The organism is Kitasatospora sp. NPDC101183 (assembly GCF_044767945.1).
Lineage (GTDB): Bacteria > Actinomycetota > Actinomycetes > Streptomycetales > Streptomycetaceae > Kitasatospora.
Genome location: NZ_JBIWOW010000031.1, coordinates 1 through 56,011, shown reverse-complemented (window position 1 = coordinate 56,011; position 56,011 = coordinate 1). Strand labels below are relative to the sequence as shown.

Genomic DNA, 56,011 nt, shown 5'->3' with positions numbered 1-56,011 from the left:
CGCGACTGGCGCAGCAGCAGCGCCTGGTCCTCCTCCAGGACGCCCGGCAGCAGCGCGGCCAGCGCGTCGATGGAGACGGGCTCCTTGCCGCCGGGGATGCGGCGCGCCAGCATGGCCGTGCCGTTCTCCAGGTCGCGCGGGCCGACCTCGATGCGCACCGGGACGCCCTTGAGCTCCCAGTCCACGGCGCGGCGGCCGAACGGGGTGTCGGTGCGGTCGTCGACCACGACGCGGATGCCGGCGGCCTCCAGCGTGGCGCCGATCTCGCGGACCTTGGCGATCACCGCGTCGTCGCCCTTGATGGCCAGCACGACGGCCTGGACGGCGGCCAGGCGCGGGGGCACCCGCAGGCCGTTGTCGTCGCCGTGGGACATGATCAGGCCGCCGACCATGCGGGTCGAGACGCCCCAGGAGGTCTGCCAGACGTGCTCGCGCTCGGCGCCCTGCAGCTGGTAGGTGGTGTTGAACGCCTTGGCGAAGTTCTGGCCCAGCTCGTGGCTGGTGCCCATCTGCAGCGCCTTGCCGTCGCCCATCATGCCCTCGAGCGTGAGGGTGTTGATGGCGCCGGCGAAGCGCTCCTTGGCGGTCTTGCGGCCGAGCACGACGTCGATGCCCAGCACGTTGGTCATGAAGTCGCCGTAGACCTGGGTGTGGATCATCGAGGCGTACGCGCGGGCGTCCTCGTACGTGGCGTGGGCGGTGTGGCCCTCCTGCCAGAGGAACTCGGTGGTGCGCAGGAAGACGCGCGGGCGCAGCTCCCAACGGACCACGTTGGCCCACTGGTTGATCAGCAGGGGCAGGTCCCGGTGGCTCTGCACCCACTTGGAGAAGTACTCGTTGATGATCGTCTCGGAGGTGGGCCGGACGACGACCGGCTCCTCCAGCTGCTTGCCGCCGCCGTGCGTGACCACCGCGAGCTCGGGGGCGAAGCCCTCGACGTGCTCGGCCTCCCTGGTCAGGTAGGACTGCGGGATGAACATCGGGAAGTAGGCGTTCTGGGCGCCCGCCTTCTTGATGCGCGCGTCCATCTCCTGCTGCATCCGCTCCCACAGGCCGTAGCCGTACGGTCGGATGACCATGGTGCCGCGCACCGGACCGTTGTCGGCCAGCTCGGCCTTGTTGATGAGGTCCTGGTACCAGCGCGGGAAGTCTTCCGCCTGGGGGGTGAGAACGGGTGCCTTAGCCATGGGCGGAATGGTACGGGGGCCAGCCCCCCGACTTCGAATCCGTTTCACCGTGGGGGCGCACGACCGCGGCGCGCGCGCACCACCCCGCACCCCTCTGGACGCCGGGCCCGACCCGCTGTTCGCTGGAGTGGGGCGGGACTTTGGGGGAGCCGTAGCAGCACACCGAAGGACCGGATGGGAGGCCGCGATGGCTTCAGCTCGCACGACCGGCACGACCGAACGACCCGCGGGCGCACGGGCGCACGACCCGCGGCCCGGGGGGCAGCGGCCCGCTCGGGCGCGCGACTGGGCGGAGATCCAGGAACGCATGCTGGTGCCGCTCTACGAGGCGGTCCACGACCGTCTGGAGGTCGGCCCGGCGAGCAGCGTGCTCGGCCTGGGCTGCCGGTCCGGGCTGTCCCTGCTGCTGGCGGCCGGGCGCGGCGCCCAGGTGGCCGGCCAGGAGCCCGGGGACGAGCTGCGCGCACTGGCCCGCGACCGCCGGCTGCGGGTGCGCGACGGGGCCCGCGCGGCGCCGGCGGCCACCCGGTCGGCCCATTCGCTGGTGACGGTCTTCGAGCAGCTGCCCGGCTGCGCGGACCCGAGCGCGGTGGTCGCCGAGGCGGCCCGGCAGACGCTGCCGGGCGGGCACGTGGTGCTCGCCGTCTGGGGCCCGCCGGAGCGCTGCGAGAGCGCCGCCGTGCTGGACGTGGCGCGCCGGATGGCCGGGCGCACGGGTGCGCGCGACCCCTTCGAGGCCGGGGCGCCCGGCGCGGCGGAGTCCCTGCTCGCGCCGGCCGGCCTGCGCCCGGCGGGCAGCGGCCGGGTGTCCTGCCCGTTCGCCTATCCGGACCTGGACAGCGCGGTGCGCGGACTGCTCTCCACCGGCCTGTTCGAGGCGGCGGAGGAGTTCTCCGGCGCGCCGCTGGTGGCCAAGGAGCTGGAGGAGGCGCTGCAGCCGTACCTGCGGCCGGACGGCTCGGTGCGGATGGAGAACGTCTTCCGCTACCTGATCGCCGAGCGGCCCCGCTAGACGCCCCCGCCGGACGACGCCGCAGGACGCACGAACCGGGGGCGCCCGCCACTCTGGCGAGCGCCCCCGGCCGTACGGTTCACGCCTGCGTGTCGTCCGCGTCCGTCTCCGTCTTCCGCGGCACCCCGGCCGCCCGGTACGCCGCGGCCTCGTCCAGGGTCTCGGCCTCCAGCAGCGCCGCCGCCAGCGCGTCCAGCCGGTGCCGCTGCTCGGTCAGCAGCCGCACCGCCTCGTCGTAGCACTCGGAGACGATCCGCCGGGCCTCCTCGTCCACCGCGTCCAGGGTGGTCGGCGCGGCCGAGAGCCCGTACGCGCCCTGCGGGTCGCTGGGCACGGCCGTGAGCCGCCCGACGCGCTCGCTCATGCCCCAGCGCCCGGCCATCCCCCGCGCGATGTTGGTGACCTGCTCCAGGTCGCTCTCGGCGCCCGTGGTGATCACCCCGTAGACCACCTGCTCGGCCGCCATGCCGCCCAGCGCGCCGATGATCCTGCCGCGCAGGTAGGGCTCGGTGTACGAGTAGCGGTCGTTCTCCGGGGTCGAGAGGGTCACGCCCAGGGCGCGCCCGCGCGGCACGATGGTGATCTTGCGGACGGGGTCCGCACCCGGCTGGAGCATGCCCAGCAGGGCGTGCCCGCTCTCGTGGTACGCCGTCCGCTCGCGCTCCTCCTGCGGCATCACCAGCGGCCGCACGGCGCCGAGTTGGACCTTCTCCAGGGCGTCCGAGAGGTCGCGCTCGTTGACGGCGTCCTGGTCCCGCTTGACGGCCAGCAGGGCGGCCTCGTTGACGAGGTTGGCCAGCTCCGCGCCCGTCATCCCCGGGGTGACCTTGGCGAGTTGGGTGAGGTCCGCGTCCCCCGACAGCGGGACGGCCCTGGTGTGGATGCGCAGGATCGCCGCGCGGCCGTCGCGGTCGGGCGGGCTGACGGTGATCCGCCGGTCGAAGCGGCCGGGGCGCAGCAGCGCCGGGTCCAGCACGTCGGCCCGGTTGGTGGCGGCGATGACGATGACGCCCTCGGAGCCGGTGAAGCCGTCCATCTCGGTGAGGATCTGGTTGAGCGTCTGCTCGCGCTCGTCGTGGCCGCCCATGCCGCCGCCGGCGCCGCGCTGGCGGCCGATGGTGTCGATCTCGTCGATGAAGATGATCGCCGGGGCGACCTTGCGGGCCTCCGCGAACAGCTCGCGCACCCGGCTGGCGCCGACGCCGACGATCATCTCGATGAACTCGGAGGCGGAGGCCGAGAAGAACGGCACGTCCGCCTCGCCGGCCACGGCCCGGGCGAGCAGCGTCTTGCCGGTGCCGGGCGGGCCGCTGAGCAGCACGCCGCGCGGCATCTTGGCGCCGAGCCTGCGGTAGCGCTCGGGGTTCTTCAAGTAGTCGACGACCTCGGTGAGTTCGGCCTCGACCTCGTCGATCCCGGCCACGTCGGCGAAGGTGGTGCGCTTGCCCTGGTCGGCGGTGACGGGCTTGGGCGGGGCCTTGCGGCCGAGCGGCCCGCCGCCGAGCCCGCCGGCCATCCGGCGGGCGAGCAGCACCCAGATGAAGACCAGCAGCAGCATCGGGGCGAGCGAGAGCAGCAGGTTCGTCAGGAAGCTGCGCTGCTGCACCGGCGAGGTGGCGGTGACCTCGACGCCCTTCTCCTGGAGGGTGCCCCACAGGTTGTCCCCCGCGAAGGAGGGCCGCTGGGTGTCGAACTCGGTGTAGTCGCCCTTGCCGCCGTCCGGTTTGGGCTGGGCGCTCTTGAGGGTGCCCTCGATCGCGTCGCCCTTGGCGTAGATCTTGGTGATGTTGCCCTTGTTCAGCTGGTTGTTGAACTCGGTGTAGCTGATCGTGGTCGCGCCCTCGTTGCCGAAGAAGGACAGCAGCAGGTCGGAGATCAGGAACACCACGAGGGCGGTGAGGACGAGGCCCGTCCAGCCGCCGGGCATCCGGCGGCGGGGCGGCGGCGGGGGCGGGGCGCCCTCGGACCGCCAGGGCTGGTCGGGGGTCTGGCGCGGCGGCACGGGTTCGGTCACCCCCCGGACGATACGGACAGGCGCTCGGGCGGGCCAATCGCAACGCCGCGCCCGAGCCGCCGTACGACCGGCCGTCACACCCCTCGACCAGCGGTTACGCGGCGGAGCCCGGCCACTCCTCGGCCGTCAGCGCGTACCGCTCGTGGTCGCGCCAGTCCCCCTGGAGGAAGAGCATCCGCGGGGTGAACCCCTCGTGCCGGAAGCCCAGCCGCTTGGCCATGGCGATGGAACGGTCGTTCTCCGGCTGCACGTTGATCTCCAGCCGGTGCAGGCCGAGCCCGCCCGCGGACTCGGGGGCGAAGCAGCGGTCGACGACCAGGCGTAGGCCCTCGGTCATCCGCCCGGTGCCGGCGAAGGGCAGGTACGCGTCGTAGCCGAGCGAGGCGTTGCAGAACCGGCCCATCACGATGTTGGCCACGTTCACCTTGCCGACCATCCCGCCGGTGTCCCGGTCGATGATCAGGAAGGTCCGCAGCCCGGACCCCTGACGCTTGAGCAGGTCCCGCAGGCCGTCCGGTTCGACCGGGTTCCACCGCCCGATGTGATCGGCGGACCTGCGGACCGCCTCGGCGTACACGACCTCGTCCTCGGCCCTGGGGGCCCTGATCATCACTCGCACGCCCTCATCATCGGACATGCCGGTGGCCCGCCGCCCGGATTACCGGACGACGGGCCACCGAAAAGGGCCGCTCTACAGCAGGTCCTTGAACTCCTTCGGGAGCTCGAAGTCGGCCGGGCCCTTGCCCGCGCCGAGCCCGAACGCGCCGCCGTCCGCCTCCGGGGCGCCCGGACCGAGCGCCCGGCGCTGCGCGGCCGCGGCCTCCTCCTGCTGTCGCTTCAGCGGGTTGCCGCTCTTGCGCTTGCCCTTGGCCTGCGGCGCCTTCTTGCCGGACTTCTTCGCGCCGCCGCCCATCCCGGGGATGCCCGGCATGCCGGGGACGCCCTTGCCGGAGGCCATCGCGGACATCATCTTGCGGGCGTCGAAGAACCGCTCGACCAGGTTCTTCACCTCGCCGACCTGGACGCCCGAGCCCTTGGCGATGCGGGCCCGGCGGGAGCCGTTGATCAGCTCCGGCTCGGCGCGCTCGGTCGGGGTCATCGACTTGATGATCGCGCCGACGCGGTTGACGTCCTTGTCGTCGATGTTGTTGATCTGGTCCCGGATCTGGCCCATGCCGGGCAGCATGCCGAGCAGCTTGGAGATCGAGCCCATCTTCTGGACCTGCTCCAGCTGGGACAGGAAGTCGTCCAGGGTGAACTGCTTCGGGCCGCCGCGCAGCTTGGCCGCGATCTTCTCGGCCTCCTCCTGCGAGAAGGTCTGCTCGGCCTTCTCGATCAGGGAGAGGACGTCGCCCATGCCGAGGATGCGCGAGGCCATCCGGTCGGGGTGGAAGGCGTCGAAGTCGTCGACCTTCTCGCCGTTGGAGGCGAACATGATCTGCCGGCCGGTGACGTGCGCGACCGACAGGGCGGCGCCGCCCCGGGCGTCGCCGTCGAGCTTGGAGAGCACGACACCGGTGAAGTCGACGCCGTCGAGGAAGGCCTGCGCGGTGGTGACCGCGTCCTGGCCGACCATGGCGTCGACGACGAACAGGACCTCGTCCGGGTTCACCGCGGCGCGGATGTCGGCGGCCTGCTGCATCAGCTCGGCGTCGATGCCCAGGCGGCCGGCGGTGTCGACGACGACGACGTCGTACTGCTTCTGCTTGGCGTACTCGATCGAGTCCCTGGCCACCTGCACCGGGTCGCCGACGCCGTTGCCCGGCTGCGGGCCGTAGAAGGCCACGCCGGCGCGCTCGGCGACCACCTGGAGCTGGTTGACGGCGTTGGGGCGCTGGAGGTCGCAGGCGACCAGCAGCGGGGTGTGCTTCTGCGACTTGAGCCAGTGGCCGAGCTTGCCCGCGAGGGTGGTCTTACCGGCACCCTGCAGACCGGCCAGCATGATGACCGTCGGGCCGTTCTTCGCGAACCGCACCCGGCGGGTCTCGCCGCCGAGGATCGCGATGAGCTCCTCGTTGACGATCTTGATGATCTGCTGCGCCGGGTTCAGCGCGCCCGAGACCTCGACGCCGAGCGCACGGTCCTTGACCTGCTTGATGAAGGCCCGGACGACCGGCAGCGCGACGTCCGCCTCCAGCAGCGCGATGCGGATCTCGCGGGCGGTGGCATCGATGTCCGCCTCGCTGAGGCGGCCCTTGCCACGGAGGTTCTTGAACGTCGCTGCGAGGCGATCGGAAAGGGTGTCGAACACGTCGTCGCGGGTCCTCTGCGGCATCGGTATCGGTACGGTCGTCGCCCACAAGGGTATCCGGCCGCCCCGGGTACGGTCTCCACCCCTGCCTCAGTGCAGTACGGCCCGTACCGCGGCCGCCACCTCCCCGGCCCGCTCCGGCGTCAGCGGCAGGCCGCGCCCGTCGGTCAGGTAGAAGGAGTCGACGGCCTCCGCGCCCAGTGTGGAGACGTGCGCGGTGCGCACCCGCACCCCGGCGCCGTCCAGCGCCCGGCCGATCCGGTGCAGCAGCCCGGGGGCGTCGTGCGCGCGGACCTCCAGGACGGTCGCGCTGGCCGAGGCCACCGCCGGGGCCACCGCGACCAGCGGCGGCGGGGTGGGGATGCCCTTGCGGCGCGGGGCGGCCGCGTCCCGCTCGGCGAGGCGGCGGGCGACGTCCAGCGAGCCGTCCAGGGCGCGGCGCAGGTCGGCGCGCAGCCGGGCGGCCTCCGGCAGTTCCCCGTACTCGGCGGCGACCCGCCAGGCGAGCAGCAGCACCGGCCCGGCGCCGATCGGGTCCAGCTCGCGCAGACCGGCCGAGCGGACGGCCAGCCGGTGCAGCGCCAGCACCCCGGCGGCGGTGCCGAGCAGCCCGGGGCGGTCGGGGACGGCCAGGTTCAGCTCCACGCCCATCGGCTCGGCGCCCGGGCGCTCCCCCTCGGCCTGGGCGCGCAGCGACAGCGCGGGCTCCCCGGTGCGGGCGGCCTCGACGGCGAGGCGCTCCTGCTCGGCGGTCGGCGGCGCCTCGGTGACGGAACCGGCTCCCCCGGCCAGCTGCGTGGCGACCCTGGCGACCAGGCCGTCCACCAGCGAGGCCCGCCAGCCGCTCCAGGCGGCCGGGCCGGTGGCCAGCGCGTCCGCCTCGGTGAGGGCGTGCAGCAGTTCCAGTTCGGGCAGGGTGCCGATCACCTTGGTGATCGCCTCCACGGTGGCCGGGTCGTCCGGGTCGCGCCGGGTCGCGGTGTCGACGAGCGTCAGGTGCTGCCGTACGAGCACCGCCAGGGTGCGGACGTCCTCGGGCGGGAAGCCCATCCGGGCGGCGAGGTCGCGGACGATCACCTCCCCGGCCTCGCTGTGGTCGCCGGGCCAGCCCTTGCCGAGGTCGTGCAGCAGCGCGGCGACCAGCAGCAGGTCGGGCCGGGCGACCCGGCGGGTCATCGCGGCGGCCCGTACGGCCGTCTCCACCAGGTGCCGGTCGACGGTCCAGCGGTGCACGGCGTTGCGCTGGGGGCGGCAGCGCACCCGCTCCCAGTCCGGCAGCAGCCGGGTGATCAGGCCCTCCGCCTCCAGCGCCTCCCACACCGGCACGGCCGCCTCCCCCGCGCCCAGCAGGGTGACGAGCTGCTCGCGCGCCTCGTCCGGCCAGGGCACCGGCAGCGGGCGGCACTCGGCGGCGAGCCTGCGCACCGTCGCGTACGAGACGGTCAGCCCGTTCTGCGCGGCGGCGGCCGCGGCGCGCAGCGGCAGCACCGGGTCGGCGGCGGGCCGGGCGCCCTGGGCGAGCACCGCCTCGCCGTCCTGCTCGACCACGCCCTCGGCCAGCGGGCGGCGCTGAGGCCCGCCCCGGGCCGCGGCGCCGGCGCCGCGCCGCGCGAAGGCGAAGCCCCGGCGGACGGCCGGGCGGGTGCGGGCGGCGAGCACCCGGTCCACGGCCCGCCAGGTGACGTCGCTCGCGTAGGCGACGGTGCGGGCGGCCTCGTACACCTGGCGCAGCAGCGCGTCGGCGTCCAGCACGCCGAGCCGCTCGGCGACCTGGTCCTGGTCCTGGAGGCTCAGCCGCTCGGTGGCCCGGCCGGTGGTCAGGTGCAGCGCGTCGCGGACGTCGGCCAGGCGTGTCGCGGCGGCGTCGAGGCCGTCGCGGGGGGCGTCGGCGAGCCAGCTGGCGGCGATCGCGTCCAGCACGACGAGGTCGCGCAGGCCGCCGCGGGCCTCCTTGAGGTCGGGCTCCAGGAGGAAGGAGAGCTCCCCGTGCCGCTCGGCCCGCTCGCGGACGAGTTCACGCAGGTCGGGCAGCCGGGCGGGGGCGCTCGCCCGCCAGTCGGTGAGGACGGCGGAGCGCAGGGCCGCGGTGAGCGAGGCGTCCCCGGCGAGGTGGCGGGCGTCCAGCAGGCCGAGCTGGGCCTTGAGGTCGGCGGCGGCGACGGCGCGGGCCTCGGCGGGGGTGCGCACCGCGTGGTCGAGCCGGGCGCCCGAATCCCAGACGGGGTACCAGATCCGCTCGGGCAGCTCGGGGGCGATCGGGCCCTCGTGCAGCAGCAGGACGTCCAGGTCGCTGCGCGGGGAGAGCTCGCCGCGCCCGTAGCCGCCGACCGCGACGAGGGCGACGCCGGCGGGCGGGGCGCCCGACTCGGCGTGCAGGGCGGCCAGCCAGTCGTCGGTGAGGCGGGCGAGCGCCTCGCGGCGGGGGCGGCCGCCGGGGCCGGGGCCGTCGAGCAGCGCGGCCCGGGCGGCGGCGTAGTCGGCCTGGTCGTCGTGGTCGGCCTGGTCGTCGCGGTCGGCGTGGTCGAGTGGGGTCGTCATGCGCGAGGTCCCGTCCGTGCTGCGGGGTGGACGACGCCGACGGGCCCGCTCCCCGGTGGGGGGCGGGCCCGTGGTGTCACAGGGCGTCGGGGCCGCGTTCGCCCGTACGGACGCGGACGGCGGTGTCGACGGGGATGCTCCAGACCTTGCCGTCCCCGATCTTCCCCGTCCGGGCGGCCTTGACCAGGACCTCGATCAGGTCGTCGGCGTCCTCGTCCTCGACCAGCACCTCGATGCGGACCTTCGGGACGAGGTCGACGGTGTACTCGGCGCCCCGGTAGACCTCGGTGTGGCCGCGCTGGCGGCCGTAGCCGCTCGCCTCGGTGACGGTCAGGCCGTGGACCCCGAAGGCCTGCAGGGCGGCCTTCACCTCGTCCAGGCGGTACGGCTTGATCACGGCGGTGATGAGCTTCATCAGGCGTCGACCTCGGTCTTCTTCTCGGCGGGCTTGGCGGCGGGTGCCGTCGTCAGCCCGGGCAGGGCCCGGGCGAGACCGGCCCCCACGGCGCTGAAATCGTAGGCGGACTCGGCGTGTTCGGCCTGGTCGATGCCCGCGACCTCGACCTCCTCGGGGACCCGGAAGCCGATGGTCCTGTCGATCGCCTTGGCCAGCAGCCAGGACAGGACGAAGGAGTACGCCGCGACCGCGGCCACGCCCAGCGCCTGCTTGCCGAGCTGGCCCCAGCCCCCGCCGTAGAACAGGCCCTTCGCGGTCTGGCCGACGCCGCCGGTGGCGAACAGGCCGATCAGCAGCGAGCCGATCGCCCCGCCGACCGCGTGCACGCCGACCACGTCGAGGGAGTCGTCGAAGCCCCAGCGGTACTTGAGCGAGACGGCGGCGGCGCAGACGGCGCCCGCGATCAGCCCGATGGCCACCGCGCCGAGCGGGCTGACCGAGCCGCAGGCGGGGGTGATCGCGACGAGCCCGGCCACCGCGCCGGAGGCGGCGCCCAGCGTGGTGAACGCGCCGTGCTTGAGCTTCTCGTAGACCAGCCAGCCCACCAGCGCCGCGCCGGTGGCGACCTGGGTGTTGACCGCCGCCATCGCGGCCACGCCGTTGGCGGCCAGCGCCGAGCCGGCGTTGAAGCCGAACCAGCCGAACCACAGCAGCCCGGAGCCGAGCATCACCAGCGGCAGGCTGTGCGGGCGCATCGGGTCCTTCTTGAAGCCGACCCGCTTGCCCAGCACCAGGCACAGCGCGAGGCCCGCGACACCGGCGTTGATGTGCACGGCCGTGCCGCCGGCGAAGTCGATGACGCCGTTGCGGTCGCCCAGCCAGCCGCCGTTGCCGCCGTCGGTGAAGAACACCCAGTGGGCGACCGGGAAGTAGACGACGCTCACCCAGGCCGCGATGAACAGGCCCCAGGCGGCGAACTTCGCTCTGTCGGCGATGGCGCCGCTGATCAGCGCCGGGGTGATGATCGCGAACATCAGCTGGAAGAGCGCGAAGGCGGTGACCGGGATCGTCCCGTTGAGCTCGTTGAGCCCGATGCCGCGCATCCCGAGGAAGTCGAGGTTGCCGATCAGCCCGCCGAAGGCGTCGGGGCCGAAGCTGAGCGAGTAGCCGTACAGGACCCACAGCACGCTGACGATGCCGAGCGAGAGGAAGCTCATCGCCAGCATGTTCAGGGTGCTCTTGGCCCGGACCATGCCCCCGTAGAAGAAGGCCAGGCCCGGGGTCATCACCATGACCAGGGCCGCACTGATGAGCACGAAGGCTGTGTCGCCCGCGCTGAAGCCGTCCGGCATCGGCGTCTCCTCTGCTTCCGACGCCGATCCGCGCCCGGGGCTGTCCCTTGGCTCCCGGGGCGTCGGCGATGAGGAGGAGAGTGCCGAAGGCTGGTTTCGGCTGGTGCGGCCGGTTGTTTCGCGGCCGTGACGCATGCGACGCCCGGGTTACGGCTGCGTGAACCGCTCCCCCGAACGGGTGGGAACACCGCGACCGCGACGGCGGCGGCCGTCGCGGTCGAGGGGGATCAGGGGTCCTCTAGACCACCGAGACGTACTCGGGGATGTCCTGGACGACCCGCTCCTTGAGCCGGGTGACGGCGTCCACCCCCTTGTAGCGGGCGGCCGCGGCCTCGGTGGTCTTGCGCACCCGGGAGTTCAGCCGCTCCGAGCGCACCTTGGTCGCGATGTCCACCGCCTGCTCGGCCATGATCACCGCCTGCTCGGCCTCCTTCTGCAGGATGTGCACGCTGGCCATCCCGATCAGGTTGAAGGCGTACGAGCGCACGTGGTCCTCGTCCTGGCGGAACAGGTCGACGGCCGTCTCCATCACCGGCGCGGACATCGAGGCGTACAGCTCCGAGTTGTCCGAGTGGTAGGCGAGGTCGCGCAGGGAGTGCGCGTTCTCCGCGTTCAGCTCGGCCGGCGAGAAGAACTTCAGCCAGTTCGGATCGTTGTCGCCCTCGCGGATGTCGGTGAAGGTGTCCTCGGAGAGCCGGATCGCCCGGGCGCAGCGGTTCACCTCGCCGATGGTGGCGTAGGCGCGCGCCTCCATCGCGTACAGCAGGGACTGCTGACGGGCGGTGGCGGTGTCCCGGCTGCCGTACTGGGCGAGGTGGATCAGCTCCAGCGCGTCCTCGCCGCGGTTGAGGTGGATCATCTGGCGGCTCATGTCGGTGAGGATCAGCGCGCCGAACGGGCGGTCGCCGGCCTCCTTGGCCGCGTGCAGGGCGAGCACGTAGTACTTCTGCGCGCTCGGGTGCATGCCGACGTCGTAGGACATGAACCCGGCCAGGTGGGCGAGTTGGGCGGTGAGCCGGAACAGCCGCCTGGTGGTGGCCTCCGGGTACGTCTCCTGGAGCAGGTCGGTGACCTCATGGAGCTGGCCGACGACGGCCTTGCGGCGCAGCCCGCCGCCGTTCTGCGCGTCCCACTGGCGGAACATGACCGTGGTCTGCTCCAGCAGTTCCAGCTCGGGCTCGGAGATCCGGCCGGTGAACGGCTCCCCGCCGTTGGCCGCGGCCAGGATCGGGGTGGGGGCGCCGGAGGGGCCGGGGGCGAGCCAGCGCTGCATGGGCTCGATCAGCGCGGCGCCGGCCGTCAGGGCGAGCGAGGTGCCGAGGAAGCCCCGACGGTTGAGCATCAGGTCGCTGCGGGAGTACTCGCTGATCAGCTGGACGGTCTGCGGCCCGCTCCAGGGCAGGTCGACGCCGCCGCCCACCGTGGAGACGGGGATCGCGGCACGCAGACCGAGGTCCTCGACCGAGACGACGGATCCGAAGCGCTCCGAGAACAGCTCCGACATGATCTTCGGGATCGGTTCGCGCGGCTGCTCGCCGTCGAGCCAGCGGCGCACGCGGGAGGTGTCGGTGGAGACGTGGTGGGCGCCGATCTGGCGGGCCCGGCGGTTGACCTGACGGGCCAACTCGCCCTTGGACCAGCCGCTGCGGGCGAACCAGGTGGTCAGCTTCTCGTTGGGTTGCTTCTCTGCCATGGGTCCGTCCCATCCCGCCCGGCCCCTGCGCGGGGCCCCGATCGTGACCGCCCGACGGTGCGGGCTCTTGCCAAGACGTGCCGTGTCTGTGGTGCTGCTGCTCGGGGGGCGGTGCCCGGGCACCGCTCCGTCCTGTCCGTCGTACTGGTGTGCCATCCTTCCGGACGGTCCGTCAGATGCCCAACTCCCGTACCCGGACGGCCCGGAGTGGACGCTGTGGTGTCGTCCGCACGCTGAACGTAACGCCCCGCGAGGCACCCGCGGGAGCGCCCCTGGCGAAACGCCACCTTTCGCCACCCCCAGGAGTGAACCGAAGCCAAGGGGCACACGCTTCACTAGGGAGGTCCGACGGTCCGGCATATGCGGGCCGCCAAGTCCTCCGCCGATCCACCCAGGAGGACCGCGCGGACCCGGCAATCCCGTTCCGCCACAGGCGAGTTCACGGCCCACCCGGGTCGGCACCCGCCTCACGCACCCGACGATCCGGCATCGCCGCCACCCCCACAAGGCGGCGCCCGAGGCGCGTCGGAGGAACAGGCGCACGCCACGCGGCGCGCGCCGCCACCGCACCACGCACGACGCACCAGATACGCAACACAAAGTCACCATCCCGTAACCACCGGCAACGAGAACCTGTTGGGGGAGGCATGGACAACCTGTTCGGCGAACTACGGCTGGGGCACCTGCGGCTGGCACCGCTGGGCGTGCGCCGCCGCACCAAGGTCACCGCGTCCCGGGCCGCCGCGGAGTACACCGGCCGCTGGGGCTGGACGGTCGCCGCCGGCGACCAGCCCTCGGCCGCCACCGCCCCGACCAGCTGCCCCTGCGGCTCCGCCCGCTGCGGCGCGCCCGGGCTGCACCCCGTCCCGGGCCGCGAGAGCAGCGTCGACGGCGGCGAGGGCTCGGTGCTCCTGCCGACCGGCCGCGCCTTCGACGTCCTGGACGTCCCCGAGCAGGCCGGCCTCCAGGCGCTGGTGCGGCTGGAGCGCATGGGCACCCAGGTCGGCCCGGTGCTGGCCTCCCCCGCCGGGCGCCTGCAGTTCCTGGTCGCCGCCGGCGCCGCCCGCCGCCTGCCCGACCTGCTCTACCGGATGGGCTGGGACGACGCCGCGCTCGACCTCGCCTGCCACGGCGAGGGCGGCTACGTCGCCGCGCCCCCGACCGTCCTCGGCGACCTCGGCCCCGTCCGCTGGCTGCGCCGCCCCACCCGCGACAACGCTGGCTGCCCGCCCGAGGCCCGCCTGCTGCTCGGCACCCTCGCCTACGCCTGCCACCGCAGCCGCGAGCGCTCGGCCGAGCCGGCCTGGATCGCCTCGTGACTCGCCCGCTCGCCTCCGGGGCGCTCTGACCCGGCGCCGACACTCTTCGCTCCGGCACCGGCGCGCCCCTTCGGCTCGGGGCGGGGAGCCAACGCGAAGGGTCCGCCCCCGGCGAACGGGAGCGGACCCTCAGGACCGGCGGAAGCCGGGGATCAGTCCCCGATCAGCGCGTCCACGAACGCGGCCGGCTCGAACGGCGCCAGGTCGTCGGCGCCCTCGCCCAGACCGATCAGCTTGACCGGCACGCCCAGCTCGCGCTGCACCGCCACGACGATGCCGCCCTTGGCCGTACCGTCCAGCTTGGTCAGCACGATGCCGGTGATGTCGACCACCTCGGCGAACACCCGGGCCTGGATCAGCCCGTTCTGCCCGGTGGTGGCGTCCAGCACCAGCAGCACCTCGTCCACCGGGCCGTGCTTCTCGACGACCCGCTTGACCTTGCCCAGCTCGTCCATCAGCCCGGTCTTGGTGTGCAGCCGGCCGGCGGTGTCGACGAGCACGGTGTCCGCGCCCTCGGCGATGCCCTCCTTGACCGCGTCGAAGGCGATCGAGGCCGGGTCCCCGCCCTCGGGGCCCCGGACGGTACGGGCGCCGACCCGCTCGCCCCAGGTCTGCAGCTGGTCGGCGGCGGCGGCGCGGAAGGTGTCGGCCGCGCCGAGCACCACCGTCCGGCCGTCGGCGACCAGCACGCGGGCCAGCTTGCCGGTGGTGGTGGTCTTGCCGACGCCGTTGACGCCGACGACCAGGACCACGGCCGGGCCCTGCGCGTGCTTGACGGAGTGGACGGTGCGGTCGGCCTCGGTGCCGACCAGCAGGAGCAGCTCCTCGCGCAGCAGGCCGCGCAGCTCGTCCGGCGTGCGGGTGCCCAGCACCTTCACCCGGGTGCGCAGCCGCTCGACCAGCTCCTGGGTGGGGGCGACGCCGACGTCCGCGGTGAGCAGGGTCTCCTCGATCTCCTCCCAGGTGTCCTCGTCGAGGTGCTCGCGGGAGAGCAGCGAGAGCAGGCCCTTGCCGATCGAGTTCTGCGAGCGCGAGAGGCGGGAGCGCAGCCGGACGAGCCGGCCCGCGGTGGGCTCGGGGACCTCGACGGCCGGGGCGGCCTCGGCCTCCTCGACCTGGACCGTCTCCACGGCCTCGGCGGTCTCGGCGGTCTCGGCCGGGAGCTCGACCTCCTCGACGGTGCGGCGGGGCTCCTCGCGCGGCGGCGCGGACTCCTCGCCGACCTGCGGCTCGGCCGGGGTGGTCTCGGGCGCCGTGATGACCGGCGCCTGCGACTTCGGGGGCAGTTGCTGGCGTCGTCTGCCGGAAACGACGAGGCCTGCGATCGCGCCGACGGCGACCACGGCGATGACTACGGCAAGGATCACGTATTCCATAACCGCTCCAGTATCCGCGACGAACGCCCGGATGAACCTCCGCCGCTCTAGAGGGATGCTCTACACGGCCGCCTTCACCCGGGGCTCCTCGCGCAGCCGCTGGCTGATCACCTGCGAGATGCCGTCGCCCTTCATCGTCACCCCGTACAGCGCGTCGGCCGACTCCATCGTGAGCTTCTGGTGCGTGATCACGATCAGCTGGGAGCTCTCCCGCAGCTCCTCCATGATCCCGATCAGCCGCCGCAGGTTGGTCTCGTCCAGCGCCGCCTCCACCTCGTCCATCACGTAGAACGGGCTGGGCCGGGCCTTGAAGATCGCCACCAGCATCGCCACCGCCGTCAGCGAGCGCTCGCCGCCGGAGAGCAGCGACAGCCGCTTGACCTTCTTGCCCGGCGGACGGGCCTCCACCTCGACGCCGGTGGTGAGCATGTTCTCCGGGTCGGTGAGCACCAGCCGTCCCTCCCCGCCGGGAAAGAGCCGGGCGAACACGCCCTCGAACTGGGCGGCGGTGTCGTGGTACGCCGAGGTGAACAGCTCCTCGACCCGCTGGTCCACGTCCCGGACGATGTCCATCAGGTCCCGCCGACTGCGCTTGAGGTCGTCCAGCTGCTCCCCGAGGAACTGGTGGCGCTCCTCCAGCGCGGCGAACTCCTCCAGCGCCAGCGGGTTGACCTTGCCGAGCTGCTGGTACGCCTTCTCGGCCGCCCTGAGCCGCTTCTCCTGCTCGGCCCGGACGTACGGGTACGGCTCCCCCGGCTCCTCGCCCTCCGCCGGGGTAGAGGAGGGCACGAGCTGGTCCGGACCGTACGAGGCCAGCAGCTCGCCCCCGTCGATGCCGAACTCCTCCAGCGCCCGGGCCTCCAGCTGCTCGATCCGCATCCGCTTCTCCGCCCGCAGCACCTCGTCCCGGTGCCCGGCGTCGACGAGCTTGTCCAGCTCCTCCTTGAGGCCCCGCCCGTGCTCGCGGTGCTCCCGCAGCTCCGTCTCGCGCTCGGCGCGCGCCTGTTCGACGGCCGCGCGCCCGGCGTCCGCACGGGCGAGCGACACCTCCAGGCAGGCCAGCAGCTGCCGGGCGCCCGCCGCGACGGCGTTCGCCACCGCCGCGTCGTGCCGGGCACGCCGACGGCGCTCGGCGGCCCGGGCGCGCGCCTCGCGCTCGGTACGGGCGGCGCGGTCCAGCTGGTCGGCCCGGCCGGTCAGGGCGCGCACCCGCTCCTCGTGGGTGCGCACGGCGAGCCTGGCCTCCAGCTCGGCCTGCCGGGAGGCGCTCGCCGCCTCGGCGAGGCGCTGCTGCTCGGCGCCGTCCGGCTCGTCCTCGCCCGCCTCCGCACTCTCCTCGGCCACGGCCAGCCGCTCGGCCAACTCCTCGGCCGCCGCCAGCAGTTCGGCCAGGCCGCCCTCGGCCCGGGCCGCGGCGGCGGTCAGCCGCTCGGCCTCCCCGGCGGCGGCGCGGGCCTGCCCGCCGAGGCGTCCGAGCGCCCCGGCGACGGCGGCGCGCTCCTTCTCCACCTGCCGCCGCCGCTCGGTCAGCCCGTCCAGCCCGGCCGCCGACTCCCCGCGCTGCTCGGTGAGTTCGGCCAGCCGCTCGGCGAGCCCGGCGCAGCGGGCGGCCAGCTCCTCGATCGCCCGCGCCGCCTCGTCCACCGCCGCCTGGGTCTCCAGCAGGCTCGGCGCACCGCCGGAGCCGCCCTGCGCGAACCCGGCGCCGAGCCGGTCCCCCTCCGCCGTGACGGCGGCCAGCGCGGGGTGCCCGGCGACCAGTTCCAGGGCCTCGTCCAGCGTGCCGACCACCGCGACCCCGGCCAGCAGCGCCCGCACGGCCGCCGTCAACTCGGCCGGGCCGTCGACCAGTTCGGCCGCCCACCGGGCGCCGGAGGGCAGGTCGCCCGCGGCGTACGGCACCTCGGCGGCGCCCGCGATCAGCAGCGCGGCCCGCCCGGCGTCCTCGGTGCGCAGCAGCCGCAGCGCCTCGGCGGCCTGCGCGGGCGAGGCGACGGCCACCGCGTCCGCCGCAGCGCCGAGCGCCGCCGCGAGCGGCAGCTCGTACCCGGGCTCGATCCGCAGCAGCGCGGCGGCCGTCCCGAGCAGACCGCCCAGCCGCTCCCCCGCGTCCAGCAGCGCGCCCGTGCCGTCCTTGCGGCGCAGCCCGAGCGAGAGCGCCTCGTGCCGCGCCGTCAGGGCGGCCCGCTCCCGCTCGGCGGCGCCGGCCGCTTCCCGGGCGGCCGTCACCTCCCGCTCCAGGGCGGCGAGGCGCTCACGGGCCTCCCGGTGCTCCTCCTCGGCCCGTTCCTCGACCCCGGCGGGGCCGTCGACCTGCTCGCGCAGCTGCTCGTACTCGGCCCCGGCGGCCTCGGCGCGCAGCAGTGCCTCGTCCCTGGCCTCGGCGAGCCGGCCGATCTCGGCCTCGGCGGCGGCGGCCTTGGAGCGGGCGGCGCCGGCCTGCCCCTGGAGGCGGGCCAGCCCCTCGCGCCGGTCGGCGATGGCCCGGGCCGCGTCCCGCATCCGGCGCTCCTCGGCGGCCAGTTCGCGCTCCAGCTCGCCCTTGCGCTCGACGGCCTCGGCCAGCGCGTACCGCGCCTCCTCCAGCGCCTCGGCGAGCGCGGCCTCCTCCTCGCGGACGCGCGCGGCCTCCCGCTCCAGCTCCTCCGGGTCCCGCCCGCGCCGCTCCTCGCCTTGCTCCCCGGCGGCGGCGTGCCGGGCCCGGGCCCCGGCCAGCCCGACGGTGCCCCGGGTGCGTTCGGCGAGCGCCGAGAGCCGGTACCAGGTCTGACGGGCGGTCTCCAGCCTGGGCCCGAGCCGCTGGACCTGCGCCTCCAGCACCTGCTCCCGCTGCACCGCCCGGCCCAGCTCCTGCTCGACGGTGGTGCGCCGCAGCCGCAGCGCCAGCTCGTCGGCGACCTCGGCCTCCACGGCCCGGCGCAGCGTCAGCAGGTCGTCGGCGAGCAGCCGGAGCCGGGCGTCGCGCAGGTCGGCCTGGATGCCGGCGGCCCGGCGGGCGATCCTGGCCTGCTTGCCGAGCGGGCCGAGCTGGCGGCGCAGTTCGGCGACGAGGTCCTGGACGCGGTTGAGGTTGGCCTGCATCGCGTCCATCTTCCGCAGCGCCTTCTCCTTGCGCTTGCGGTGCTTGAGGACGCCGGCCGCCTCCTCGATGAAGGCACGCCGGCCCATCGGGTCGGCGTGCAGGACGGAGTCCAGCTGCCCCTGGCCGACGATGACGTGCATCTCGCGGCCGATGCCGGAGTCGGAGAGCAGCTCCTGGATGTCCAGCAGGCGGCAGGTCTCGCCGTTGAGCGCGTACTCGCTGCCGCCGTTGCGGAACATCGTCCGGGTGATGGTCACCTCGGAGTAGTCGATGGGCAGGGCGCCGTCGGTGTTGTCGACGGTGAGGCTGACCTCGGCGCGGCCGAGCGGGGCGCGCCCGCTCGTCCCGGCGAAGATGACGTCCTCCATCTTGCCGCCGCGCAGCGACTTGGCGCCCTGTTCGCCCATCACCCAGGACAGGGCGTCGACGACGTTGGACTTGCCCGAGCCGTTCGGCCCGACGACGCAGGTGATGCCGGGCTCGAAGCGCAGGGTGGTGGCGGAGGCGAAGGACTTGAAACCGCGCAGGGTCAGGCTCTTCAGGTGCACGCGGCCGGTCTCCTCATCGCTCCACGACAGGCCCCGACCTTATCCCCGCCGCAGGTCCGGGCCCTCGTGCGCCGGTCCGGACACGACGAAGGGACGCCACGAACGGGGCGTCCCTTGCAGGAAGCAGCGACCCTTGCGGGGCGGCTCGGTGCACAGCGGCGTCGATCGGTGAGGACCGGGTGGCGGCTCAGGTCAGAGCCGGCTCCCGCTGGTCCAGGTCGATGCTGTTGAGCAGCGAGTGCTCGGTGGCGACAGCGGTCAGTGCGTCGTTCTCAGTCTGCATCCGGAGGAGTTCCGCCTCCAGGTCCAGGACGCGCTGCTGAAGCCGTCGCATCTCGGAGAGCATTCGCGGGTCGGGGCCGCCGACGTACCCGAGAAGCGCCTTTGCCATGATGAATGGTCCTCCACGCTGAGTGACCGAACCGGAACGGTACAGGTCTAGGGGGAAGGGGGACGCGCGCGCGAGCGTCATCGGCAGTGCCGACTGGGCACTCCGGCACAACCACCGTGAGCTGGGCTCACGAGGGCATGCACCGGCCGGGATGACGCGGTCGTGTGCGCGGGCTTCCAGCGTCTCACCAAAGACGGAACGGGTCAACACGATCACCGCACGCTACCGCGACCCTGTCACCTGCCTGGCGGTGTCGTCACGCCTGGCGGTCTCGGGCGGGTTCATTTCCGTGCTCGTGGATCATCGTCGATGCGGAGTCAACCACGAGTCTGCCCGGATGGCAACCGTATGACACCGCCGGTTGCCCTCGGATCCGGCGGGGATGCGGCGAGACTCCGGCGAGGATCGAGCAGGGGTCCGGCCGGGGCCGCGCGCAGGGCTCCTGATCAGCGGATCTCGAAGCCCGGGTAGCCGGTGCCGACCGCCGTCCAGATCTCCGTCACCCCGCTGACGCTCCCCGGGGTGCCGGGGCCGCGCAGCAGGACCAGCAGCTGTTCGCAGTCGGCGGCCAGGCCCTCGGCGACCACCTGCACCCGGCCGTCGCCGAGGTTGCTCGCGTAGCCGGTCAGGCCGATCTCCAGCGCCCGCGCCCTGGTCCACCAGCGGAAGCCGACCTGCTGGACCTTCCCCCGGACCCAGGCGGTCACCCGGACCGGTTCGTCATCGTGGGCGTCGCGACCGTGCATGGCCCCGACCCTAACGGGTCACGGCTCGACGGGCCCCTCGACCGACCAGCCGGGGACGTGCACCTCGGTGTGCAGCTCGCCGCGCCGGGCCCGCTGCCCGCAGGTGCGGCAGACGAGGACCGGCTCGTAGGGGTGCGGCTCCCCGCCCTCGGGCTCGTGCGTGAAGGTCACCGGGGACTCGGGCACGAGCCAGCGGTCGCCCCAGGTGCGCAGCGCCTGCGCGACGGGGGCGAGGTCCCGGCCCGCCTCGGTGAGGTGGTACTCGTAGCGCGGCGGCCGCTCGCTGTAGAGGCGGCGCTCCACCACGCCCGCCTCCTCCAGGGCCCGCAGCCGCGCGGTCAGCCGGTCGCGGGGGGCGCCGGTGTTGCGGGCGATCCGGTCGAAGCGGTGGTTGCCGAAGAACAGCTCGCGCACGGCCAGCAGCGCCCACTTCTCGCCGACCACCTGGAGGGCGGCGGCCATCGAGCAGGGCCGCCCGGGGACGGCGACGGCGGTGGGGACGCGGGGGGTGTCGGGGGTCACGCCGCCCAGCCTGCCACACCGGGTTGCCTTCTCAAACCGTCGTGTCCCGCGGACGTGGAACGGCCCCACCGGTCGGAACCGGCGGGGCCGCGGGGAGTCACATGCGGGTCAGCGGGTCACCAGTCCCCGCCGCCACCGCCGCCGAAGTCGCCGCCGCCGCTCCAGTCGCTGCCGCCGAAGTCGGAGGCGTTGAAGTCGGCGCCGGTGAAGTCGCCGCCCTCGTACTGGTCCTGGTAGCCGCCGTGGCCGCCGCCGTCGTACATCGGCGCCGCGTAGGCCGGGCTGCTGATCATCGAGCCGATCACGGTGCCGACCGCCAGGCTGGCCAGCAGGCTGCCGCCGCCGAAGCCGCTGTAGTACCCGCCCGCGTACGGCGCGTAGGCCGGGCCGGCGTTCCAGTACGGCTGCGGGCCGTGCTCGGTGTCGACGGTGCGCACCGCCGGGTCGAGGCCGGCCGCCACGCGGTCCGCGTCGGCCTGGCAGACCGGGACGGGGCGGGGCGAGCCGCCGGCCGGGGCCCAGTCGACGTCCTTGACGGACGGGCCGTGCCGCGGGTCCATGAAGCACGGCGGGCGCCGCTCGGGCAGCGGGCGCTTCTCGCGGCGGGCGGCCAGGGTGGCCAGCTGGAACCGGCCGTCCTCGATCGTCTCGGTGACCTGCTTGACGTCCTCGGGCTTCTTGGCCTCGGCCATCAGCCGCTTGGACTTCTCGTACGAGTCCAGCGCGCTGCTGTAGTCGGCCCGCTGGGTGTCGTCGGCATCCGGCGCGCTCGGGCTGAAGTCGAGCCGCTCCAGCTCGGTGCCGAAGGCGGTGATGTCCTCGTCCACGACGCGGCGCAGCTGCTCCAGCTCGGCGCGGGCCTGCTCCTCCTTGCGCTTCTTGGCGCGGCGGAAGAGGAGGAAGACGCCGGCGCCGGCCAGGGCCACCAGGACGACCGGGATGACCACCCAGGCGATGGAGGTGCTGTGGTTGACCCCCTGGCCCTTGGTCTGCGGGGCGGCCTGGTCGACGAAGTCGTTCAGGGTGGCGTTGATGTCGCCCTTGTCGGCGTGGCCGACGGCGGTCGCGATCCGGTCCGCCGCGCCGGCGCTCATCGCGCCGCGGTCGGAGCGGGCCATGAATCCGCTGGTCCCCTTCCAGACGCCGTAGACGCCGTCGATGCCCACCAGGGTGCGCAGGTCGGTGACCACGGAGTTGCCGGCGGTTTCGGGGACCACCGCGATGAAGATCGGCTTGTCCGCCTTGTCGATCTTCTTGCTCAGGGCGTCGGCCTGAGCCTGGCTGAAGCGGTCCTGCATCGTCGGGGCGACGTAGACCTTGCCCTTCTTGAGGGAGGCCGCGGCGTCGCTCAGCCCGCCGGCGGCGGAGGCCGCGGGCGCGAGGGCGAGCAACAGCCCGAGCAGCGCCGCCACCAGGGCAAGTGGCCCGGCGCCCCGGGAACGTCGTGCAAGGGTTCTCATAAACCCCGACGCTACCGTGACCGGCGGAAAAGCACGCCATACCCTTCGCATACTGGTAGTGACAAGATTCCCCGCCGTTCGCCGGGTCGGCTCCCCTTCCCGGGGATGACATCTCCCCCGATCGCCCCTGAGACGGGCGGGGCTCAGGAACCACGGGAGGCGGCCGGACGTACGTCCCGGCGGGCCCGGCAGAGTCCGGGGGTGGTTCGGGGAGCGTCCCGACCGTACCGCGCGAGCGGGCATAGTGGTCCCGGGCATCTCGTCCCATTACCTGTTCTTGACTCTTCTTCCGATCGGAGCACCCGGTGATCATCGGCCTCGTCACCGCCGTGGCGGCATCCGCCTGCTACGGCACCGGCTCGGTCCTCCAGGCCGTCGGTTCCCGCCGTTCCGCGCGGGAGGAGGCCGCCAAGGGCGCCACCACCTCGACGACCGAGCACGGCGGGCCCAGCCTCTCCTCCACCGCGAAGGCGGCGGTGACCTGGGAGTTCATCGTCGGCACGGTGCTCGACCTGATCGGCTTCGGCCTCGGCGCGATGGCCGCGCGGATGCTGCCGCTGTTCCTGTCGCAGACCATCATCAGCGCCAACCTGGTCATCACGGCGGTGCTGAGCATCAAGCTGCTGGGCATCCGCCTCAAGCAGCTGGAGTGGGCCTCGATCGGCGTGCTCTGCTCGGCGCTGGTGCTGCTGGCCGTCTCGGCCGGCCCGGAGGGCGGCCACCACGCGGACATGTCCTTCCACTGGTGGCTGCTGATCGTCACCACGGCGCTGCTGGTCGGCGGCAGCGTGCTGGTGCGGTGGATGGGCTCCAACGGCGCGATCGTCGCCGGTCTGCTCTCCGGCCTCGGCTTCGGCGCGCTGGGCGTCGGCGTGCGCATCCTCAACGGCGTCGAGCCGTTCTCGCTCGGCCCGCTGCTCTCCGACCCGGCCCTGTACGCCGTCCTGGTCGGCGGCATCGGCGGCATGTACATCCACACCGTGGCCCTGCAGATCGGCTCGGTCAACGGCGCGACGGCGGCGCTGGTCGTCGGCGAGACGGTGCTGCCCGGCGCCGTCGGCGTCCTGTGGCTCGGGGACTCCTCCAAGGCCGGCCTCGGCTGGCTCGGCGTCCTCGGCTTCCTGCTCGCCGTGGTCTCCGCCGTCGGCGTCGCCTACTTCGGCCAGGACACCCACGGCGCCCCCGGCGACGCCGCCGATCAGCCCGCCGAACTCGCCAAGCACTAAGCCTTGTTGCGCGGCACCCTCTGACAGCGCGGGCAGAAGTAGCTGGAGCGGTTCATCCAGGACGCCCGCCGGATGGGGGTGCCGCAGCGGCGGCAGGGCTCGTGCTCGCGGCCGTAGGCGTCCAGGTCCCGGGAGAAGTAGCCGCTCTCGCCGTTGACGTTCACGTACAGGCTGTCGAAGCTGGTGCCGCCCACCGCCAGGGCCGCCGTCATCACCTCGCGCGCGTGGCCGAGCAGCAGCGTGGCCTGGGGGCGGGTGAGGGTGGCGGTCGGGCGGTCGTAGTGCAGCCTGGCGCGCCACAGCGCCTCGTCCGCGTAGATGTTGCCGACGCCGCTGATCAGCGTCTGGTCGAGCAGCGCCCGCTTGACGGTGGTGCGCTTGGCCCGCAGCGCGGCCGCGAAGGCCTCGTCGTCGAAGCGCGGGTCCAGGGGGTCGCGGGCGATGTGCGCGATGGAGACGGGCGTGCCCTCCGGGTCCCCGTCCTCGGCCTCCTCGACCGCGAGGCCGCCGAAGGTCCGCTGGTCGACGAAGCGCAGCTCCCGCCCGCCGTCCTCGAAGCGCAGCCGGACGCGCAGGTGCGTCTCGTCGGGCACCGTGGCGTCCTGGACGAGGAGTTGGCCGCTCATCCCGAGGTGGCCGATCAGCGAGAACCCCTCCCCCGCGCCGGCCAGCGGCACCCAGAGGTACTTGCCGCGCCGCTGCGCGGTGCCGAGGACGGTGCCGGTGAGCCGGGCCGCGAAGTCCTCGGCGCCGGCGGGCTGTCGGCGCACGGCGCGCGGGTGCAGCACCTGGACGTCGGCGACTGTCCGCCCGGCGACCCAGTTCGCCAGACCGCGGCGGACGACCTCGACCTCGGGGAGTTCGGGCACGTGAACAGGCCTCCTGCGGAAGACGGATCGGCAGGAGGCCAGGGTACTGCGGGGGCGCGGGAGTTCGGAGATCAGGCCCCGGCGGGGAGCCGGTCGGCGTACTTCTCCTTGATCGCGCGCCAGGCGCTCTCGGCGGCCTTCTGCTCGGCCTCCTTCTTCGAGCGGCCGACGCCGCTGCCGAAGTCCTCGCCGGCCACCCGGGCCGCCGCGGTGAAGGTCTTCTCGTGGTCCGGACCGGACTCCATGACCACGTACTCGGGCACGCCGATGCCCACCGAGGCGGTGAGCTCCTGGAGGCTGGTCTTCCAGTCGAGACCGGCGCCCAGCCGGGAGGACTCCTCGATCAGCGGGTCGAACAGGCGGTGGACGAACTCCGTCGCCGCGTCCAGGCCCTGGTCGAGGTAGATCGCGCCGATCACGGCCTCGACGGTGTCCGCGAGGATCGACGACTTGTCGCGGCCGCCGGTGCCCTCCTCGCCCTTGCCGAGCCGGATGAACGTGCCGAGTTCCAGGCCCCGGCCGACGTCCGCGAGCGCGCGGGAGTTGACCACCGCGGCGCGCAGCTTGGCGAGCGTGCCCTCCGGGACGTCCGGGTGGACGCGGTAGAGGGTGTCGGTCACCACCAGGCCCAGCACCGAGTCCCCGAGGAACTCGAGGCGCTCGTTGGTGGGCAGCCCGCCGTTCTCGTACGCGTACGAGCGGTGGGTCAGGGCACGCACCAGAAGGGCGCGCTCGAGCGTGTACCCGAGGCGCCCTTCCAGGACGTCGTATTCGGTCGAAGCCGGTCCGCCGGCCTTCCCGTTGCCCGAAGTACCCTTCGGGGCAGCGGCCGCCTTGCGGGTGGAGTCACCGTCCGACATCGATCCGTACACCCCGCCGATCAGACCGAGAGGACCTGGCGACGGTTGTACGTGCCGCAGCTCGGGCACGCGATGTGGCCCAGCTTCGGCTCGTGGCAGCGGTCGCACGCCACGAGGGCCGGAACGACGGCCTTCCAGTTGGACCGACGGTGGCGCGTGTTGCTGCGCGACATCTTCCGCTTCGGAACAGCCACGGCTACTTCTCCTGGTTCTCGGCGAGACCCTCACGGGTGTCGCTGGTCTTGATCCCGTCACCCTCGTCGCCAGGGGCGGCGGAGAGTCCCTGCAGAGCCGCCCACCGGGGGTCGGCGGCATCGTGGTGGTGCGTCGGGTCGTCGCTCAGGCGCGCTCCGCACTCGGAGCACAGGCCCAGGCAGTCGTCCTGGCACACCGGCTGCAGCGGAAGTGCGAGCACCACCGCGTCACGCAGCACCGGCTGGAGGTCGAACAGGTCGCCCTCCAGGCGGTAAGTCTCATCTTCCGAGTCCTCGTCGAGGTCCTCGGCACCGGGGGTCCGCGCGAGGCGCTCCTCGGACTCCGGGTAGTAGTACAGCTCCTGGAAGTCGACGTCGATGTCGAACTCGACGGGCTCCAGGCAGCGCACGCACTCGCCCTCGACCTCGGCCTCGGCGGTGCCGGTCACCAGCACGCCCTCGACCACGGACTCCAGGCGGAGCTCCAGCTCGATCGGGCTCCCCTCGGGGACCGCGATCACGTCGATGATCCCGAGGCCCTCGGGGGCCTTCAGGGTCCGGTTCACCTTCCGCATGGCACCCGGACGACGCCCGAGCTCGTGCGTGTCGAACACGAGGGGGTCGCGGTGGTCGAGGCGGTTCAAGGTGTCCTGACTTCCATGGATTCGATCGAGAGCGTCCCCGTTCAGCTCGGCGCCGCGCGGGCAAGCCGACAGCCGGACATGGGGATGCCGGAGTGGTCAGACTACCCGAGTCTCCCGCCAGGCCCAACTCCGGCCCTGGCGGGGGCCTCGCACCCGGGCCGGTCAGCGGCCGCCCAGCTCCCGGAGCCTGGTCATGTCGATCATGCTGGTGTCGAAGAAGCTGGTCTCGTCCAGCCCCTGCTGCTGCTGGTGCGGCAGCGCCGGCGGCAGGGCGGGCTGCTGCGGGGGTTGCTGGGGCTGCTGCGGGTACGCGTAGCCGTCGTACGGCTGGGCGCCGTAGCCGGGCTGCTGCTGTTGCTGTTGTTGCTGCTGCTGGGGGTACGCGTAGCCGTCGTGCTGCTGCTGGCCCTGGTAGTCGGGCTGCTGCTGCGGGTAGCCGCCCTGCTGCTGGCCCCACTGGGTGTGGTACGGGTCACCCTGGGCGGCGGCCGGGTCGTAGCCCCCGCCGTACACCTCGGCGTACTGGCCCTGCTGGGCGGTGGCCGCGTACTGGTCGGTGCCGGGGGTCTGCCAGCCGGCCGCGGCCGGGGTCTGCTCCGGCCAGGTCTGCTGCTGCGGGACGTCCTCGCGGTACCAGGCGATGTCGGCGCCGTCCGCGTCCTCCGCGAAGCCGGCGGCCACGGCCTCGGCGCGCTCCTTGGCCTGCTGCGCCTCGTCGGCGGCGGCCAGGTAGGCGCCCAGCTCGTCGATCGGCTTCTTGCCGAGCAGCTTGTCGCGGCCCTTGCCGACCGCCTCCAGGGTCGCGCTGAGGACGTTCTCCAGGGTCGCGAGCTTCACGTCGACGTACTCGTCGACCTCGGGGCTCGGGCTGATCCGCTGCGGCTGGAACTCCTCGCCGTCCGTCTCGCCCTCGTGCTCGGTCTCGAAGACGCTGGAGTCGCCGCGCAGCTTGGTCCGGCCGCGGCCGACCGCGCCGAGCGTCTTGGTCAGCACGACCTCGAAGTTGGCCAGCTTGCTGTCCACGTAGTCGTCGGCCTCGGCGCGCTTGGTCTCCACCTCGGCGCGGGCCTCCGCGAGGATCCGGTCGGACTCGGACTGGGCCCGCCGCACCACCTCGGTGTCCGAGATCAGCGAGCCGCGCTCGGCGTGCGCACCCCGGATGATCAGCTCCGCCTCGGCCTGGGCGCCGGCCACCACCTGCTCGTGGTCGGCCATCACCGACTGTGCCTGGGCGAGTTCGGCGGGCAGCGCCGCCCTCAGGTCGTTGAGCAGGCCGATCAGCTCGGCCCGGTTCACCACGCAGGAGGCCGACATGGGCATCGAGCGGGCGTTCTCGACCGCCGCCACGATCTCGTCGACCTTGTTCTGCACGTCCACGGGTCTTCGTCTTTCCGTGTGCCGCCGACTTCTCCGGCGGAGGCAGGCCCTGCGGTGAGCCTCACCACGGGGCAGGAGTACAGACTGTACGGCCAGCGCGCGGCGAGGTCACACCTCCCGGGCCCGGCCCATCCGGTGGGCGCGGGACAACCCGTGACGAACCGGCAGGATCCGGGCGATCCCCACGGAACCCCTACTGCTGGGCCCGGCGCTCCGCGATCCGGTCCACCAGGCGGCGGTGCACCAGCTCGGGCAGCAGGTGGGAGACGTCCCCGCCGTACGAGGCGACCTCCTTGACCAGCGTCGAGGAGAGGAAGCTGTAGCTCGTCGAGGTCGGCAGGAACAGCGTCTCCACGCCGGTCAGGCCGTTGTTCATGTGCGCCATCTGCAGCTCGTAGTCGAAGTCGCTGACCGCCCGCAGCCCCTTGACGATCGCCGGGATGCCGCGCTCCCGGCAGAAGTCCACCAGCAGGCCCTGGTGCGACTCGACCACCACGTTGCCGAACTCCGCGGTGACCTCCTCGATCAGGGAGATCCGCTCCTCGATGGTGAACATGCCCTGCTTGGTCCGGTTGACCAGGACCGCCACGTGCACCACGTCGTACAGCTTCGAGGCGCGCTCGATGATGTCCAGGTGGCCGTTGTGGATCGGGTCGAACGAACCGGGGCAGACGGTTCGGCGCATGGCGTGTGTGCTCCCTCGTGGGGTGACGGCTGGTGCGGGCCGCTGCCCGCTACTCCTGATCGCCGGCCGCGGCGGCGGCGCGACCGTACCAGAGCGTGCCCTCGCCGTAGCGGCGGGAGCGCAGCCCCTCGAACCCCTCGGGCCAGCCGAACTCTCCGCCCCGGGTGCTGCGCTCCACGGTGACGAGTGCGTCCTCGGCGAGCCAGCCCCCGGCCGACAGTGTGGTCAACATCTCCCGCAGCTCCCCGTCCGTCACCGCGTACGGCGGGTCGAGGAACACCAGGTCGTACGGCGCCTCCGGGGCCGGCCCGGCGATCACCTTCTCCGCCCTGGCGGCCTTCACCAGCGCGCCCGGCAGGCCGATCTCCCGGACGTTCTCCCGGATCACCCGGGCCGCCTGGGCGTCCGCCTCGACCAGCAGCACGTGCTCGGCGCCGCGCGAGAGCGCCTCCAGGCCGACCGCGCCCGATCCGCCGAACAGGTCCAGCATCCGGGCCCCGTGCAGGGTGCCGCGCAGCGCCTCCAGGGTGGAGAACATCGCCTCGCGGGCCTTGTCGGAGGTCGGGCGGGTGCCTCGGCCGGGCGGTACGGCCAGCCGGCGGCCACCGGCCGCCCCGGCGATCACGCGGGTCATGGTGGGGAAGGGTCCTTTCGTCGCTGCCGGACCACGCTATCCCGATCACCGCCCCGCGCCCACGCCGGACGCCCGTGGCCCCGCCGGACGGACCGGCGGGGCCACGGGCGCGCGTTCAGGTCGTCAGCTCGCCTCGGAGCCCGCCGGCTGCACGGGGATCGAGGCGCCGCCGAGCAGGGCCGGCGAGGCGTAGCGGGACCAGGACAGGCAGCCGTCGGGCGGGCAGAACTCGGGGCGGCGCGGGTCGTGGCCGAGCTCGCGCAGCTTGGTGCGGACGGAGTCGGGCGTACGGCCGAAGCGGGCGGCGATCCGGGCGACGGTGTCGCCCTCGTGGAAGCGCCGGACCAGCTCCTCCTCGTGCTGCGGCACCCAGGGGGCGCCGTGGCCGGGGTACAGCTCGCGCAGCACGTCGCGGTCGGGGATGGGCTCGGAGACGTCGGCGACGATCGCCAGCGCCCGCAGCGCGCGGTTGAGCGCGATGCGCAGCGAGGCGACGTCCTCGACCGGCAGGCGCAGCCGGCCCGAGGCGAGCGGGGACGCGGCCTCGCCCTCGCGCCAGCCGGTCAGGGTGAGGGTGACCTCGCGGTCGTCGTCGCTGGCCAGTTCGATCCGGAAGACCTTGTCGCCGAGCGGGAGCTCGTTGAGATGACGGAATGCCATGGCAGGACCCCCAAGTGTCGTGCCCGGTACGCACCTTGAGGGTGCGCCCTGAACACCTTCATTCTCTCCCGGGGGTCTGACAATCGGCCCTGGCCGGACGGCCGCTCAGCCCTTCTCCATGTAGGCGGCGCGGTCCTCGTCGAGCAGGGCGGCCAGCGCGGTGCGCAGGTCCGGGTGGGCGGCGAGTTCCGCGTCCTCGGCGACGAGCCGGGTGGCCTCCGTGCGGGCGGTGAGGATGACCTCCTCGTCCTCCAGGACGGAGAGCACCTTGAGCGAGGACTTCACGCCGGACTGCGCCTGGCCCAGCACGTCGCCCTCGCGGCGCTGTTCGAGGTCGATCCGGGACAGCTCGAAGCCGTCCAGCGTCCCCGCCACCGCGTCCAGCCGGGCCCGGGCGGCGCTGGCGGCGGGCATGTCGCTCACCAGCAGGCACAGCCCGGGGGCGCTGCCGCGGCCCACCCGGCCGCGCAGCTGGTGGAGTTGGGAGACGCCGAAGCGGTCGGCGTCCATGATGACCATCGCGGTGGAGTTGGGGACGTTGACGCCGACCTCGATGACGGTGGTGGCGACCAGCACGTCCACCTCCCCGGCGGAGAAGCGGCGCATGACCTCGTCCTTGGCCTCGGGGGCGAGCCTGCCGTGCAGGATCTCCACCCGCAGGCCGCTCAGCGGGCCCTTGGTCAGCATCTCGGCCGTCTCCACCACCGAGAGCGGGGGCCTGCGTTCGTCGCTGGCGGCGCCCGCGTCGGCGACCTCCTCGAAGGCGTCCTCGGGGGCCTTGCGCTTCTTCTTCGGGCCGTCCGCGGCGGGTTCCTCGTCCCCGATGCGGGGGCAGACCACGTACGCCTGGTGGCCCTTGCCGACCTCCTCGCGCACCCGCTCCCAGGCGCGGACGAGGAAGTTGGGCTTCTCCTGCGCGGGGACGACGTGGGTGGAGATCGGCGAGCGGCCGGCCGGCAGCTGGTCGAGGACGGAGGTCTCCAGATCCCCGAAGACCGTCATCGCGACGGTGCGCGGGATCGGGGTGGCCGTCATGACCAGCAGGTGCGGCGGCTGCTCGCCCTTGGCGCGCAGCGCGTCCCGCTGCTCGACGCCGAAGCGGTGCTGCTCGTCGACCACGACCAGGCCGAGGTCCTGGAACCGCACCTTGTCCTCGATCAGGGCATGGGTGCCGATCGCGATCCCAGCGTCCCCGCAGACCATGTCCAGCATGGCCTGGCGGCGGGCCGCGGTGCCCATCGAACCGGTGAGCAGCACGACCCGGGTGCCGAGGTCGGAGCCGCCGAGCAGCCCGCCCTCGGCGAGGTCGCCCATCATCTCGACGATCGAGCGGTGGTGCTGCTGCGCCAGCACCTCGGTGGGCGCGAGCAGCACGGCCTGCCCGCCCGCGTCCACCACGGCGAGCATGGCCCGCAGCGCCACCAGGGTCTTGCCGGAGCCGACCTCGCCCTGGAGGAGGCGGTGCATGGGGTGTTCGGTGGCGAGGTCGGCGGCGATCTCGGCGGACACCTTCTCCTGGCCCTCGGTGAGGGTGAAGGGCAGCCGGGCGTCGAAGGCGTCCAGCAGGCCGCCCTCGCGGGCCTTGCGGGGCTTGGCGGGCAGGGCGGAGTCGGCGGCCCGGCGCTGGGCCAGGGCGACCTGGAGGACGAACGCCTCGTCCCAGCGCAGCCGGCTCTGGGCGCGCTCCCGGTCGGCCTGGCCGCGGGGGCGGTGGATCAGCTCCAGCGCCTCGGGCAGCGGGATCAGCTCGTGGCGCTCGCGCAGGTCCGCGGGCAGCGGTTCGCCGACGCCCTCCCAGCCGGTCTTCTCCAGCGAGTCCAGGGCCATGTCGACGCAGAGCGAGATCTTCCAGCTGGGCATCTGGGCGCTGGCGCCGTACACCGGGATGAGCCGGCCGGCGAACTGCTTGGCGGCCTCCGACCCGGCGTCCTCGTCGAGGAGCTGGTAGTCGGGCGAGACCAGCTGCCGGGTGCGGTTGAAGACGCCGACCTTGCCCGCGAACAGGCCCTGGGCGCCGGCCTTGAGGTCCTTCTGCCGCCAGCCCTGGTTGAAGAAGACCAGCGAGAGCCGGCTGCGGCCGTCGGTGACGACGACCTCCAGGCGGTCCCCCTTGCGGCCCCGGAAGGGGATCAGGGTGACCTTCTCGATCCGGGCCAGCACCGTGACGTGCTCGTCGATCTCCAGCTCGTCCAGGCTGGTGAGCTGGCCGCGCTCGACGTAGCGGCGCGGGTAGTGGTGCAGCAGGTCCCCGACCGTGCGCAGCTTGAGGCTGTCGGCGAGCACCTTCGCGGTGCGGTCGCCGACGAGCTTGGTCAGTGGTTCATCGAGAGCGCCCATCAACGCCCCTGTTTACACCACGGCACCGACAAGCGAAGGCTGCTACTCGCCCGCTCGCCTCCGGGGCGCTCCTGACCCGGTGCCGACGGTCGGCGCTCCCTCGCTCCTCCGTCGCTCCCTCGCTCCCTCGCTTCTCCCTTTCGACACCGGCGCGCCCCTTCGGCTCGGGGCGGCCTACTCCACCCCGATGAGCAGCGGCGCCGACTCCTGCCCGCCGTGGAAGACCACCGCGTCCACCTCCGGCCGCTGCTGGCGGACGTGGGCGACGAGCCGGTCGGCGAGCGACCGGTCGGCGCCCTCGCCGAGGACGAGGGTGACGAGTTCGCCGCCCGCACCGAGCATCCGGTCCAGCACGCTCTCGCCGACCTCCGGCAGCCCTGCGCCGATCACCGCGACGTCCCCGTCGATCAGCCCGAGCACGTCCCCCGCCTGGCAGACCCCGGCCATCGTCCAGGACTCCCCCTCGGCGACGGCCAGTTCGGCGTAGCGGGTGGCCCCGGCGGCGGAGGTCATGGCGACGACGTCCTCGTCGAAGCGCCGCCCGCCCTCGTGCACGGCGAGCGCGGCGAGCCCCTGCACGGGCGAGCGGGTGGGCAGGACGGCGATGCGCACGCCCTCCTCGCGCAGCTGGTCGGCGGCGGCCCCGGCGGCGGCGCGCAGCTCGGGGTCGTTGAGCAGCAGCACGACCTCGCGGGCGGCCGAGCGGCGTACGGCGTCGGCGAGCTCGGCGCTGGCCGGGGCGCGGTCCGGGTCGGCGTGCAGGACGACGGCGCCGGCCTGCTCGCACAGTTCGGCCAGGCCCTCGCCGGAGACGACGGAGAGCACCGCGCGGGCCCGCTCCTCGCGCTCGCCCGGCTCGGCCCCGGCGGCGCCGGCCCTGGCGGCGGCCTCGGCGAAGTGGGTGATCCGGATCTGGTGCGGCCGCCCGGCGCCGACGCCGGCCTCCACGGCGGCGCCCGCGTCGTCCACGTGGACGTGGACGTTCCAGAGGCCGTCCCCGCCGCCGATCACCAGGGAGTCGCCGAGCTCCCCGAGCCGCTCCCGCAGCGCGGGCAGGGCGTCGTCGGGGGCGTCCAGCAGGTAGATGACCTCGAAGGCGGGGTGGCCGGGGCCGGGCGGCCGGGTGTGCCGCTCGCAGCCCTCCACGGCCCGGACACCCCCGCGCAGGGCGACCGGCCCCATCGGCTGATGCCCGGCGACGGCGTCCGCGAGCGCGCCGAGGACGGCGACCAGGCCGCGCCCGCCGGCGTCCACGACCCCGTTCTCGGCGAGGACGGCCAGTTGCTCGGGGGTGTGCCGCAGCGCGTCCCGGGCGGCCCGGTAGGCGGTGTCGGCGACCTGCGACAGCCCGTCCCCGGCCCGTACGGCCTCGCGGGCGGCGACCCGGGCGACGGTCAGCAGGGTGCCCTCGACGGGCTCCGCGACGGCCTGGTACGCGGAGTCGGCGGCCCGCTGCAGCGCGGCGCGCAGCTGCTCGGCGCCGCCGCCCTCGGCGAGCGTCTCGGCGGTGCCGCGCAGCCACTGGGCGAGGATCACCCCGGAGTTGCCCCGGGCGCCGATGAGCGCGCCGCGGGCCATCGCCCGGGCGGCGTCGGCCAGCCCGGGGGCCGGGCCGGCGGCGGGGTCGGCGAAGCGGCTCTCCACCTCGGCGGCGGCGGACTCGACGGTCAGGTAGAGGTTGGTGCCGGTGTCGCCGTCCGGGACGGGATAGACGTTGAGCGCGTCGATCTCCTCGCGCGCCTGGCCGAGCGCGCGCAGGGCGAGCTGGCACCAGGTGCGCACGGCCGGGGCGTCGAGCGTGTGCAGCACCGAGTCTCTCCTCCGGGTGGGACGCCGCGGGGGCCTGCGGGGCGACGGCACCAACAGGAACGGCGGCGAGGGGTGGTACCGGCAGGTTATCGGGGCCCGGAGAGGGCCGTCCCGACCGGCGACCGGGGCGATCACTCGGCCGGTCGTGGTAGTTTCGTGGGACGGAAGCAAGCGTTGTATGCTCTTCCGGTTGCCTGGAACCGTCCAGGCTCACCCCCTTGTCCGGTCTGGTTCACGCGAGTGCTCCGGTGGGTAAACGGGGTTTTCGTAAGTATCTGATCTGAAGTCTTGGAGTGACTCCTGTGGCTGCCAACTGCGACGTCTGCGGCAAGGGGCCGGGCTTCGGCAACAGCATCTCCCACTCTCACCGCCGCACCCCCCGTCGTTGGAACCCCAACATTCAGACGGTGCGCGCTGTGATTGGGCGCACGCCGAAGCGGCTCAACGTCTGCACCTCGTGCATCAAGGCCGGTAAGGTCTCGCGCTGACGCGCAGACCGGCATGCCGGTCCTCCAGTGAGCCGGTTCATCCTCGGATGGGCCGGCTTCACTGTTTCCGGCGACGCCGACCGACCGTGACCGATGGCGGGCGGGCATCCTCAGGGGTGCCCGCCCGCCATCGGTTTTCCGGCAGGTCCCGGCTGCCCTCAGCGCCAGCGCCAGGCGTGGTCCACCGGCCCGATCCCGGCGCCCAGCGCGAAGCCCCCGGCGATCGCCCCGGTGATGTACTCCTTGGCCGAGCCGACGGCCTCGGGCAGCGTCTCGCCCTTGGCCAGCCCGGCCGCGATCGAGGAGGCCAGGGTGCAGCCGGTGCCGTGGGTGTGCCGGTTGTCGTAGCGCGGCGCCCGGTACCAGTGCTCCTCCCCCGGGCCGCCGTACAGCAGGTCGGCGGCCTCGCCCTCCAGGTGCCCGCCCTTGACCAGCACCCAGCGCGGCCCGAGGTCCAGCAGCGCCTTGGCGGCGTCCAGCATCTGCCCCTCGCCCTCGACGGTGCGCCCGGTGAGTTGCGTCACCTCGTGCAGGTTGGGCGTGGCCAGGGTGGCGACCGGCAGCAGCCTCTCCCGTACGGTGGCCACCGCCTCGGCGGCCAGCAGCGCGTCGCCGTGCTTGGAGACGCCGACGGGGTCGACCACGACCGGGGCGTCCAGCCCGGTGAGCAGCTCCGAGACCGTCTCGACGAGTTCGATCGAGGCGAGCATGCCGGTCTTCACGGCCTGCACCCCGATGTCGTCCACCACGCTGCGGAACTGCGCCCGGACGGCTTCGGCCGGCAGTTCCCAGTAGCCCTGGACGCCGAGCGAGTTCTGCGCGGTGACGGCGGTGATCACGCTCATGCCGTGGACGCCGAGGGCGAGCATCGCCTTGAGGTCGGCCTGGATGCCGGCGCCGCCGCCGGAGTCGGAGCCGGCGACGGTCAGCACGCGAGGGGGAGCAGCAGTCATGCGCCCCAACCTACCGGCGCTACAGGACGGCCTCGGACTCCGCCCAGCGGTCCTCGGGGACGGTCTTGAGCCTGGTCACGGCGGCGCCGATCGGCAGCAGCTCGACGGCGCCCCGCCGCAGCGCGGTGAAGTGCCCGAACGCGCCCTGGTGGACGGCCTCCACGGCGTGCCAGCCGAAGCGGGTGGCGAGCACCCGGTCCCGGGCGGTGGGGGTGCCGCCGCGCTGGACGTGGCCGAGGATGACCGGCCGGGCCTCCTTGCCGAGCAGGTTCTCCAGCTCGTGGGCGAGCCGGTTGCCGATCCCGCCGAAGGTGCGGTGCCCGTACTGGTCGACCTCGCCGTGGTCGAAGCGCATGGTGCCGGGCACCGGGGAGGCGCCCTCGGCGACGGCGATGATGGCGAACTTCTTGCCGCGCGCGAAGCGGTCCTCGATTATCCGGGCCACCGCCTCGATGTCGAAGGGCTTCTCGGGGATGAGGATGCCGTGCGCGCCGCCGGCCATGCCCGCGGTGAGGGTGATCCAGCCGGTGTGACGGCCCATCAACTCCACGACCATGACGCGCTGGTGGGACTCGGCGGTGGTCTTGAGCCGGTCGATCGCCTCGGTGGCGACGTGCACCGCGGTGTCGAAGCCGAAGGTGACGTCGGTGGCGTCGATGTCGTTGTCGATGGTCTTGGGCACCCCGACCACGGGCAGTCCGGCGTCGCTGAACAGCTTGGCGGCCGTCAGCGTGCCCTCCCCGCCGATGGCGATCAGCGCGTCGATGCCGATCTCCCGGGCGAGGGTCTTCGCGTTCTCCACCGCCCAGGCGATCCGGTCGCGCTGCACCCGGGCCGAGCCGAGAATGGTGCCGCCGAGGGTGAGCAGGCCGGTGACGTCGTCGTGCGAGACGGGCCGGGTGCGGCCCTCGATCAGGCCGAGGAAGCCGTCCTCGATGCCGACGATCTCGTCGCCGTGGACGTCCGTCCCCCGGTGCACCACCGACCGGATGACGGCGTTGAGGCCGGGGCAGTCGCCGCCGCTGGTCAGGACACCGATGCGCATGTCTGGTGAGCTCCGCTCGCAGGGGTTCGGACCACCCGCGCCGGACGGCGGGCGGGCTCGGATGGCGCAAGCCTACGCAAACCGTGCCCCCGAAGCCCGTCCCGTGCACGCGCGGGGCGTCACGCGCCGCCAGCGCGGTGCGCGTCACTCCGCGAAGTGGTCCCAGCCGCCGACGCGGTCCCAGGGCGCGCCGTCCACCGTCACCCGGCCGCTGCGCGAACCGGTCGGACGGCCGGTCACCTCGCCCACCACCCGCCAGCGGGACGGGAGTTGGACCCCGCGCGGGAAGGTCGCCACGATCGCGTGGTCCTCCCCGCCGGAGAGCACCCACACCAGCGGGTCCACCCCGACCGCCTGCCCGATGTCGGCCATCTGCGCCGGGACGTCGAAGTCGGCGGCCCTGAGGTCGATGTCCACCGCGCTGGCCCTGGCCACGTGGCCGAGGTCGGCGACCAGCCCGTCGCTCACGTCGATCATCGAGGTCGCGCCCAACTCGGCCCCGGCCGGGCCCGCGTGGTACGGCGGCTCGGGCCGGCGGTGCGCCTCGACGAAGGCGCGCGGCGAGCGGAACCCGCGCTGCAGCACGGTGAGTCCGGCCGCGGACCAGCCGAGCCAGCCGCACACCGCGATCACGTCGCCGACCTGCGCGCCGGAGCGCGTCACGGCCGCGCGCCCCTGGAGGTCCCCGAGCGCCGTGATGGCCAGCGTGACGGTGTCGCCGCGCACCACGTCGCCGCCGACCACCGTCGCCCCGGCGACCTGGCACTCGTCGCGCAGCCCGTCCATCAGTTCGGTGGCCCAGGTGGTCGGCAGGTCGGCGGGGGCGACGAGGCCGAGCAGGATCGCGGTCGGCACCGCGCCCATCGCGGCCACGTCGGCGAGGTTCTGCGCGGCGGCCTTGCGGCCCACGTCGTAGGCGGTGGACCAGTCCCGGCGGAAGTGCCGGTTCTCGATCAGGACGTCGGTGGTGGCCACCACCCGGCCGTCCGGGGCCTTCACCACCGCGGCGTCGTCACCCGGGCCGAGGTCGACCACGTCGGTGAGCGGTACCCGGGCGGTCAGCTCCCTGATGAGCCCGAACTCGCCCAGCTCGCCCACGGTCCCCTGCATCTGCCGTCCTCTCGCGTTCTCGTCACGCGTTTTCTCACTGACACTGCTCCGGCCCCCGTCGCGCTCCCCCGCGCGCAGCGTACGCCCTTCCCGGGCCCGCGGTGCGCCGCGAAGACGGACCCCGAGGTCTCCCCTCCCGCGCCCGCCGCGGGGTAGCGTGGTGATCGGACTGCCGGTGAGCCCGTTCCCACCCCGATGCCAGCCGGGCGTACACCGCGTCGATTCCCGCAACCGGCCGCCGGGAGGCACCCGTGGTACAGGCATACATCCTGATCCAGACCGAGGTCGGCAAGGCCACCGCCGTGGCCGAGACGATCGGAAAGATCCCCGGCATCATCACCGCCGAGGACGTCACCGGCCCCTACGACGTGATCGTCAAGGCCGAGGCCGACACCGTCGACGACCTGGGCCGCATGGTCGTCGCCACCGTCCAGAAGGTGGAGGGCATCACCCGCACCCTCACCTGTCCGGTGGTGCACCTGTAGGGCCCGGCTACCATCGGCGGGTGGCCCGAGAACTCCGCATCCCCAAGGCACTGACCGCTCTTCCCGCGCCGGTGCGCTGGCTGGCGCTGCCGGTCGCGCTGACCTGCACGACCGTGGTGCTGATCGGCAGTTGGAGCTCCTCGGCCGCCGAGGTCGACGTGCCGCACCCCGCCGACCGGGCGGCCGGGTACTGCAAGGCGCTGGCCGCCGCGCTCCCGCAGGAGCTGCTCGGGCACCCGCGGGTGGAGACCTCGCCCGCCTCGCCGTACGTGGCCGCCTGGGGCAGCTCGCCCCGGACGGTCGTGCGCTGCGGCATCGAGCGCCCGGAGGAGCTGAACGGCCCGCACGCCGCGGACCTCTCGCCCACCGTCGACGACCTCACCTGGTGGTCGCAGAAGCGGTCGGACGGCAGCTACCGCCTGGTCGCGACCATGCGCCGCGCCTACGTCGAGGTGATCTCCCCGCCCGGCGTCTACAGCAGCCCGCTGGACCCGGCCGCGGCGCTCACCCCGCTGGTCAAGGCCAACATCCCCGGCTGACACGGCCGGCCGGGCCTACGTACGGAAGGGGGCGGGCCCGAGGGCCCGCCCCCTTCCACGTCCGTACGGCTAGCGCAGCCCCGTCGAGCGCCGCAGCGCCGTCCCGAGCAGCCGGTCGATCAGCTCCGGGTACGAGACCCCGCTGGCCTCCCACATCTTCGGGTACGCCGAGATCGGGGTGAAGCCGGGCATGGTGTTGATCTCGTTGATCATCCAGGAGCCGTCCTCCAGCAGGAAGAAGTCCACCCGGGCCAGGCCCTCGCAGCCGAAGGCCTCGAACGCGGCCACCGCCTGCCGCTGGATCTCGGCGGTCTCCTCGGCGGTCAGCGCCGCCGGGATCCTCACCTCGGAGGAGTCGATGTACTTGGCCTCGAAGTCGTAGAAGTCGAAGCCCTCGCCGACCAGCACCTCGGCCGGCACGCTCGCCCGCGGGCCGTCCTCGAACTCCAGCACCCCGCACTCGATCTCGCGCCCGGACACCCCGGCCTCGATGATCAGCTTCGGGTCGTGCCGGCGGGCCTCCTCGATCGCGGCGTCCAGGTCGGCCAGGTCCTTGACCTTGGTGATGCCGATGCTGGACCCGGCCCGACAGGGCTTGACGAACAGCGGCAGCCCCAGCGCGGCGGCCCGCTCGCGCACCGACGCGCGGCCCGCCTCGGTCTCCCAGTCGCGCGGGCGCACGATCGTGTAGTGGCCGACGCCCAGGCCGTGCGAGGCCAGGATGCGCTTGGCGAACTCCTTGTCCATGCCGGCCGCACTGGCCAGCACGCCGTTGCCGACGTACGGAACGCCGGAGAGCTCCAACAGGCCCTGGAGGGTGCCGTCCTCGCCCCAGGGGCCGTGCAGCAGCGGGAACACCACGTCGACCTCGCCGAGCGCCTTGGGCGCGCTGCCCGGCTCGCTGAGGACGACCTCGCGGTCGCCGGGCGCGGACGGCAGCACGACCTGCCCGTCCACCGCCTCGGCGACGCCCTGGACGTCCGGCATCCGGCCCTCGGTGATGGCCATCCGGGCCGGCTCGTCGCTGACCAGCGCCCAGCGGCCCTCGGGGGTGATCCCGATCGGGAGCACCTCGTACGTGTCGCGGTCGATCGCCTTGAGCACACTGCCGGCGGTGACCACCGAAACGCCGTGCTCGGAGCTGCGCCCGCCGAAGACCAGCGCGACGCGCGGCTTGCGGGCGGACGGGGTCGGGGAGGTCTGTTCGATGCTCATATCGGGTTTGAGACTACCGTGCGACGGGTTTGACGAAAGTCATCGCCGTTCCGGAAAGTCCCCGTCACCGCGGCGGTTCAGCGCCGCTCCGCCTTCGCCGAGCGCGACATCAGCGCCCGCAGCGCCTCCTGGGTGGGCCGCCCGTTGTGCACCACGTCCACCACGGCCTCCACGATCGGCATGTCGACGCCGTTGCGCCGGGCGAGGTCCAGCACCGACTCGCAGGACTTGACGCCCTCCGCCGTCTGCCGGGTGGCCGCGATGGTCTCGGCCAGCGACATGCCCCGGCCGAGGTTCATCCCGAAGGTGTTGTTGCGCGACAGCGGCGAGGAGCAGGTGGCCACCAGGTCGCCCATCCCGGCGAGCCCGGCGAAGGTGTGCGGGTCCGCGCCCAGCACCTCGCCGAGGCGGGTGGTCTCGGCCAGCCCCCGGGTGATCAGCGTCGCCTTGGTGTTGTCGCCGAGCCCCATGCCCGCGGCCATGCCGACCGCCAGGCCGATCACGTTCTTGACGGCGCCGCCGAGCTCGCAGCCCACCACGTCGGTGTTGGTGTACGGGCGGAAGTACGGCGTGTGGCAGGCCGCCTGGAGCCGCTTGGCCACCGCCTCGTCCGCACAGGCGACGACGGAGGCGGCGGGCTGCCGGTTGGCGATCTCCTTGGCCAGGTTGGGCCCGCTGACCACCGCGACCCGCCCGGGGCCGACCTTGGCGACCTCGTCGATCACCTCGCTCATCCGCTTGGCGGTGCCGAGTTCGATGCCCTTCATCAGGCTCACCAGCACGGTCTGCGGCTCGATCAGCGGCGCCCAGGCGGCCAGGTTGTCGCGCAGCGTCTGCGAGGGCACCACCAGCACGGCGAAGTCGGCGCCGGCCAGCGCCTCGGCCGGGTCGGTGGTCGCCCGCACCGAGTCGGGCAGCCTCACGCCCGGCAGGTAGTCCGGGTTCTCGTGCGTGGTGTTGACGGCGTCGGCCAGCTCCTGGCGGCGGGCCCAGAGCACCACCTCGCTGCCGGCGTCGGCGAGCACCATCGCGAACGCGGTGCCCCAGGAACCGGTCCCCATCACGGCGCAGCGGGTCATCGGGCGGCCTCCCCATCGGTACCGGCGGGCTTGCCGCCCTTGGCGCGGCGTCGTTCGGCGAGCGCGGCGGCGGCCCGCTGCCGGGCGGCCCTGCGCATGTCGAAGCGCTCGGCGGGCGGCTCCTCGCCGCGGATCCCGGCGAGCACCTCGGTGATGGCCGTCATGATGTCCTCGGTGGCGTCGTTCAGCACCTGCGCGGTGAGCTCCTGGCCCTGGTACCTGCTCAGGTCCACCGGGGGCCCGGCCGAGACGACGACCCTGTGCCGGGGGAAGAGGTTGAACTTGCCCTTGCCGAAGCCGGAACGGCCGTACGGCGGGATGATCTCGTGCGCGCCCCAGTGCGCGACGGGGATGACGGGCGCGCCGGTCATCAGCGCGACCCGGGCGACCCCGCTCTTGCCGGTCATCGGCCACAGGTCGGGGTCCCGGGTGAGGGTGCCCTCCGGGTAGAACTGCACGCACTGCCCGCCGTCCACGGCCTCGATCGCGGCCCGGAAGGCCGCCGCGGCGTCGGTGGACTCGCGGAACACCGGGATCTGTCCGGTCTTGCGGAGCATGAATCCGATGAACGGGATCGAGAACAGCGAGGACTTCGCGAGAATGCGCGGCGGACGCCCGCTGTTGTACTGCCAGTGCGCGTAGATCACCGGGTCGATGATCGAATTGTGGTTCACCGCGGCGATGAAGCCGCCTTCCTTCGGAAGGTTCTCCCAGCCGCGCCAGTCGGGCTTCACCAAGGCGGTCGTCACCGGCTTCACCAGCACGGCCGCGAAGCGGTACCAGATGCCGTAGTCGGCGTTGCCGAACTTGGCGTACGAGCGGCGGGCCACCCCAGGCTCCTTCTCATCACATGCGGCACGTGGGGTGCCGCGGTCGTAGCCTCCCGGCGCCGTGCACCGGCGCGGCCGGTGCCCACGTCACGGGTGCGGAACAGTGTCGCCCGCCCCCTCACCGGCTGTCGAGCGGCCGCGCCAACCCGCGTGGCGGGCGTGATCAAACGCACGTCCGCACAGCTCGGACGGCCTGGCGAGGGCTCCGGGCCCGGCGTCACAATGACGCCGATGACCCAGGACACCGTACGCCCCAGCGAGCACGTCGCGCCCGTCGCACCCACCGCCGGATGGTCGTTGGTGCTGCCGCTCAAGCCGCTGTCGACGGCCAAGAGCAGACTCGCCCCGTACGCCGGGACCCACCGCGCGGGCCTGGCCCTCTCGTTCGCCCTGGACACCGTCGGCGCCGCGCTCGCGACCCCGGGCGTGGACCGCGTCCTGGTCGTCACCACGGACGCCGAGGCCGGTGCGCGGCTGGCCGAACTCGGCGCGGCGGTGGTCGCGGACGAGCCCGGCGGCGGCCTCAACACCGCGCTCTCGCACGGCGCGGCGGCCGCCCGGGCGCTCGCCCCGCACGCGCCGCTGGCCGTCCTCTCGGCCGACCTCCCGGCGCTGCGCCCGGCCGAACTCGCCCGGGTGCTGGGCGCGGTGCCGCCCGACGGCCGGGCCTTCCTGCCCGACTCCCCCGGCCTCGGCACCACCCTGCTCGCCTGCACCCCCGGGCACCCGCTCTCCCCCGCCTTCGGGGACGGCTCCCGGGCCCGGCACACGGCCGGCGGCGCGCTCGAACTCCGTTTGGCCGACGTGGAGTCGGTCCGCCGGGACGTCGACACGGGCGCCGACCTCGGCGAGGCGGCCACCCTCGGCCTCGGCCCCCACACCCGCCCCCTCTTCGCCCGGCTTCCCCGCCCCTGACCGGCCGCTGACCCGCCGCCCCGGGCACGCCCGCGTGCCCCGTCCGCCCGCCCCGAACCGTCCGCGCGGGCAGGGACGCGTGCCCGTTCGCTCTCCTGCGCCCGGCCGCACGGGAACGGCCCCGGGCGGCGCCCGCCCGCCCCTGCACCCGCCCGCCTCCGGCGCTCCTGACCAGCGGACGCCCGTAGCCCGCTCGCTATGCTGCTGGCATGCAGGCCACCTCGTTCACCTTCGACCCCGCCACCCGGGCAGGCTCCGTGCTGCTCGACGACGGGACCCCGGTGCCCTTCGACGCCGCCGCCTTCGACGCCGGCGGCCTGCGGCTGCTGCGCCCCGGCCAGCGGGTGCGCATCCGCACCGAGGGCGAGGGCCCGGACCGCCGGGTGGTCTTCCTGACGCTCCAGACGTTCCCCGACCCCGCCGAGGGCTGACCCCTTTTCTCGCTCTCCGGAGCCGTCGGCGCCGGGAACGCGGCAATTGCCCCGGGCATGTGTACGCCGCGTAATCCTGACTAAGCGCCCGGAAATCGAAAGAGCCGCGACGCCCGGTCTCCGCTTTTCGCGGAAGGGGGCGCCGCGGCTCTTCGAGCCGAAGGCCGTCCGAGGACAGCCGCGCGGGACTTACTTCGCAGAGGTCTTGCGCGCGGTGGTCTTGCGGGTGGCGGTCTTCTTCGCCGGAGCCGTCTTCTTGGCCGTGGCGGTCGCCTTCTTGGCGGTGGCCGTGGTCTTCTTGGCGGCGGCGGTGGTGGTCGCCTTCTTGGCGGCGGCGGCCGTCTTCTTGGTCGCCGTGGCCGTGGTCTTCTTGGCGGCGGCCGTGGTGGTCGCCTTCTTCGCGGCGGCGGCCGTCTTCTTGGTCGCCGTGGCCGTGGTCTTCTTGGCGGCGGCCGTGGTGGTCGCCTTCTTCGCGGCGGCCTTCTTGGTCGCGGCCGGGGCGGCGGCAGCGGCGGCGGCGCGCTTGGTGGCGGCACGCTTGGCGGCCGGGGTGGCGGCGACGCCGGTCTTGCCCGGGGTGAGGGAACCCTTGGGGGCCTTCTTCACCGAGGGGCCTTCCTTCGGCAGCTTCTTGCTGCCGCTGACCAGGTCCTTGAAGCCCTGGCCCGGACGGAAGCGCGGGACGGCGGTCTTCTTGACCTTGACCCGCTCGCCGGTCTGGGGGTTGCGGGCGAAGCGCGCGGAGCGCTCCACCTTCTCGAAGGTGCCGAACCCGGTGACCGAAACCCGGTCACCCGCCACGACGGCACGCACCATGGTGTCGAGCACTGCGTCGACGGCCTCTGCGGCAGCCTTGCGACCGCCCAGCTGCTCGGCCACCGCTTCGACAAGCTGAGCCTTGTTCACGTCTTCCCCTTCGGAAACGGGCGCCGGATGATTCCATCCGTTCTTTTCGCACGTTAGGTATGTATCTGCGGACTTTCAATTACCAAACGCGCGAATCACCCTAGTGTCGCAATGGATTTGCGCGTCGGCGACCTCAGTCGAGCGGCGGGTGCCCCTCGTCGAGGTCATGTACAAAGCGACTCAACCGCCTTGCCGCCTCCGGAAGATCGCGCTTGGCGGTCTCGGAGACGATCAGCAGTTGACGGGTGAGAGCGGTCTTTGCATCGGCAGACACGTTCAGCGCATGCACGCGGGCGTGAGCTTGCTTCAACCGCTCGGCCACGAGCGCGTGGAGCGCCGCGACTTCCTGGTCGTCCGGTCCCTCAGCTGGCGCGGAGGTTGCGTCCGGCCGATCGTCAATTCGCCGTTCGGATCGCCGGCCCATGGACTCCTCGGACGCGGGTTCGCCGCCCGCGTACGGAGGTTCATGGCGCCGGTGCATGTACTGATTGTGCCATCTACCCGCAGTTGTACTTGCGCGGGGCCCTCTTCCGCAAAGCCGAATGGGCAATCCGGGGAGGGGCGGGCGCTAACTCGTACTCCGGAACGCCGGATGGCCCGGCCCCCCCGAGGGGGAGCGCGGGCCATCCGGCGGATCGTCAGAATGCTTGTTCTGACTGGAACTCAGGCGGCGTGCTGCGTACGGGGCTTGAACGCCGGGCGGCGCGCCTCGAACGCGGCGATGTCGGTCTCGTTCGACAGTGTGATGCCGATGTCGTCCAGGCCGTTGAGCAGCCGCCACCGGAGGTTGTCGTCCAGTTCGAAGGGCGCGACGACGCCTTCGGCCCGGACTTCGCGGCTCTCCAGATCAACGGTGATCTCGGCCGAAGGGTCACTCTCGGTGAGCGACCAGAGTGATTCCACGGTCTCCTGGGGCAGGACGACGGTCAGCAGACCGTTCTTGAGGGAGTTGCCCCGGAAGATGTCGGCGAAGCGCGAGGAGATCACCGCGTGGAAGCCGTAGTTCTGCAGCGCCCAGACGGCGTGCTCCCGGGAGGAGCCGGTGCCGAACTCGGGGCCGGCGACCAGGACGGTGGCGCCCTGCCGCTCGGGGCGGTTGAGGATGAACGACTCGTCCTTGCGCCAGGCTTCGAACAGACCGCCTTCGAAACCGGATCGGGTGACCTTCTTGAGCCAGTGGGCGGGGATGATCTGGTCGGTGTCGACGTTGCTGCGGCGCAGCGGGACGGCCCGGCCGGTGTGGGTGGTGAACTTCTCCATGGCTCAGGCCTCCACGCTGTGCTGGTTCGAAGAGAGGGTGTCGGCGGTCAGGTCCGCGGGGGCCGCGAGGCGCCCCAGGACGGCCGTCGCGGCGGCGACCTGCGGGGAGACCAGGTGGGTGCGGCCGCCCTTGCCCTGCCGGCCCTCGAAGTTGCGGTTCGAGGTGGAGGCGCAGCGCTCGCCGGGGGCGAGCTGGTCGGGGTTCATGCCCAGGCACATCGAGCAGCCCGCGTGGCGCCATTCGGCCCCGGCGGCGGTGAACACCTTGTCCAGGCCCTCCTCCACGGCCTGCAGCGCCACGCGCACGGAGCCGGGGACGACCAGCATCCGCACGCCCTCGGCGACCTTGCGGCCCTCGATGACGGCGGCGGCGGCCCGGAGGTCCTCGATCCGGCCGTTGGTGCAGGAGCCGACGAACACCGCGTCCACGGAGACCTCGCGCAGCGGGGTCCCGGCCGTCAGGCCCATGTACGCCAGGGCGTTCTCGGCGGCCAGGCGCTCCTGCGGGTCGGCGAAGTCCTCGGGGTTCGGGACGTCGGCGCCGAGCGGGGCGCCCTGGCCGGGGTTGGTGCCCCAGGTGACGAAGGGGGTCAGCTCGCTCGCGTCGATGAAGATCTCGTGGTCGAAGACGGCGTCCTCGTCGGTGGCGAGGGTCTTCCAGTACGCGACGGCGGCGTCCCAGTCCTCGCCCTCGGGGGCGTGCGGGCGGCCCTGGAGGTAGGCGAAGGTGGTCTCGTCCGGGGCGATCATGCCGGCCCGGGCGCCCGCCTCGATGGACATGTTGCAGACCGTCATCCGGGCCTCCATGGAGAGGCTGCGGATCGCCGAGCCGCGGTACTCCAGGACGTAGCCCTGGCCGCCGCCGGTGCCGATCTTCGTGATGACGGCGAGGATCAGGTCCTTGGCGGTGACGCCCTCGGGCAGATCGCCCTCGACGGTGATCGCCATGGTCCTGAACGGCGCCAGCGGCAGGGTCTGCGTGGCCAGCACGTGCTCGACCTGGCTGGTGCCGATGCCGAACGCCAGTGCGCCGAAGGCGCCGTGGGTGGAGGTGTGGGAGTCGCCGCAGACCACGGTCATGCCGGGCTGGGTCAGGCCCAGCTGCGGGCCGACCACGTGCACCACGCCCTGCTCGACGTCGCCGAGGGAGTGGATGCGCACGCCGAACTCGGCGGCGTTGCGCCGCAGGGTCTCCAACTGGAGCCTGGAGACCGGGTCGGCGATCGGCTTGTCGATGTCGAGGGTGGGGGTGTTGTGGTCCTCGGTGGCGATGGTCAGGTCGGTGCGGCGCACCGGACGGCCGGCCAGGCGCAGCCCGTCGAACGCCTGGGGGCTGGTGACCTCGTGGAGCAGGTGCAGGTCGATGTAGAGGAGGTCGGGCTCGCCCTCCGCGCGCCGTACGACGTGGTCGTCCCAGACCTTCTCAGCGAGTGTCCGTCCCATCGGATTCCCTCCAGCCGGCCGCGTTGCCGGCCTTCTCTTGTCGTCGGGGTCATAGCGTGAGCCGCCCCGCGCGGGGCGCGTTCGCGCGACCTGCACGCCGGATCGCTGTCCACGATGCGGACACTCTGACGAGGCCCCATCCTGGATGTCTCCCGGGCTGCTGCATCCAGAGTGGCGCTTTTCCCGGAAGATTGAACTTGCGTCTCGCGGACTGAGACTGCAGTCTTAGCGCATGGACAACTCTAGCGGCGTCGGCGTTCTCGACAAGGCCGCTCTGGTGCTGAGCGCACTGGAGTCGGGCCCCGCCACACTGGCGGGGCTGGTCGCCGCCACCGGTCTGGCGCGCCCCACCGCCCACAGACTCGCCGTCGCACTCGAACACCACCGTCTGGTCACCAGGGACATGCAGGGGCGCTTCATCCTCGGCCCCCGCCTGTCCGAACTCTCCGCCGCGGCGGGCGAGGACCGGCTGCTCGCCACCGCGGGCCCGGTCCTGACCCACCTGCGCGACGTCACCGGCGAGAGCGCACAGCTCTACCGCCGGCAGGGCGAGATGCGGATCTGCGTAGCCGCCGCCGAGCGGCTCTCCGGCCTGCGGGACACCGTCCCGGTCGGCAGCACCCTGCCGATGAAGGCCGGCTCGGCCGCCCAGGTCCTGCTGGCCTGGGAGGAGCCCGAGCGGCTCCACCGCGGCCTCCAGGGCGCCCGGTTCACCGCCACCGCGCTCAGCGGCGTACGGCGGCGCGGCTGGGCCCAGTCGATCGGCGAGCGGGAGCCGGGCGTCGCGTCCGTCTCCGCGCCCGTGCGCGGCCCCTCCAACAGGGTGGTGGCCGCCGTCTCCGTCTCCGGCCCGATCGAGCGCCTGACCCGCCACCCGGGCCGGCTGCACGCCCAGGCCATCATCGAGGCCGCGAACCGGCTGACCGAGGCCCTGCGCCGCAGCTGAGCGGCGCACTCTCCCCCACCCGCCCCCACGAACGTCTCCCCCACGGACGAGGCCCCGCTCGGATGCGAGCGGGGCCTCGTCCGGAGTTCGTACGGGAAGGGCGCGGGAAGGGCGCGGGAAGGGCACTGGAACGCGCGGGAAAAGCAAAAAGGCCCCTCGCGGGGCCTTTCCAATTTCTGGCTGGGGTACCAGGACTCGAACCTAGACTAAATGAACCAGAATCACTCGTGCTGCCAATTACACCATACCCCAACACAAAGCAAGGGCCGACGGGGCTTTGCCCATCGGCTTCGTGCTCTGGCGTACCCCCGACCGGATTCGAACCGGCGCTACTGCCGTGAGAGGGCAGCGTGCTAGGCCGCTACACAACGGGGGCTTCCTGGCGGTTCCTCGCGGAACCAGTACCCCCGACCGGATTCGAACCGGCGCTACTGCCGTGAGAGGGCAGCGTGCTAGGCCGCTACACAACGGGGGCTTTCCAGGCGATCCCTTGCGGGATCAGTACCCCCGACCGGATTCGAACCGGCGCTACTGCCGTGAGAGGGCAGCGTGCTAGGCCGCTACACAACGGGGGCTTGATCTTCAGTTGTTACTGCCGTACTACCGTCATCGATCGTACTGCGCTGGGGTACCAGGACTCGAACCTAGACTAAATGAACCAGAATCACTCGTGCTGCCAATTACACCATACCCCACCAGAGTTGAACCCCTGCGGGCCCGTCTCAGGCGTTGCGCCCCTCGCTCGGTCCCTTCCGAGGGGCTTTCGTTCCCTCGTCCGTTCCCTCCCGGGCGGCGCAGAAAGAACATTACCCGACGTCTGCCCTGGCTCCAAAATCGATAACCCCAGGCAGCGGCCGGGAGGCCGGCGGATGACCTCCGGGTACGCCGCGGGCCCGGCACCAGGCCGGGCCCGCGGGGCGTTCGGGCGACCGTTCAGGCAGCCGGGAGGGCGTCCAGGGCGGAGCGCAGGCGACGCAGCGTCTCGGGGCGGCCGAGCAGCTCCATCGACTCGAACAGCGGCGGGGAGACCCGGCGGCCGGTGACGGCCACCCGCAGCGGCGTGAAGGCGAACTTGGGCTTGATGCCCAGCCCGTCCACCAGCGCCTCGCGCAGCGCGGCCTGGATCGGCTCCGGGGTGAAGTCCCCGAGCTCCTCCAGCGCCTTGACGCTGGCCTCCAGGACGGGACGGGAGTCCGCCGTCAGGGCCTTGGCCGCGTCGTCGGCGTCGACGGCGAAGTCCTCGGGCGCGACGAACAGGAAGCCGGCCATGTTGACGATCTCGCTCAGCACGACCATCCGCTCCTGGGTGAGCGGCGCCGCCTTGGCGAGCAGGTCGAGCTGCTCGGCGGTGGGCTCGGCCGGCAGCAGGCCGGGGGCCTGGAGGAACGGCACCAGGCGCCGGACGAAGTCCTCCGGGGCCAGCCGGCGCACGTGCTCGGCGTTGATCGCCTCGCACTTCTTCAGGTCGAAGCGCGCCGGGTTGGAGTTGACCTTGGCGATGTCGAAGGCGGCGACCAGCTCGTCCATGTCGAACAGGTCGCGGTCCTCGGCGAGCGACCAGCCCAGCAGGGACAGGTAGTTGAGCAGTCCCTCGCGGATGAAGCCCAGCTCGCGGTACATGTTGAGCGAGGCCTGCGGGTCGCGCTTGGAGAGCTTCTTGTTGCCCTCGCCCATCACGTACGGCAGGTGGCCGAAGCGCGGGGTGGTGCCCTCGCCGACGCCGATCTCCGCCAGCGCCGCGTACAGCGCGACCTGCCGCGGGGTGGAGGACAGCAGGTCCTCGCCGCGCAGCACGTGGGTGATGCCCATCAGGGCGTCGTCCACCGGGTTGACCAGGGTGTACAGCGGGGCGCCGTTGGCGCGGACGATGCCGTAGTCCGGCACGTTCTCCGGCTCGAAGGTGAGCGTGCCGCGGACCAGGTCGTCGAAGGAGATCGTCCGGTCGGGCATCCGGAAGCGCAGGATGGGCTCGCGCCCCTCCAGCTTGTAGACCGCGACCTGGTCCTCGGTCAGGTCGCGGCAGTGGCCGTCGTAGCCGGAGGGCTTGCCGGCCGCGCGGGCGGCCTCGCGGCGGGCGTCCAGCTCCTCGGTGCTGCAGTAGCAGTGGTAGGCGTGGCCGGCCTCGTGCAGGCGCTTCGCGACGTCGGCGTAGATGTCCATCCGCTGCGACTGGCGGTACGGCGCGTGCGGGCCGCCGACCTCCGGGCCCTCGTCCCAGTCCAGGCCGAGCCAGCTCATGGCGTCGAGCAGCTGGTGGTACGACTCCTCGGAGTCGCGGGCGGAGTCGGTGTCCTCGATCCGGAAGACCAGCTTGCCGCCGGTGTGGCGGGCGTAGGCCCAGTTGAAGAGGGCCGTACGGACCATCCCCACGTGGGGGTTGCCGGTCGGGGAGGGACAGAAGCGGACCCGGACGTCCGGGTTCGCCGCGGCGGAGCCGCTGATTTCACTAGCCACGCTTGATCACCTTGTTGGTGAGAGTGCCGATGCCTTCGATGGAGACGGCGACCTCGTCGCCGACGTTGAGCGGGCCCACCCCTTCGGGCGTGCCGGTGAGGATGACGTCGCCGGGCAGCAGCGTCATGGCCTCGGAGATGTGGACGATCAGCTCGGCCACCGAGCGGACCATCTGCGAGGTGCGGCCGCTCTGGCGCAGCTCGCCGTTGACGGTGGTGGTGAGGGCGAGGTCGGCCGGGTCGACGTCGGTCTCGATCCACGGGCCCAGCGGACAGGCGGTGTCGAAGCCCTTCGCCCGGGCCCACTGGCCCTCGCGCTTCTGGACGTCCCGGGCGGTGACGTCGTTGGCGCAGGTGTAGCCGAGGACGACCTCGGGCACGCGCTCCAGCGGCACCTCGCGGCACATCCGCCCGATCACCACGGCGAGTTCGCCCTCGAACTGGACGTCCGAGGAGAACGGCGGGTACGCGATGCTCTCGGTCGGGCCGATCACCGAGGTGGAGGGCTTGAAGAAGGTGAGCGGGACGTCGGGGACGTCGTTGCCCAGCTCCGCCGCGTGCGCCGCGTAGTTGCGGCCGACCGCCACGATCTTGTTGGGGAGCATCGGGCTCAGCAGCCGGACGTCCTGGAAGCGGTAGCTCTCACCGGTGGGCTGGGGTTGGCCGAACGGGTGGCCCGCCAGCGCGTGGACGACCAGCGACTCGGGCTGGGAGGGGTCCCCCTCCACCACGCCGAAGGAGACGCTGCCGGCGGCAGGACTTCCCTCCCGAACGGAGAACCTGGCAATGCGCACGGCTGGGACACCCCTCGTGTCGTTCGGCCGCCCGGAGCGCTCCCGGGCGCTGGTGGGCGCCCCGCCCGAGGTGGGCGCGGCCCCGTCAATCGTCGCCCAGGCTATCGCGCCGGGCCCGGGCCGACCGCTCAGCCCCTGCTCCGGGCACGCCCGAGGGCGCCGTCGCCGGGCTTCGGCGACGGCGCCCTCGGACGGCGCTGGGCGGGTCAGTCCAGGGGGATGACCACGGGAGCGACCATCAGCTGGGTACGGCGCGGGTTGGCGGTGCTGGCGGGCAGCTCCGTCGCGTACACCACGGCCTCTTCGGGCTTGCGGGCGCCCGGGATCCTGCTGAAGTCCTCGACCGAGGCCAGCGTCGTCCGGCGCGGGTTCGCCGTCGAACGGCAGGACAGCGTGGACGTGGTGGCCTTCTTCGCCAGGGACATCGAGTGCACCTCGGTGGTCGCGGCCGGGCCGATCGCGCGGATCGACTCCGGTCTGAGTGGTTCCGATTGGTTCGGAGGGGTTCCGGGCAGGCTGTTCGGGGCCGTGCACCGGAGACAGCCAGGGTACGAGATCTCATTCCACAGAGACCGTGACCAAAGCTACACATTACTCTGTGAGTTTGCTCACAAATTCATGCGCAAAAGCCTGGTTTCCGACATATCGCCGCTTCGGAATTTCCCGGCAATCCTCGCTTTTCGGACATCAGGGCAGGTCTATGAATCTTTTCGATCTCCCGCCCGCTTGGCATGCATCCGGCGAGTGTCCGAAAAAGGCGGTATTCCGGTCCGGTTACCGCACAGTCAGTGAAACGGCGCACGCGGTCGGTAGCGCCGCGCGGAGACGCCCGGCGGCCCTTGTTGGGATTCCCCGGCTGTGCTGGAATGCCACGGACCGTGGGTAGGGAGAAGTCCACCCCGGTGACCCGCACGCCCGGACCGGCCGGGATGCGGATGGAAACTCGACACCGTCCAGGCCGTGGCGACGCGGCGGGACGCCCGGTCCAGAGGTTGCGACGCCAGTGCAGGGACGTTTCACAAGGGGTAGGGGCGCCGCGGGCAACCCGGAGTCGCACGAGCCCATGGCTCCCCCTCAGCAGGCGGCGGCCCCCACAGGCCCGGCCGAACCGACCGCGCCCGAGGCGCCCGGCAAGCCGGAGGGCGAGGGCCGCGAGCGCACCCGCGACAAGCTCCGCTCGACCCTGACCAGGCGCCGCGCCACCGGCATCAACCGGCTCGCGATGCGCAACTGGCGCATCCGGACCCGACTGATCGCGCTGCTCGCGCTCCCCGTCCTGGTCTCGCTGGTCCTCGGTGGCCTGCGCATCCAGACCTCGATGGAGAACTCGCAGCAACTCGCCCAGATGGCCAACCTCTCCGACCTGGCCAAGAAGGCGACCAACCTCGCGGACGCCCTGCAGACCGAACGCGACATCAGCGCCGGCCCGATCACCCGCGACCCGAGCGCCCCGCTGGACGACGACATCGTCACGGCCCGCAAGGCCACCGACGACCTGAACCGCGCCTTCACCGCCTCCTCCGACAAGTTCGAGAACCTCGAACTCTCCGGTGGAAAGGCCCTGTTGTTCCAGATCCGCAGGGACCTGAACTCCATCTCCGAAGCGCGCAACACTCCGTACCAGAACAACCAGAACATCCAGTCCACGATCACCGCGTACGACGTGATCATCCGAGACCTGCTGTCCCTCACCCAGGACATCGCGCTCGCGTCCAACAACAAGGACCTGGTCGTCGCGACCCGCGCGCTCCAGCAGTTCTCCCTCGCCAAGAACGTCACCTCGCAGCAGCGCGCCCTCGTCAGCGCCGCGCTCGCCAACCCCAAGGGCCCGGACCTCAGCGCGAGCGACGAGTCCTTCGGCATCCGCCTGCGCACGTCCTACGACAACGCGCTCATCGGGTTCAACAACATCTACACCGCGCACGACCTCGACAACCTGCGCGGGCAGCTCAGCTACAACAACGTCGTCGCCGACGCCGACCGCTACGCGCGCTCGATCCTCCAGGTCAACGGCATCCACCAGACCGACCCGGTGACGTACAAGGAGTGGTACGAGAAGGCCAGCGCCAAGATCACCGCCGAGCGCCGGATCGAGTCCAAGCTCCTCGAGAACCTCGACGGCAAGGCCCAGGACCTCCAGGCCCAGGCCGACACCGACGCGCTGATCATCGCCGCCGCCGTCGCCCTCGTGCTGCTCGTCGCCCTCGGCGGCGCCGGTCTGATCGCCCGCTCGATGGTGCGCGCGCTGACCCGTCTGCAGGCCGCGGCCGAGGACGTCGCCGAGCGGCGGCTGCCCGAGCTCGTCAAGACGCTCTCCGAGAGCGACCCGCACGACGTGGACACCACCGTCGAACCCGTGGCCGTCGACTCCACCGACGAGATCGGCCACGTGGCCCACGCCTTCGACATGGTGCACAGCGAGGCCGTCCGCCTCGCCGCCGAGCAGGCCCTCCTGCGAGGCAACATCAACGCGATGTTCACCAACCTCTCGCGCCGCAGCCAGGGCCTCATCCAGCGCCAGCTGTCGCTCATCTCCGAGCTCGAGAGCCGCGAGGCGGACCCGGACCAGCTGGCCAACCTCTTCAAGCTGGACCACCTCGCGACCCGCATGCGCCGCAACGGCGAAAACCTCCTCGTCCTCGCCGGTGAGGACCCGGGCCGCCGCTGGACCAGGCCCGTCCCGCTGGTCGACGTGCTCCGCGCCGCCGCCTCCGAGGTGGAGCAGTACGAGCGCATCGAGCTCGCCTCGGTGCCCTCCGCCGAGGTCGCCGGCCGCGTCGTCAACGACCTCGTCCACCTGCTCGCCGAGCTGCTCGAGAACGCCACCTCGTTCTCCAGCCCGCAGACCCGCGTCCGCGTCACCGGCCACGCGCTGCCGGACGGCCGGGTGCTCGTCGAGATCCACGACACCGGCATCGGCCTGAGCCCCGACGACCTCGCCGAGATCAACGAGCGCCTGGCCAACCCGCCGACGGTGGACGTCTCCGTCTCCCGCCGCATGGGCCTCTTCGTGGTCGGCCGCCTGTCCCTGCGACACGGCATCCGCATCCAGCTGCGCCCCAGCGACTCCGGCGGCACCACCGCGCTCGTCATGCTCCCGGTGGACGTCACCAACTCCGCCGAGCGCCGCGGCCCCGGCCGCCCGGGCGGCGCCCAGGCCAAGCAGCAGCAGCGCGGGATCGCCCCGACGCCGCGCCAGCAGCGCCAGATGGCGCCCGGCCAGGGCGGCCCGGCCGCGCTGGCGCAGGCGCCCGCGGGCGGTGCGCCGCAGGGCGGGCGTCCGCAGCTCGGCCAGGGCGGGCCCTCCGCTCCGGCGGGCCCGGCCGGTCCCACGGCTCCGATGGCCCCGATGCCCCCGGCCGGTCCGGGCGCCCCGGGTGGTCCGGGTGCTCCCGGCGGCCGCCCCGGCGGTCTGCCGACCCGGCAGGTCGGCCAGTCGCTGCGTGAGACCCCCTCGAACCCCTCGAACCCCTCGCCGCAGGGCCAGCAGGGTCCGGGCCAGCAGGCCCCGGGCCGTACGGGCCAGCCGCAGCCGGGCCAGGGCCGTCCGCCGCAGGGCCGGCCGATGCCGCAGCGCGGCCCCGGCCGCCAGGGCCCGCCGCAGCAGTCCTCCCCGCAGTCCCCCCAGCAGGGTCAGCCGCAGGCCGGCCCGAACGGCCTGCCCCGTCGCGGCGGCCAGCCGGGCGGCCCCCAGCAGGGCGGTCCGCAGCAGCCCGGCCAGGGCCCGCGCACCGGCGAGCAGCCGCAGCACGGCCGCCCCGGCGCTCCGCAGCAGGGTGCCCGCCCGGGCGAGCGTCCTCAGGAGGGCCTGCCGCAGCGCCGTCCCGGCGCCCAGGGTCCGAACCAGCAGGCTCCGAACCAGCAGGGCCCGAACCAGCAGGGCCCGAACCAGCAGGGCCCCGGCGCGCGCCCCGGCCAGCGGGGCCCCCAGGGGCCGCAGGGCCAGCGCCGGCCGCAGCGCCCGGGCCCGGACGCGCCGCAGCGCGACCGCCAGCCCCAGCTGCCGCCGCAGCAGCAGGCCCAGCCGCTGCCGTCGGCCGAGCCGTCGCCGGTGGAGAGCACCCAGCAGTTCGCCCGTCCCCGCTTCGAGGCCAGCCAGATCGACCCGCGCGACCCGCTGGGCCTCGGCCTGGTGGAGCCGGTGCTGCCGAACGTCCCGAACCCGGGCCGTCCGGAGCCGGTGCGCCCGGAGCAGGTCCAGCAGCCCGCCCCGCAGCAGCAGTTCCGTCAGGAGCCGATGGCGCTGCCCACCGGGCCCTCCGAGGGCGCCGGCGAGCAGCCCTGGCAGCAGCAGGGACCGCAGCAGGCGCGGCCCCGCCCGTACCAGCCGCGCCGCCCCGGCACCTCCTCCCCGGAGTTCCAGCCGGAGCCGCAGGCCCAGCAGCAGCGGCCCCAGCGGCCCCAGCAGCCCGTCGCCCCGCAGGAGTTCCAGCAGCAGGCCCCCCAGCAGGGCCAACCGCAGCAGGGCCAACCGCAGCAGGGCCAGCCCCAGGGCGGTCAGCCGCAGGGCGGTCAGCAGGGCCCCGACGACGCCCCCTGGCGTCCGTCCGCCAACGACGAGCGCTGGCGGCGCGCGGAGCAGGTCCGCGAGCCCTCGACCAGCGGTGTCACCCTGTCGGGCCTCCCCCGGCGCACGCCGCAGGCCAACCTGGTCTCCGGCACCGCCGAGGCCGCTCCGCTGACCGGCCCGCAGGTCTCCCGCGCCCCCGAGGAGGTGCGCGGCCGCCTGACCAACCTGCGCCGCGGCATCCAGCAGGGCCGCCGGGCCGGGGCCGAGCAGTCCTCCGGGCAGCCCGGCTCCCAGCCTGGCTCCCAGCAGGGCGGATTCGATAGTTTCGGTGGCCGGAGCGACGGCAACGGCGCAGATCACCAGGAGCGTTGAGTTGACTCAGATGAGCCAGGCCGCACAGAACCTGAACTGGCTGATCACCAATTTCGTGGACAACACCCCCGGGGTGTCCCACACCGTGGTGGTCTCCGCGGACGGCCTCCTGCTGTGCATGTCCGAGGGCTTCCCCCGGGACCGCGCCGACCAGCTCGCCGCCGTCGCCTCCGGCCTCACCTCCCTCACCTCCGGCGCCAGCCGGATCTTCGAGGGAGGCGAGGTCAACCAGACCGTCGTCGAGATGGAACGAGGGTTCCTCTTCCTCATGGCCGTCAGCGACGGCTCCGCCCTCGCCGTCCTCGCCGCCCCCGACTCCGACATCGGCCTCGTCGGCTACGAAATGGCCCTGCTCGTCGACCGCGCAGGAGCCGTCCTCACCCCCGCACTCCGCGCAGAACTCCAGGGCAGTCTCCTGCACTAGGCCGGCGCGGCCGCACCATCCAGCTCCACCGTCACCGGGTCCGACCCGACCGGACCCGGCGCCTCACCCTCAGCTACCCTCAGGCAGCTGATCCCGCCTCAGCTGGCATCGCCCCAGCTGGAACCGGCTGCCCCAGGCTGCAGCACAAGGAGGACCCATGACCCCGCCCTCGACACCCGGCGGCCCGTACGGCAACGGGTACGGCAGCGGCTACGGCGGGCAGTCCGACGGCTACGAGCAGCAGCCGCTGGTCCGCCCGTACGCGATGACCGGTGGCCGCACCCGGCCCCGGTACCAGCTCGCCATCGAGGCCCTGATCTCGACCGTCGGCTCGGCCGAGCGGACGGGCGGGCTGCTGCCCGAGCACGCCCGGATCGTGAGCCTCTGCCGTGAGGTCAAGTCCATCGCGGAGATCTCCGCCCTGGCCGGCGTGCCGCTCGGTGTGGCCCGCATCCTCGTCGCCGACCTGGCCGAGGCCGGTCTCGTCGCCATCCACCAGCCCGCCGCCGCGGGCGAGTCGGGCGGAACGCCCGATGTCACGCTGCTCGAAAGGGTCCTCAGTGGACTTCGCAAGCTCTAACGCGGCCGCACCCACCCGCGCCACCACATCCGCGAAGATCGTCGTCGCGG

General features: G+C 73.2%; 49 protein-coding genes and 5 tRNA genes (1 of these 54 cut by a window edge). 12 read left to right on the top strand and 42 right to left on the bottom strand.

The features are described from left to right. Positions 1–1,187, bottom strand: partial view of a proline--tRNA ligase gene (gene proS / locus ACIRRS_RS32640; protein WP_402978600.1) — the 5' portion only. The gene continues 226 nt to the left of window position 1, outside the view; only the first 1,187 of its 1,413 coding nucleotides appear in the window; its start codon is at positions 1,185–1,187; the stop codon falls past the left edge of the window. A 187-nt stretch (positions 1,188–1,374) separates the two neighbouring features. Here proS and ACIRRS_RS32635 point away from each other — a divergent pair, with 187 nt between their 5' ends. After that, positions 1,375–2,199: a class I SAM-dependent methyltransferase gene (locus tag ACIRRS_RS32635; protein ID WP_402978598.1), complete on the top strand. Its 825-nt coding sequence runs from the start codon at positions 1,375–1,377 to the stop codon at positions 2,197–2,199. Positions 2,200–2,278: 79 nt separating this feature from the next. On the opposite strand, the gene ftsH is transcribed toward ACIRRS_RS32635, so the two are convergent. From ftsH to ACIRRS_RS32600, 7 genes are all read right to left on the bottom strand, one after another. Next, a complete protein-coding gene (gene ftsH, locus ACIRRS_RS32630; RefSeq protein WP_402978595.1) occupies positions 2,279–4,213 on the bottom strand; it encodes an ATP-dependent zinc metalloprotease FtsH in 1,935 nt (644 codons plus the stop codon). A 94-nt stretch (positions 4,214–4,307) separates the two neighbouring features. Further along, positions 4,308–4,850 carry a GNAT family N-acetyltransferase gene (locus ACIRRS_RS32625; protein WP_402978592.1) on the bottom strand — a complete coding sequence of 181 codons (543 nt, stop codon included), beginning with the start codon at positions 4,848–4,850 and terminating at the stop codon, positions 4,308–4,310. Positions 4,851–4,904: 54 nt separating this feature from the next. Continuing rightward, the gene (gene ffh / locus ACIRRS_RS32620) at positions 4,905–6,464 is read right to left on the bottom strand and encodes a signal recognition particle protein (protein ID WP_402978690.1); all 1,560 of its coding nucleotides are present in this window, start codon (positions 6,462–6,464) and stop codon (positions 4,905–4,907) included. Positions 6,465–6,554: 90 nt separating this feature from the next. Next, positions 6,555–9,002: a [protein-PII] uridylyltransferase gene (locus ACIRRS_RS32615; protein ID WP_402978589.1), complete on the bottom strand. Its 2,448-nt coding sequence runs from the start codon at positions 9,000–9,002 to the stop codon at positions 6,555–6,557. 76 nt (positions 9,003–9,078) lie between these two features. Further along, positions 9,079–9,417, bottom strand: a complete 339-nt coding sequence (locus ACIRRS_RS32610; RefSeq protein WP_097236101.1) for a P-II family nitrogen regulator — start codon at positions 9,415–9,417, stop codon at positions 9,079–9,081. After that, complete coding sequence (locus ACIRRS_RS32605) at positions 9,417–10,751, bottom strand: ammonium transporter (RefSeq protein ID WP_402978586.1); 1,335 nt, start codon at positions 10,749–10,751, stop codon at positions 9,417–9,419. The genes ACIRRS_RS32610 and ACIRRS_RS32605 overlap by 1 nt, the downstream gene beginning before the upstream one ends. Before the next feature lie 238 nt (positions 10,752–10,989). Further along, positions 10,990–12,444 carry a hypothetical protein gene (locus ACIRRS_RS32600; RefSeq protein WP_402978583.1) on the bottom strand — a complete coding sequence of 485 codons (1,455 nt, stop codon included), beginning with the start codon at positions 12,442–12,444 and terminating at the stop codon, positions 10,990–10,992. A gap of 647 nt (positions 12,445–13,091) precedes the next feature. Between ACIRRS_RS32600 and ACIRRS_RS32595 the strand changes: the two genes are divergently transcribed. After that, positions 13,092–13,763 carry a bifunctional DNA primase/polymerase gene (locus ACIRRS_RS32595; protein ID WP_402978581.1) on the top strand — a complete coding sequence of 224 codons (672 nt, stop codon included), beginning with the start codon at positions 13,092–13,094 and terminating at the stop codon, positions 13,761–13,763. A 152-nt stretch (positions 13,764–13,915) separates the two neighbouring features. Here ACIRRS_RS32595 and ftsY read toward each other — a convergent pair whose 3' ends face one another. The 6 genes from ftsY to ACIRRS_RS32565 form a co-directional block, all read right to left on the bottom strand. Then, entirely contained in the window at positions 13,916–15,139 is a 1,224-nt protein-coding gene (gene ftsY / locus ACIRRS_RS32590) for a signal recognition particle-docking protein FtsY (RefSeq protein ID WP_402978579.1), read from the bottom strand. A gap of 60 nt (positions 15,140–15,199) precedes the next feature. Next, positions 15,200–18,769: a chromosome segregation protein SMC gene (smc, locus tag ACIRRS_RS32585; RefSeq protein WP_402978576.1), complete on the bottom strand. Its 3,570-nt coding sequence runs from the start codon at positions 18,767–18,769 to the stop codon at positions 15,200–15,202. A 187-nt stretch (positions 18,770–18,956) separates the two neighbouring features. Beyond that, on the bottom strand, positions 18,957–19,160 hold the full coding sequence (locus ACIRRS_RS32580) for a hypothetical protein (RefSeq protein ID WP_402978573.1): 204 nt from the start codon (positions 19,158–19,160) through the stop codon (positions 18,957–18,959). Positions 19,161–19,606: 446 nt separating this feature from the next. Then, positions 19,607–19,906, bottom strand: a complete 300-nt coding sequence (locus ACIRRS_RS32575; RefSeq protein WP_402978570.1) for an acylphosphatase — start codon at positions 19,904–19,906, stop codon at positions 19,607–19,609. Between the two features lie 18 nt (positions 19,907–19,924). Beyond that, on the bottom strand, positions 19,925–20,428 hold the full coding sequence (locus ACIRRS_RS32570) for a winged helix-turn-helix transcriptional regulator (RefSeq protein WP_402978567.1): 504 nt from the start codon (positions 20,426–20,428) through the stop codon (positions 19,925–19,927). 116 nt (positions 20,429–20,544) lie between these two features. Further along, entirely contained in the window at positions 20,545–21,840 is a 1,296-nt protein-coding gene (locus tag ACIRRS_RS32565) for a hypothetical protein (RefSeq protein WP_402978564.1), read from the bottom strand. Positions 21,841–22,193: 353 nt separating this feature from the next. Between ACIRRS_RS32565 and ACIRRS_RS32560 the strand changes: the two genes are divergently transcribed. Next, positions 22,194–23,114 (top strand): hypothetical protein, encoded by a 921-nt coding sequence (locus ACIRRS_RS32560; RefSeq protein ID WP_402978561.1) that lies wholly within the window; start codon positions 22,194–22,196, stop codon positions 23,112–23,114. On the opposite strand, the gene mutM is transcribed toward ACIRRS_RS32560, so the two are convergent. The 10 genes from mutM to ACIRRS_RS32510 all read right to left on the bottom strand — a co-directional run bounded on the left by mutM (position 23,111) and on the right by ACIRRS_RS32510 (position 33,183). Next, positions 23,111–23,983: a bifunctional DNA-formamidopyrimidine glycosylase/DNA-(apurinic or apyrimidinic site) lyase gene (gene mutM, locus ACIRRS_RS32555; protein ID WP_402978559.1), complete on the bottom strand. Its 873-nt coding sequence runs from the start codon at positions 23,981–23,983 to the stop codon at positions 23,111–23,113. The genes ACIRRS_RS32560 and mutM overlap by 4 nt on opposite strands. Positions 23,984–24,054: 71 nt before the next feature. Further along, entirely contained in the window at positions 24,055–24,843 is a 789-nt protein-coding gene (gene rnc / locus ACIRRS_RS32550) for a ribonuclease III (RefSeq protein ID WP_402978687.1), read from the bottom strand. Between the two features lie 20 nt (positions 24,844–24,863). Next, complete coding sequence (rpmF, locus tag ACIRRS_RS32545) at positions 24,864–25,037, bottom strand: 50S ribosomal protein L32 (RefSeq protein WP_030056747.1); 174 nt, start codon at positions 25,035–25,037, stop codon at positions 24,864–24,866. A 2-nt stretch (positions 25,038–25,039) separates the two neighbouring features. Then, positions 25,040–25,681, bottom strand: coding sequence for a YceD family protein (locus ACIRRS_RS32540; RefSeq protein ID WP_402978556.1), 642 nt, complete (start codon positions 25,679–25,681; stop codon positions 25,040–25,042). Between the two features lie 162 nt (positions 25,682–25,843). After that, entirely contained in the window at positions 25,844–27,058 is a 1,215-nt protein-coding gene (locus ACIRRS_RS32535) for an ATP synthase F0 subunit B (protein ID WP_402978553.1), read from the bottom strand. Positions 27,059–27,251: 193 nt separating this feature from the next. Continuing rightward, entirely contained in the window at positions 27,252–27,743 is a 492-nt protein-coding gene (gene coaD, locus ACIRRS_RS32530) for a pantetheine-phosphate adenylyltransferase (protein WP_402978550.1), read from the bottom strand. Positions 27,744–27,792: 49 nt separating this feature from the next. Beyond that, a complete protein-coding gene (gene rsmD / locus ACIRRS_RS32525; protein ID WP_402978547.1) occupies positions 27,793–28,377 on the bottom strand; it encodes a 16S rRNA (guanine(966)-N(2))-methyltransferase RsmD in 585 nt (194 codons plus the stop codon). Positions 28,378–28,500: 123 nt separating this feature from the next. Next, positions 28,501–29,037 (bottom strand): hypothetical protein, encoded by a 537-nt coding sequence (locus ACIRRS_RS32520; protein WP_402978544.1) that lies wholly within the window; start codon positions 29,035–29,037, stop codon positions 28,501–28,503. Between the two features lie 105 nt (positions 29,038–29,142). Then, a complete protein-coding gene (gene recG, locus ACIRRS_RS32515; protein ID WP_402978541.1) occupies positions 29,143–31,374 on the bottom strand; it encodes an ATP-dependent DNA helicase RecG in 2,232 nt (743 codons plus the stop codon). Between the two features lie 174 nt (positions 31,375–31,548). Then, on the bottom strand, positions 31,549–33,183 hold the full coding sequence (locus ACIRRS_RS32510; RefSeq protein ID WP_402978538.1) for a DAK2 domain-containing protein: 1,635 nt from the start codon (positions 33,181–33,183) through the stop codon (positions 31,549–31,551). A gap of 302 nt (positions 33,184–33,485) precedes the next feature. Between ACIRRS_RS32510 and rpmB the strand changes: the two genes are divergently transcribed. Continuing rightward, entirely contained in the window at positions 33,486–33,671 is a 186-nt protein-coding gene (gene rpmB, locus ACIRRS_RS32505; RefSeq protein ID WP_014138233.1) for a 50S ribosomal protein L28, read from the top strand. Between the two features lie 158 nt (positions 33,672–33,829). Here rpmB and thiD read toward each other — a convergent pair whose 3' ends face one another. The 3 genes from thiD to ACIRRS_RS32490 all read right to left on the bottom strand — a co-directional run bounded on the left by thiD (position 33,830) and on the right by ACIRRS_RS32490 (position 36,779). Beyond that, a complete protein-coding gene (thiD, locus tag ACIRRS_RS32500; protein ID WP_402978535.1) occupies positions 33,830–34,624 on the bottom strand; it encodes a bifunctional hydroxymethylpyrimidine kinase/phosphomethylpyrimidine kinase in 795 nt (264 codons plus the stop codon). 19 nt (positions 34,625–34,643) lie between these two features. Continuing rightward, positions 34,644–35,669 carry an ATP-dependent 6-phosphofructokinase gene (locus tag ACIRRS_RS32495; RefSeq protein ID WP_402978533.1) on the bottom strand — a complete coding sequence of 342 codons (1,026 nt, stop codon included), beginning with the start codon at positions 35,667–35,669 and terminating at the stop codon, positions 34,644–34,646. A gap of 144 nt (positions 35,670–35,813) precedes the next feature. Beyond that, positions 35,814–36,779 (bottom strand): thiamine-phosphate kinase, encoded by a 966-nt coding sequence (locus ACIRRS_RS32490; RefSeq protein ID WP_402978530.1) that lies wholly within the window; start codon positions 36,777–36,779, stop codon positions 35,814–35,816. Between the two features lie 251 nt (positions 36,780–37,030). Between ACIRRS_RS32490 and ACIRRS_RS32485 the strand changes: the two genes are divergently transcribed. Together ACIRRS_RS32485 and ACIRRS_RS32480 are read left to right on the top strand one after the other, a co-directional pair. Then, positions 37,031–37,264 (top strand): Lrp/AsnC family transcriptional regulator, encoded by a 234-nt coding sequence (locus tag ACIRRS_RS32485; protein ID WP_402978527.1) that lies wholly within the window; start codon positions 37,031–37,033, stop codon positions 37,262–37,264. 20 nt (positions 37,265–37,284) lie between these two features. Further along, the gene (locus ACIRRS_RS32480) at positions 37,285–37,803 is read left to right on the top strand and encodes a DUF3515 domain-containing protein (protein WP_402978524.1); all 519 of its coding nucleotides are present in this window, start codon (positions 37,285–37,287) and stop codon (positions 37,801–37,803) included. 69 nt (positions 37,804–37,872) lie between these two features. On the opposite strand, the gene ACIRRS_RS32475 is transcribed toward ACIRRS_RS32480, so the two are convergent. The 3 genes from ACIRRS_RS32475 to ACIRRS_RS32465 all read right to left on the bottom strand — a co-directional run bounded on the left by ACIRRS_RS32475 (position 37,873) and on the right by ACIRRS_RS32465 (position 40,927). Beyond that, positions 37,873–39,018, bottom strand: a complete 1,146-nt coding sequence (locus ACIRRS_RS32475) for a D-alanine--D-alanine ligase family protein (RefSeq protein WP_402978521.1) — start codon at positions 39,016–39,018, stop codon at positions 37,873–37,875. A gap of 77 nt (positions 39,019–39,095) precedes the next feature. Continuing rightward, positions 39,096–40,097: an NAD(P)H-dependent glycerol-3-phosphate dehydrogenase gene (locus ACIRRS_RS32470; RefSeq protein WP_402978518.1), complete on the bottom strand. Its 1,002-nt coding sequence runs from the start codon at positions 40,095–40,097 to the stop codon at positions 39,096–39,098. Next, positions 40,094–40,927, bottom strand: a complete 834-nt coding sequence (locus ACIRRS_RS32465) for a lysophospholipid acyltransferase family protein (protein ID WP_402978515.1) — start codon at positions 40,925–40,927, stop codon at positions 40,094–40,096. The genes ACIRRS_RS32470 and ACIRRS_RS32465 overlap by 4 nt, the downstream gene beginning before the upstream one ends. A 231-nt stretch (positions 40,928–41,158) precedes the next feature. Here ACIRRS_RS32465 and cofC point away from each other — a divergent pair, with 231 nt between their 5' ends. Together cofC and ACIRRS_RS32455 are read left to right on the top strand one after the other, a co-directional pair. Next, on the top strand, positions 41,159–41,842 hold the full coding sequence (gene cofC / locus ACIRRS_RS32460) for a 2-phospho-L-lactate guanylyltransferase (protein ID WP_402978512.1): 684 nt from the start codon (positions 41,159–41,161) through the stop codon (positions 41,840–41,842). A 209-nt stretch (positions 41,843–42,051) separates the two neighbouring features. Beyond that, complete coding sequence (locus tag ACIRRS_RS32455; protein WP_402978509.1) at positions 42,052–42,273, top strand: hypothetical protein; 222 nt, start codon at positions 42,052–42,054, stop codon at positions 42,271–42,273. 189 nt (positions 42,274–42,462) lie between these two features. Here the strand turns inward: ACIRRS_RS32455 and ACIRRS_RS32450 are convergent, their stop codons facing one another. From ACIRRS_RS32450 to leuC, 4 genes are all read right to left on the bottom strand, one after another. Continuing rightward, a complete protein-coding gene (locus tag ACIRRS_RS32450) occupies positions 42,463–43,179 on the bottom strand; it encodes an HU family DNA-binding protein (protein ID WP_402978506.1) in 717 nt (238 codons plus the stop codon). Positions 43,180–43,312: 133 nt separating this feature from the next. Further along, positions 43,313–43,660 (bottom strand): hypothetical protein, encoded by a 348-nt coding sequence (locus tag ACIRRS_RS32445; protein WP_402978503.1) that lies wholly within the window; start codon positions 43,658–43,660, stop codon positions 43,313–43,315. A gap of 182 nt (positions 43,661–43,842) precedes the next feature. Then, the gene (gene leuD, locus ACIRRS_RS32440) at positions 43,843–44,439 is read right to left on the bottom strand and encodes a 3-isopropylmalate dehydratase small subunit (RefSeq protein WP_402978500.1); all 597 of its coding nucleotides are present in this window, start codon (positions 44,437–44,439) and stop codon (positions 43,843–43,845) included. A gap of 3 nt (positions 44,440–44,442) precedes the next feature. Beyond that, positions 44,443–45,882 carry a 3-isopropylmalate dehydratase large subunit gene (gene leuC, locus ACIRRS_RS32435; RefSeq protein WP_402978497.1) on the bottom strand — a complete coding sequence of 480 codons (1,440 nt, stop codon included), beginning with the start codon at positions 45,880–45,882 and terminating at the stop codon, positions 44,443–44,445. 232 nt (positions 45,883–46,114) lie between these two features. On the opposite strand from leuC, the gene ACIRRS_RS32430 reads away from it, so the two are divergent. After that, positions 46,115–46,828 (top strand): IclR family transcriptional regulator, encoded by a 714-nt coding sequence (locus tag ACIRRS_RS32430; protein WP_030306825.1) that lies wholly within the window; start codon positions 46,115–46,117, stop codon positions 46,826–46,828. A 177-nt stretch (positions 46,829–47,005) separates the two neighbouring features. Here the strand turns inward: ACIRRS_RS32430 and ACIRRS_RS32425 are convergent. The 8 genes from ACIRRS_RS32425 to ACIRRS_RS32390 all read right to left on the bottom strand — a co-directional run bounded on the left by ACIRRS_RS32425 (position 47,006) and on the right by ACIRRS_RS32390 (position 50,500). Then, positions 47,006–47,080, bottom strand: a tRNA-Gln gene (locus ACIRRS_RS32425). A 51-nt stretch (positions 47,081–47,131) separates the two neighbouring features. Further along, positions 47,132–47,204, bottom strand: a tRNA-Glu gene (locus tag ACIRRS_RS32420). Positions 47,205–47,230: 26 nt separating this feature from the next. Then, positions 47,231–47,303 (bottom strand) — tRNA-Glu (locus tag ACIRRS_RS32415). Between the two features lie 27 nt (positions 47,304–47,330). Further along, positions 47,331–47,403, bottom strand: a tRNA-Glu gene (locus tag ACIRRS_RS32410). A 48-nt stretch (positions 47,404–47,451) separates the two neighbouring features. After that, positions 47,452–47,523: transfer RNA gene (locus tag ACIRRS_RS32405), tRNA-Gln, on the bottom strand. 238 nt (positions 47,524–47,761) lie between these two features. Then, the gene (gene gltX, locus ACIRRS_RS32400) at positions 47,762–49,282 is read right to left on the bottom strand and encodes a glutamate--tRNA ligase (RefSeq protein WP_402978494.1); all 1,521 of its coding nucleotides are present in this window, start codon (positions 49,280–49,282) and stop codon (positions 47,762–47,764) included. Then, on the bottom strand, positions 49,275–50,075 hold the full coding sequence (locus ACIRRS_RS32395) for a fumarylacetoacetate hydrolase family protein (protein ID WP_402978491.1): 801 nt from the start codon (positions 50,073–50,075) through the stop codon (positions 49,275–49,277). Before ACIRRS_RS32395 ends, gltX begins: the two co-directional genes overlap by 8 nt. Positions 50,076–50,281: 206 nt before the next feature. Continuing rightward, positions 50,282–50,500 carry a hypothetical protein gene (locus ACIRRS_RS32390; RefSeq protein ID WP_402978488.1) on the bottom strand — a complete coding sequence of 73 codons (219 nt, stop codon included), beginning with the start codon at positions 50,498–50,500 and terminating at the stop codon, positions 50,282–50,284. A gap of 638 nt (positions 50,501–51,138) precedes the next feature. Here ACIRRS_RS32390 and ACIRRS_RS32385 point away from each other — a divergent pair. The 3 genes from ACIRRS_RS32385 to ACIRRS_RS32375 all read left to right on the top strand — a co-directional run bounded on the left by ACIRRS_RS32385 (position 51,139) and on the right by ACIRRS_RS32375 (position 55,961). After that, entirely contained in the window at positions 51,139–54,957 is a 3,819-nt protein-coding gene (locus ACIRRS_RS32385) for a nitrate- and nitrite sensing domain-containing protein (protein ID WP_402978485.1), read from the top strand. A 10-nt stretch (positions 54,958–54,967) separates the two neighbouring features. Then, a complete protein-coding gene (locus tag ACIRRS_RS32380; protein ID WP_030248297.1) occupies positions 54,968–55,381 on the top strand; it encodes a roadblock/LC7 domain-containing protein in 414 nt (137 codons plus the stop codon). A gap of 157 nt (positions 55,382–55,538) precedes the next feature. Further along, positions 55,539–55,961 (top strand): DUF742 domain-containing protein, encoded by a 423-nt coding sequence (locus ACIRRS_RS32375; protein WP_402978482.1) that lies wholly within the window; start codon positions 55,539–55,541, stop codon positions 55,959–55,961. Positions 55,962–56,011 lie beyond the last annotated feature (50 nt).

Excerpts from the sequence above, each read along its gene's own strand:
- ACIRRS_RS32635 (WP_402978598.1), top strand. The coding sequence starts at position 1,375 with ATGGCTTCAGCTCGCACGACCGGCACGACCGAACGACCCGCGGGCGCA.
- ACIRRS_RS32625 (WP_402978592.1), bottom strand. The coding sequence starts at position 4,850 with ATGTCCGATGATGAGGGCGTGCGAGTGATGATCAGGGCCCCCAGGGCC.
- ACIRRS_RS32615 (WP_402978589.1), bottom strand. The coding sequence starts at position 9,002 with ATGACGACCCCACTCGACCACGCCGACCGCGACGACCAGGCCGACCAC.
- ACIRRS_RS32610 (WP_097236101.1), bottom strand. The coding sequence starts at position 9,417 with ATGAAGCTCATCACCGCCGTGATCAAGCCGTACCGCCTGGACGAGGTG.
- ACIRRS_RS32605 (WP_402978586.1), bottom strand. The coding sequence starts at position 10,751 with ATGCCGGACGGCTTCAGCGCGGGCGACACAGCCTTCGTGCTCATCAGT.
- ACIRRS_RS32600 (WP_402978583.1), bottom strand. The coding sequence starts at position 12,444 with ATGGCAGAGAAGCAACCCAACGAGAAGCTGACCACCTGGTTCGCCCGC.
- ACIRRS_RS32595 (WP_402978581.1), top strand. The coding sequence starts at position 13,092 with ATGGACAACCTGTTCGGCGAACTACGGCTGGGGCACCTGCGGCTGGCA.
- ftsY (WP_402978579.1), bottom strand. The coding sequence starts at position 15,139 with ATGGAATACGTGATCCTTGCCGTAGTCATCGCCGTGGTCGCCGTCGGC.
- ACIRRS_RS32580 (WP_402978573.1), bottom strand. The coding sequence starts at position 19,160 with ATGGCAAAGGCGCTTCTCGGGTACGTCGGCGGCCCCGACCCGCGAATG.
- ACIRRS_RS32575 (WP_402978570.1), bottom strand. The coding sequence starts at position 19,906 with ATGCACGGTCGCGACGCCCACGATGACGAACCGGTCCGGGTGACCGCC.
- rnc (WP_402978687.1), bottom strand. The coding sequence starts at position 24,843 with ATGTCGGACGGTGACTCCACCCGCAAGGCGGCCGCTGCCCCGAAGGGT.
- coaD (WP_402978550.1), bottom strand. The coding sequence starts at position 27,743 with ATGCGCCGAACCGTCTGCCCCGGTTCGTTCGACCCGATCCACAACGGC.
- rsmD (WP_402978547.1), bottom strand. The coding sequence starts at position 28,377 with ATGACCCGCGTGATCGCCGGGGCGGCCGGTGGCCGCCGGCTGGCCGTA.
- ACIRRS_RS32520 (WP_402978544.1), bottom strand. The coding sequence starts at position 29,037 with ATGGCATTCCGTCATCTCAACGAGCTCCCGCTCGGCGACAAGGTCTTC.
- recG (WP_402978541.1), bottom strand. The coding sequence starts at position 31,374 with ATGGGCGCTCTCGATGAACCACTGACCAAGCTCGTCGGCGACCGCACC.
- thiD (WP_402978535.1), bottom strand. The coding sequence starts at position 34,624 with ATGACTGCTGCTCCCCCTCGCGTGCTGACCGTCGCCGGCTCCGACTCC.
- ACIRRS_RS32495 (WP_402978533.1), bottom strand. The coding sequence starts at position 35,669 with ATGCGCATCGGTGTCCTGACCAGCGGCGGCGACTGCCCCGGCCTCAAC.
- ACIRRS_RS32490 (WP_402978530.1), bottom strand. The coding sequence starts at position 36,779 with ATGCAGGGGACCGTGGGCGAGCTGGGCGAGTTCGGGCTCATCAGGGAG.
- ACIRRS_RS32475 (WP_402978521.1), bottom strand. The coding sequence starts at position 39,018 with ATGAGCATCGAACAGACCTCCCCGACCCCGTCCGCCCGCAAGCCGCGC.
- ACIRRS_RS32470 (WP_402978518.1), bottom strand. The coding sequence starts at position 40,097 with ATGACCCGCTGCGCCGTGATGGGGACCGGTTCCTGGGGCACCGCGTTC.
- cofC (WP_402978512.1), top strand. The coding sequence starts at position 41,159 with ATGACCCAGGACACCGTACGCCCCAGCGAGCACGTCGCGCCCGTCGCA.
- ACIRRS_RS32455 (WP_402978509.1), top strand. The coding sequence starts at position 42,052 with ATGCAGGCCACCTCGTTCACCTTCGACCCCGCCACCCGGGCAGGCTCC.
- ACIRRS_RS32445 (WP_402978503.1), bottom strand. The coding sequence starts at position 43,660 with ATGCACCGGCGCCATGAACCTCCGTACGCGGGCGGCGAACCCGCGTCC.
- leuD (WP_402978500.1), bottom strand. The coding sequence starts at position 44,439 with ATGGAGAAGTTCACCACCCACACCGGCCGGGCCGTCCCGCTGCGCCGC.
- leuC (WP_402978497.1), bottom strand. The coding sequence starts at position 45,882 with ATGGGACGGACACTCGCTGAGAAGGTCTGGGACGACCACGTCGTACGG.
- ACIRRS_RS32430 (WP_030306825.1), top strand. The coding sequence starts at position 46,115 with ATGGACAACTCTAGCGGCGTCGGCGTTCTCGACAAGGCCGCTCTGGTG.
- ACIRRS_RS32390 (WP_402978488.1), bottom strand. The coding sequence starts at position 50,500 with ATGTCCCTGGCGAAGAAGGCCACCACGTCCACGCTGTCCTGCCGTTCG.
- ACIRRS_RS32385 (WP_402978485.1), top strand. The coding sequence starts at position 51,139 with ATGGCTCCCCCTCAGCAGGCGGCGGCCCCCACAGGCCCGGCCGAACCG.
- ACIRRS_RS32380 (WP_030248297.1), top strand. The coding sequence starts at position 54,968 with ATGAGCCAGGCCGCACAGAACCTGAACTGGCTGATCACCAATTTCGTG.
- ACIRRS_RS32375 (WP_402978482.1), top strand. The coding sequence starts at position 55,539 with ATGACCCCGCCCTCGACACCCGGCGGCCCGTACGGCAACGGGTACGGC.